The organism is Methanobrevibacter sp. UBA212 (genome assembly GCF_905233225.1).
Classification (GTDB): domain Archaea; phylum Methanobacteriota; class Methanobacteria; order Methanobacteriales; family Methanobacteriaceae; genus Methanocatella.
Genome location: NZ_CAJODJ010000014.1, coordinates 1 through 44,095, shown reverse-complemented (window position 1 = coordinate 44,095; position 44,095 = coordinate 1). Strand labels below are relative to the sequence as shown.

Genomic DNA, 44,095 nt, shown 5'->3' with positions numbered 1-44,095 from the left:
TATCTTTTCTTCCTCCACCAGCTACTACACCAATACTAGCACGGCAGTTAGGATTTAAGTATTTTAATTCCCCGGAAGGTAATTCAACAACAGTTTGGTTAGCATCGTGAGTAACAACATTAGCGTAAGTTCCAGAAGATCTTACAAAACGACCTCCGTCTCCAGGAGTGTTTTCGATATCGTAAATTGGAGTACCTTCAGGAATTTCAGCAAGAGGTAATGTATTACCGAATTTGATAGGAGCAGAAATACCACATTCAATTTCATCATCAACTTGAATGCTTTCAGGTGCTAAGATAAATTTCTTTTCACCGTTTTCAAATTTGACTTCTGCAATAGGAGCGGTTCTTGCTGGGTCGTGAACAATATCAATAACTTTTCCCTTAATACTTCCTTCTTTTTCTAATGCATCGTAAGACCTGTATCTGATTTTATCTTTAAAACGATGAGAAGCAACACGGTGAGCAGGAGTTCCTCTTCCTCTTCTTTGATGGATTAATCGTTTACCCATATTTCATTCCTCCTTAGAATACTCCTAATCTGACAGCAAGTTCTTCTGCCATTTCTTCTTCAACAAGTTTGATATATGCTACTTTTACACCTTTAGTAGTAATGTGAGTGTTAACTCTTGCTACTTTTTCTTCGTATAAATCTTCAAAAGCGAACTTGATTTGTCTTTTGTTAGCTTTACGATTTACAACGAATGCGATTTCATTATTTAAATCGATTAAGTTCATGGTTTTTTCAGTAACATGAGGTTTAATAATAACTGAATATGAATCCATAATATCACCTTATTTATCCAATATTATTGGAATAAACCTCCTAACTTTTCAACAGCTGATTTGGTGTAAATAGTGAGTCTTCCTGGGTGGGTACCTGGTGCTAACAATTCAGCATTTAAGTTTTCTGCAACCACAACATCTACACCGGCGTGGTTTCTTGCACCTAAGGAAATTCCTTTATCTTCACCGACTACAACAAGAGGTCCTTTTACTTTTTTGTATTTTCTTCCTCTTGTTTTACCTCTACCAGCTCTTATTCTTTTACCTTCTTTTGCACGAATGATATCGTCGTAAACTCCTAATTTTTGGAAAATTTCACGAGTTTGTTTAGTGGTTTTTACTTCTTCAATATCATCTTCAACAATAATAGGGACTTGTTCTAAATCTTCCACTTTGTGGCCCCTGTCTTCAACAAGTTCTTTGTTGACAGTTGCTGCAACAGCAGATCTGATAGCAAATCTTCTTTCTTTTATGTTGATTTTTTCATGATGATTTTTTTCAGCTCTGGTAGGGTGAGCTTGTCTACCACCAATAGCCATTGGTACAAAAGCTGCTTTAGAACCATTTTTAATCCTAGGTACTCTTGCGGTACCTCTACCTGAACCCCATCCTTTAGCGGAGGTTCTTTTACCTGCCATTGGGTCATTACCCCATGGTTGTACTCTAGCGGATTGTGCTGAAAGTACAGCTCTTTTGATTAAATCTGGTCTGTATACTTCATCAAAAATAGCTGGAAGTTCAATATCTTCTTTGACTTCCCCATTAATAGAATAAACATTAACTTTCATGATTATACCCCTTGTTTAGATTTTGTACTAATATAGTTTATTTGAGGTATATCCTCAGCTTTATTATTAGGTCTGATAGGTTGTCTTAAGATTACTAATCTTTTAGAAGGACCTGGTAAGGAACCTTTAACTAAAACATAATCATTTTTGACAAGTCCGTATTTTACAAATCCACCGTCTGGGTTGATTTCGTCAACCTCATCAGCTGATGCGATTTTTAAAATCCTTTTATTGAATTCAGTCCTTTTGTGGTAACCCATTTGACCTGCTTGAGCTACAGTCCACATGGTTCTTCTTGGAGTCCAAGGACCAATAGAACCGACGTGTCTACCTTTACCTGCTCTTACAGCTTTACCGTATTGAATTCTAATTCCCCATCTTTTTACTACACCTTGGAATCCTTTTCCTTTTGTAGTTGCAATTGCATCAACAAATTCTCCTTCATTGAAGATTTCGCTAGCTTTTACTTCATTACCTAATAATTCCAATGCGGTATTTAATTTTTCTTCAGGATTTGCTCCTCCAATTCCACATTCAAATATATCTGGTTTTTTCTTAGGCTAGTTACTTTTGGATTTGTGTGTACTAAGACTCTAATTTCTTCTGTGTTTTCTAATGCACCTTGTATTTTTGCAATAGCTTCAGATTTATTGTATTCCTTAGGAAGTGAAATCTTCCTTGAAAGTTCTTGATCTAAATTGTCTGCAAGTACTTCGGTGATTACTTTCAAACCACGAGAAGTTTTTTCATAAGCTCTAATTCCCATTACTACGACCGGAGGCACTTCTAATACAGTTACTGGAGTGAAAACTTCCATCCCTTGGGTTGGAGAGTTTTTATCAGTATCAGTCATTAAGGCATGAGTCATACCTACTTTATAACCTGCGAGGCCGAGTAATTTTGGTTCATCCATTTGTGGCCAAGATTTTACTCTAGGGGTTTCTTTTGCTGCTCTTTTTCTTGGACTAAAAGCAACAGACCCTTTTCTTGGCTGATGATGTCTAACCATTTAATTTAACCTCCTTATTAATATTTTCCTTTATTTTTTAATTATTTTAATTTTTTTTACGTTGATAGCCAAATAAAGGACTATCAAACAAGTTTGATGAAATAAATTCATCGGAATGATAAATAGCTACAAACAAGTCTGTAACTAGATAAATATCAAATTTCAATATATTCCATTGAGTTTAAGCTAATTGAAGCACAATTAAGAATATATCTAATGTATAAATCATTCTGTGCTAAGCATATTTCTAGGGAGTCCTAAAAATATAATCTGTATAAAAAGTTGAGCAAGTTATCTATTAGTGTGTAAACTAATAATCCAAAGAGAATTAAAATCTCATAAAGTTAAATAAAGAAAGCGTAGCGACAACTGCCTCTTCAGTTCTTACAGTTTCAGTTCCCTGTCCTGGAAGGGTATTTACCTTATATAAATCCCAATTAGGATTTGAAACGTCTTCTGCAATTGAAGAATAAGGGCCACCAAATAAAATAGCAATACTTTTACATTCATCTACTTTATGTTTTAATTCATCAAAAATAGAATCAATATAATCTCCATATCTTGTAGTTTCAACAACAAGATCAGGTTTAATTAATTTTAAGCTATTTTTAAGACTCTTATTAGAGGAGATAACATTGTATCCCCAGTAAACGTCATCTGGTTTATCAGGTGTGACTATTACTTCTTTCTTAGCAATTTTAGTAATCTTAAAGTCAAAAATCTTTTTGACAGTAAGTTGCTCTTTACAGAATGCAAGTTCATCCATACCTATATCAACAAAAGTTCCTTTCTTATTTCTTTTAACAGTGAAACCTTGTCTATAATCCCCCACGTCTGGTTGATTATTAACAGGATGATGAGGAGTCCTAAGCGGCGGAAGGATACCAACATGCCTGAGTTCGGATTTTATAGGAATAGCTTGTTTCCTCAAATATTGAGGTGTATTCATATAATTCAAAACTTCAGCAATAAAAGCTCCATCCTCTTTCCCATCTTCGTTTTTATCATGATTATCATTGTAGATAACCACATTATCTGCTTTAAAAATAGCTAAAGCTCTTGCTATAATTCCCACTTTATAAGTGCGAATTTTAAGATCTTTAGACTCAGAAAGAAATGAGTTTGGAATAAATATAGATAGCTCATCTTTATACATTAGTAATACATTTGGCATGTAAACTATATAAAGATTACCCTACATTTATATAGCTATCACTAAATAGACTTACACATTTACAAAATATTATATCAATTATAATATCTGTAGCTTCTTATATGCTACCAACTTTTTTATACTCAGAGAATATATTAATATAAAATATGTACTATCCACTATATAAAGGTATTGTTTTTTAGTGAAAAAATAAGAATTTTTGAAAATAAAAATTATTTTAAAAATGCCCTTATCACAATAACATCAACATTTCGCTTTTCTTTTGTATGAAAATCATAAATCTTTGGAATAGGGAAATTATACCTGAAAATATGAGTAATTTCCAAATTATTATCTTCATAATATCCGATTAAAAAATCTTGTGTAGATGCCATGTGAAATGAATACAAAACATCAGGATTCAAATCGATGGCCTTGTCAACGAATTTCAAATCCTGACCTGAATCCGCTTTTTTCTGAGATCCGAAAGGAGGGTTTTGAAATACGGTATCAACATCCAACGCCGGATTAAACTCACAGATATCACTAACAATGAAATCTGCATTATCAACATTCAACTTATCCTTCACATCAAATGCCAAGCTGATGGAATCCCCGTCAACATCCACACCAACCGATGAAGCCGATCCCATCAGTGCAGATGCAATGGCAAATACTCCTGTCCCACAGCCCAAATCAACAATATTCCTGTTTTCAATATCTCCAAGGGAAAATGCATTCCAAACTAAATCAGAAGCAATAGTTGCGGGAGTGGTATACTGCTCAAGACCAACTTTAGGTTTTGGGTGGTTTGGAATTGATTGAAGTTTCATTTCCAAATGTTTTTTGCGAGTAATTTTTTTCATTAATCAAATATTTAATATATCATGTAATATATAATTATATATTAATGAAAAAATTCAGAGGTTTTTAAATGTTTGAAAAAATATTAATCGCAAATAGAGGAGAAATAGCCATTAGAGTAATGCGTGCTTGTCGTGAACTCGACATCAAAAGTGTAGCTATTTACTCTGATGCAGACAAAACATCTCTTTACACAAATTATGCTGATGAAAGCTATCCGTTAGGAAATCCTTCACCTGCAAAATCTTACTTAAATATAGAAAAAATTATGAACATTGCAATTGAATCTGGAGCTGATGCAATACACCCAGGTTACGGATTTTTAGCTGAAAATCCTAAATTCGGTGAAGAATGTGAAAAAAATGGAATAAAATTAATCGGACCAAGCGGGGAAGTAATCAACAGCATGGGAGATAAAATCACATCCAAAGCTCTCATGAAAAAAGCAGGAGTTCCAGTCATTGAAGGTACACCTGAAGGCGTAAGCGATATTGAAGAAGCCAAAGAAATTGCTAGCCAAATCGGATATCCTGTTATTGTAAAAGCTTCCGCAGGAGGTGGTGGAATTGGTATGCGTGCAGTTTATAAAGAAGAGGAACTTGTACAGGCAATCGAATCCACACAATCCGTAGCGTCAACAAATTTCGGTGATTCAACAGTATTTATCGAAAAGTATCTTGAAAAACCAAGACACATCGAATTCCAAATATTGGCTGATGAACACGGTAACGTAATCCATGTAGGCGACAGGGAATGTTCCATCCAAAGAAGACACCAAAAGCTCCTTGAAGAAGCTCCTTCACCAATCATGACTGAAGAGCTAAGGGAACAAATGGGTGGAAGTGCAGTAAAAGCTGCAGAATACATCGGATACAAAAGTGCAGGAACTGTCGAGTTTTTATATGACAATGGAGAGTACTATTTCCTTGAAATGAACACCCGTATCCAAGTGGAACACCCAATTACAGAATTGGTTACCAATACTGACCTGATTAAAGAGCAAATCAAAATCGCCAACGGCGATGAATTAACCTACAGCCAGGACGACATTCAGGTAACAGGTCACGCAATCGAATGCCGTATCAATGCAGAAGATCCTCTTAACGACTTTTCACCTAACCCTGGAAAAATTACAGGTTACAGATCCCCTGGTGGACCTGGTGTACGTTTAGACAGTGGAGTTTATATGAATTATACAATTCCAACATTTTATGATTCAATGATTTCCAAACTGATTACCTATGGAAGAAACAGAAATGATGCAATTAACAAAATGAAAAGGGCATTAAGCGAATACATCATTTTAGGTGTTAAAACCACAATCCCATTCCATAAGGCGGTCTTAAGAAATCCTAACTTTATTTCCGGAGACCTGAACACCCATTTCATCGATACCTATAAAGTAGGTATTGAAGAAGAGATGGTTAATGTTATTGCAGAAGATTTAGAATATGTAAACAAATTAAAATCCACATTCATGCCTGCTAAAAAGATTGCTGCAATTTCAGCTGCAGTCGGATCTTACCTAACTGATGCAAAACAGCAAATGGATAAGCAATAGGTTTTCATTGGAGATTTCAGATGAAAAATGAAATCCTTAACTTATTGAAAAGAGAAGGCATGATTTCTGATGAAATCGATGATGCAAACATCAATGACTTTGCAGATTTAATTGAAGGCATCGGGAGAACTGAAAAAGAATACATAAAATCCTCTGAAATTTCAAAATGTTTGAAAACAAGATATGTTGGAAAAAATCTATATGTTTTCAACGAAGTAAGTTCAACAAACACTATAGCCAAATTCATGTCTAAAAATGGAATTGGAAACGGCAGTGTTGTTATAGCCGAGAAACAAATGGCCGGAAGAGGAAGGTCTGGAAAATCATGGGAATCTCCATTGGGAGGCATATGGTTATCAATCATATTAACCCCCGATGTTGATTACTCCAAAATTCCTCTCATAACCTTGGCCACAGGCGTTGCAGTTGCAAAAACTCTTGAAGAGATCGGCATTGAAAATCCTGAAATAAAATGGCCAAACGACATTATGATAAACGGCAAAAAAGTCTGCGGAATTCTAACCGAAGCCATAACTAATTTTAATACCATAGACCATGTCATTATCGGTGTCGGAATTGATGCCAATTTGAGTATTGAAGATTTCCCTAAAGAATTACAGAACACAACAACAACTCTTGAAAGGGAAATTGGAAGAGTGAACGAAAACTTACTAATAAAACTCTTTTTGGAAGAACTTGAAAAAATCATCGAACTATTCAACAGCAAATGCTATGAAGACATATTGAAGGAATGGAGAAAACGTTCCTACACCATTGGCAAAATTGTAGAAGTTAAAAAACCATTCAGCAAATCATATGATGCCTATGCAGCAGGCATTTCAAAAGAAGGAGAATTGATTGTTGAAAAACACGACGGCACTCTTGAAAAGGTAATCTCCGGAGAATGCCTAATTAAAAAAATGAACTGAATGTTATACGGAAGCATAACATTTCCATCGCCAATCATGAAAAAACTATTTTTTTGCACTCGTCTTCATTTGGAATAACATTTACCAATTTATCAAATGAAGATGTGATTTTTTGAGATAAATCATCCAATTCCATATTAAACGCATCGGCAGTTGACAAGTCAAATCTTATTGTAGCTGATGCACCGGGCATTCCAACAGCAGGAATGGTAATTATTCCATAATCTTTCAGTAAAATCAGTGAAAATACAAAAGCCAAATCATTATCTGACAAATCATGAGAAATATCAATCTCATCGGCCAAATCTTCAGGAGTAATCATGACTCCCGTTGGAGTTTTTTGTATATGGCTGAAGTTTTCTTCAAGCAAGTCAAATAACCGGTCTTTTCTCTCAAAACTCTTTTTTAGATTTTCGCCATTGAAATTTTTAATACCATTCAGCATGGCAAGCACTGCAGGCGGTTGAGCTTCAAGACCAAATTGATGAACCTTAACCTTGATTTCATCAATTAATTCCTTGCGACCAGCCATTAAACCTCCCCTTGGACCGGGCATTAATTTATCGGTACTGGTAATTGCAATATCTGCACCTAAATCACAGGCTTTTGCCTGATTGAACACAACAGTCCTAAGTCTTGCTCCAGATGCATCATCAACCATTACAGGAATGTTTCTTTCATGAGCCATTTCAATAACTTTTTTAAATTCATCTTCATCGATTACTTTATGATCCATTGTAGAACCTGTAATTACAACCAATGAAGTATTATCCGGTATTGTGAACTCATCAAAAACATCAGTTTCAAAGTAATTTGCTCCAACTAAACTGCAGCTGCGAGGTATTGACGGATGGGCAGGCAACTCTGCAAGATAATGCACCACATTGGAATCCTTTGCGACCAGCGTTAGTATGGTGGCCAAGATTCCTGAAGAGGTTCTATTTAATGGAAGAACCTTTTCACCGCCCATATGTTCAATTCCAACCTCCTGAAGAGCATCCTCAAAAATAGCTGGACCAACATAAGTTTCCAAAAGGCTTAGCTCTGAAGGACTTGCAATAAATCCGCCAGATAAGCCAGTCAAATCAAATAAAAATTCACGCCCCTTATTTTCAACTATATCCTTAATAATTGACAGGGCATTTTCCCTTTTTTTAACTTCATCTAAAGAATCATCAACAATCATCTAATCAGAGTCATCTAATTGTAATTTATAGTCTTCAAAGAACTCAATTATAGATTTTAATTGCTTTTCAGTAATATCAATTGATGTATATTCCTCATCTTCAGGAACTTGATAATAGTACTCAGCGAATAAGACTTTACCTTCAGGACTTGTGAAAATAGTTATTCCATCAGTAAGCTTGTCAGGGTTCTTATTTTGGAACTCAATTTCAAAAGAAGTTCCGAATTTTTGAGAAAACTTCTCTTTTTCTTCAGGTTCCCTGTTACTTTTTCTAATTTTTGCCATTCTAGATTTGAATTTTTTTTCTGCAACTTCATCAATGTCAGCCATAAATACACTTCCTCTATTATAATCTTAAAAAATATAATAATTTAAAATATACTATAAACTAATCTCATATATAAGTATTATTATTCAAAATTTTCAATCATACAAACTATTACCATGACTATCCATGGCAACAATAAGAGGCCCGAATTCCTTAACCTTCAAGTTCCACATGGCTTCAGGCATTCCCAAGTCCAGCCAATCCACACTTTCGATTTTTTCAACAGCATCAACATATAATGCCGCACATCCTCCAGTTGCCACAACATACAATGCATTATTACGGATTAAAGCTTCACGCACAGTATCATCCATTCCACCTTTACCAATGACAATTTTAGGACCCATATCCAAAACATCACTTTGATAAGGATTCATCCTCATTGAAGTGGTCGGCCCAATAGCAACCATCTGATAATCATCATCTTTTTTAGTAATGATTGGTCCTGCATGGAAAAGCACCGCTCCCTCAATATCCAATGGAGCACCCTGTTCAATAAGGCGCTTGTGTGCCTGATCCCTTGCAGTTAAAATATTTCCAGTTAAGTAAACTACATCACCAGCTTTAATCTCATCCAAATTTTCATCTTTAATTGGGACATTTAATCTTTTTTCCATATATCCACCCTATAAATTAATAATAATCTTTTTATTAAAAAAGTAATATACTTATAACTATATAAATTTTTTAGATTAAATAAATTTAATGGCTAAATATAACTCTGAGGAAAAATATGTCAAGCATGAGCAGTGTTGCAGGTTTGTCAAAATTTATAACAACCCTGCCAAAAACAAAATATTCCATAATTGGAATGATGATAATAAGTTTTCTGATTGGTAGTACTTATTATATTATCGATTTGTCACCCGGTCAGGGAATCATTCAGGATTTCATTTATGGAGGATTATTCGGATTTGTAGTTCTTGGCATTAGTTCTATCATGAGCGGAGCACTAGACCAGCAGGTCATAAGCAGCCTTCATGGAATCAACTTGAAAATCAAGCATTCCATGTTTTTATCCGGCCTTTCAATGACCATCTTGGGAATATTTGTGCTTTTGGGATGCATAATTTCCAGATTAATCCATGTGGACATATTTGTAAATTCAATGATATTCGCCTGTGTTTTGATATACGGTTTCAATACCCTGGTATTCTGGGCAACATCCAAAGTCAGATTTTCTGTAGCTGCAATAACAGGATTCATCCAACCGGTTCTCATCATAGCAATGTACATATCAATATCATTCCTGTTTATCGATACAAGCTTCATGGGACCTGTGATATTCCAGATTATCCTTAAGGCGTTTGTTGCATCAATAATATTCGTTATAGCGATCTACGCTTTCATTACCGTTATTGCTTCCCCATTCAAGAAAAATCTGGGAATTGGCGTATTGGATTTACTAAGCTTGTTTATTGCTCATATGAATGAAGGATCCAACTCCCTCGAGGGACTCTTTGAAAATATGAGCGAAGCTATTGACACCATTGTCACATTCGTCAGCTTCAAAAGCGAAAATGGAATTAAGGCATTATTCATCTCCCCATCCGTACATCCCGGACCTCTAGGAGATTTAGGCGGGTCAAATATGCCGACACTGCTTGCAAATAAATTCGATTGCTTCACCATGGTTGCACATGGTCCTTCAACACATGACTTCAACCCGATTGCAGTCAGTGAAATCGATAAAATAGAAAACTCAATAAGAAAGGGTCTGGAAAGAGTTGAATATTCGGAAAATGCCAGCAAATTTATACGCTACAACTCTGAAAAAGCAAATATTGGAGTTCAATTTTTCAACGAGGGAATGGTGATCTTATCCACTTTTGCTCCCGAAGCTGTTGACGATATCGAATTCGGTGTCGGACTTACAATGATGGCCCAAAGCAGAAACCACTGTAATGTCAAGGATTCTGTGATTGTTGACTGTCACAATTCATTTACTGCCGAAAGCGGCGAAGTGCTTCCAGGAAATTCAGAGGTATTCCAATTAATTGATGTAATTGATTTGATTGAACCGGAACAGGAAAAATATGACATTAAAATCGGATGCCATTCTGACAACATGGGTGACCTTGACAAAAATGAGGGTGTTGGAGAAAGCGGTATAAAGACAATGATCATTGAAGTCGGAAATCAGAGAACCGCCTATGTTCTTTTTGATGCAAACAATATGGAGATCGGATTCAGACAGGAAATCATTGATGCAGTAAGCGATTTAGAGATAGATGAAATTGAAGTGATGACAACCGATACTCATACAGTAAATACAATATCAAGAGGATATAATCCTATCGGAATAGTAAAAAGAGCTGAAATTATAGAATATGCCAGAGCAAGCATAATTGAAGCAATTAAAGATATAGAAAAAGTTGAAGTTGGAACTGGAACCAATAAAATAAAGAATCTCAACACATTCGGCCCTAAAAATTCAACAGAGTTGATTTCAACAATCAGTTCCGTTGTGGCCGTGAGCAAAATTATAGCTCCAGTCTTACTTATAACATCATTATTTATCGCATTTTTATGGATTTTCTTTGGTGGCTTATAAATACATTACAAATAAAGTAAATGAAATAACCCAAGTAAAGAAGAATGGTGCTATTCCATCCCATAACCATTGACTGAATCCGGAGATTTCCTCACCTGCGATTTGTTGAGAAAATTTACCAACGAAATATAATATTATTACAGCAATGAAAAATGCAAATACGTCATTTTTAAATCCAAACCAACCAACAGTCAAAGCAGTTGAAATCAAAGCCGCAGCAAGAGCCGCAACAATATGTATACTTGTAACCTTAACAGTAGTGTCCATTTATATCCTCCATTAAATTAAATATATTAATATAATTTTAGTTATTATAATATATTAAGGTATTGATTAAAAAAGGTGTTTTATGATGAAATCCATGTCCAATGTTGACATTTTTACAATAAGCAATGAACTGAATAATTTATTAAGTGGGGCTAGAGTCGATAAATCATTCCAACCTACAAAAGACATAGTTGTTATGAGATTCCATGTTCCAGGAACCGGAAGAATAGACTTGGTAATGCAATGTGGCTCCAGAATACATACAAGCCAATATCCCCTTGAAAACCCGACTACACCACCAACATTTCCAATGCTTTTAAGGAAAAGAGTGAAAGGAGCTCATGTTGAAAGCATCAAACAGCATAACTTTGATCGTGTAGTTGAAATAAGAGTTAAAAAAGACAAATATTATACAATAATCGTTGAATTGTTCGACAAAGGAAACATAATCCTTTTAGATGAAGACAACAATATCATCTTACCTCTTAAGAGAAAACGCTTGAGCACCAGAGACATCAGCTCCAAGATAGAATATGAATTTCCCGAAGAGAGAGGAATCAATCCGATAACCGCTACTGAAAAGGAATTCAAGGAGATATTTAATGATTCCGAAAGTGATGTTGTAAGGACCCTTGCGATAAACGGACTTGGAAGCCTATATGCTGAAGAAGTTATAAAAAGAGCCAATGAAATAACTGAACTGGACAAAAATACGCCTAATAATGAACTAACCGAAAAACAGCTGGAAGGACTGTATGGAGGATTCAAAGATTTATTTGATAATCTTTCAGAAGACACCATCAGGCCCCAAATTGTAAAAAGCGAGAATAAAGAGGATGTTGTTGCACTGGATTTGAAAAAATATGATGACTTTGAAAAGACATACTTTGAAAGCTTCAATGAAGCATGCGACGAATTCTACTCAAAAAAAGTAAACACCAGCATAAAAAATACCCGAGAGTCAGCATGGAATAAAAAAGTAAACAAGTTTGAAAAAAGGTTACGTTTACAACAAGAGACACTTGATAATTTTCATAAGACCATTGAAGATAGTCAACATAAAGGAGAGATTATTTATTCTAATTACACTACCATCGAAAATATAGTAACTGTTGTAAACCAAGCAAGGAGTAAAGACTACTCTTTTAAAGAAATTGGAAAAACATTGAAAAAGGCTAAAAAAGATGGGATGGCAGAAGCTCAAATTTATGAATCAATTGATAAACTTGGTGTTTTGACATTAAAGATTGATGACACTACATTAAATATTGATCCGAAATTGACCATACCGGAAAATGCTGAAAATTATTATGAAAAGGCTAAAAAAGCTAAAAGAAAAACAAAAGGTGCAGAAATAGCAATTGAAAATACTAAAAAACAACTAGAAGACATCAAAGCCAAAAAGGACATTGCAATGGAAAACATTGCGGTGCCGAAAAAGAGAGTAAAGAAAAATCTCAAGTGGTATGAGAAATTAAGATGGTTTGTAAGTTCCGACGGCCATCTGGTCATTGGAGGACGTGATGCCAACAGCAATGAAAGTGTCGTCAAGAAATATCTGGAACCGAATGACATCTACCTGCATGCAGATATACACGGAGCATCATCAACTGCCATAAAATTAAATGGAGACGATGTAAATGACAATCTCCTTAAAGAATCCGGTGAGTTTGCAGCATCCTTTTCATCTGCTTGGTCAATGGGATTCACATCTCAAGACGTATTTTGGGTCAATCCAGACCAGGTTACAAAAACACCGGAATCAGGAGAATTTCTGGCAAAAGGGTCATTTGTCATAAGGGGCCACAGAAATTACATCAGGGGAGCACGGGTAAAACTGGCAATTGGAATTGTCGATTATGAAGGAAAAAGAATAATGGCAGGCCCAATAGAAGCCTTGGAAAAACATTGTGACAATTATGTTGTGATAAAGCCTGGATTTACTAAAAAAGAAGCGATAGCCAAAAAAATCATGCATAAAATAAATGAAGATGACCTGTTAACTCTCGATGACATAATAAGAGTATTGCCATCCGGAAAATGTGACATTGATGAAGAATATCATCAAAGAAAAAAATATGAGAAAAATTAATCCTGATAATCTTCAGGATTAAACTCAAAATATTCGTCAGGATTCATAACCACAACATCAATATTTGGGTTAAACTGACTTACAAAATTAGCAAAAATTGCCGGATCTTGTTCTATTGGTGGAAATGTATTGTAATGCATTGGAATTACAACCTTTGGATTCATCCACATTGTACCAAGAGCGGCTTCGAAAGGACCCATTGTAAACTTATCACCAATAGGGACCAACACCACATCAGGTTTGTAAATTGCACCAATAATGTCTTTCATATCACCAAACAATCCAGTATCTCCACAGTGATATATTTTGGTTCCATCTTCAAAAGTTATTAAAAAGCTTGCAGCAGTTCCTCCAGGAACGGTTTCTTCCATGATATCAATATCTGAGGAATGTTTGGCTTCAAGCATTGTAAATTTAATATTTCTGAATATGAATGAACCTCCAATATTAACACTAATGTTTCTTATCCCTTGCTGTGCTAAAAAGAGTGAAATTTCATGGATACATGCAATAGGGGCATTAGTACTGTTGGATATCTCCAATGCATCCCCAAAATGGTCTGAATGTCCATGAGTGAGTAAAATAATATCGGGGTTTAATTCCTCTACCGGAACTTCACATGAGGGATTATTGCTAATAAACGGATCAATCAAGATTTTAACGTCATCATCACTTATAATTTCAAAAGCGGAATGTCCAAGCCAGCGGATTTCCATTATGCGACACCACCATTAGCAGCTGCCATAAGAATATTTTCATCCAAATTGGATGCTATGTTCCAAGTCTTTTCAAAGTCGGCTCTTATGTTTGAAATGGAATTCCTATCGTTATATATAGCACCATATTCTACTTCATTCTGGCCCTCTGAAATAATCATTGCATGTGAATCATCAGTTATTAAATTGATAGAATGTACCTTTGGAACAGTTTTAATGTGCACTCCCTGTTTGAGAAGAGATGAAATTAAAAACATGTAAGACATGTCGGAAACATCAAACTCATTGATGATTACTCTGGAATAGATTGTCGGAACATGAGATAAAAACCTGTCAGACAAATCATTTAATGAAGGGATTTCCAACATTATTTCCTTATTCACATTTACCGCCAAATTGTCAAAAGCTTCCTCTGAGGTTAACAAACCGTCATCTGAAATTACATAACTATTGAGAGATTTTGGAACAGGTAAACTTTCAGGATTATTAATATCAATTTTAATATCCCTAGCAGGAACTTCTGGAGCCCTTTTAGTTGGAGCATCAAAAACAGGTTCAAGAACCGGTCTGGTAACTGGCTCTTCTACTTCCAAAGCGTGCTGAATTTCATCAGAGTTGTGTGTTGGTTCAACTATAAATTCAGGAATTTCCTCTGATACATATTCCCCTTCCCTTCTTTTAGGAGCACGTGTAACTTTCAATGGCTTGCCGTAATAAGGTTCAAAATCAAGCTGATTGTCAAAATTAACTTCTGTTTCCGGTTGCGGAACAACCTTTAAAACAGCCTTTGAACTTCTGTCATAATCATCATTGAAATAACTTCCGTCAGAACTTGGAAAATCGCCAACCTCTAACTCTTCATAATCTCCATCATTATAATCATTGAATTCTTTTCTTACTTTTAAGGGACCACTAGAAGCATTATCCTTAGATTTCCTATCAAATGCACTAAGAGAACGCCCTCCATTTTCCCTAGACTCTAAAAATTCTTTAATTTTATTAGTAGTTCTATCTGCATTAGAATCGACAAAATAGCTGACAATAAGGATTATTCCGACAATTGAAATAACCAAACCAACTATTAAAAGAATATCTATCAGGTTATAGATAGCTGTTTCATATGCTATGAGAACACCAATTACAAATAAAATAAAACCTGAAACTAATTTTATTGTATTTCCCACGTTTTCACCCTTATCAATTATTATCACTCTATTATTTAATATTTATTAATATATTAAAAACCATTTATAAAGTTAATGGAAAAAATAGGAAAAATTTAAGGAAAAAAGAAAAAAGTAATACTTTTTTAAAAAATAGTAATATTAATATAGTAAAAAATCCAATGTTTAATTGGTGAGAAAAATGAAAAAAATGAAAAAATTCTTCAAAGAAAATTCAGGTCAGGGTGCCGCAGAATACATTCTTCTGTTTGGAGGAGTTATTGTTATAGCACTGCTTGCATTAACAATATACAGATCATACATGAACACAAGCGATGTCAGCCTAAAGGCTAAAGACGACATCATTGATGTTAGAAACACAATTCTCGACAACAGAACCCATGTATAGTGAAAAACTTGATAACAAAGGACAGGGAAGCGCTGAATTGATCCTGATTATTGGAGGATTAATAATAATAGTGCTCCTTGTTGGAAGTTATATGTCCCATATAACCGAAGAAACTCAAACAAACGTAAAAAACTTATTACAAAAAGAAAGAGATTTTTTAATAAATAAAATTTGAAAATGGAGAGACTTCCTCTCTATTTTCCAATTAACAAAGTATTTAATATTTCATTCCATGATTCGGAATTAATATTATTCAATTTCATAGCGGTTCTTGATAAAACTCTAATATCCTGCGGACATGCAGTTACACAAGCTCCACACAAGTTACAGAAGTTTAAATTTGTAACAGATTTGCCGTCTACAATTTCAACAGCATTACACGGACAAACATCCAGACATGCATGGCAGGAATCGCCTTTACACACCTTTTCATCACTTTCAACCAATTGCAATGTGCCCTCAAATGGTTTGGTAATTGTAATTGCATCAACAGGACAAATATCTGAACACCAGGAGCAATTTACACACGAAGATTCTGAAATTAATGTTTCCCCAGTGATTTCAACTGCGTCTATTTCATCATAATACATGCAGGTTGAACAGACCTGATTAATTGCATCCTCCGGACATACCCTCTTACAGATTCCACAGAAAATGCATTTAGACAAATCAACTTCAATAGAATTGTTTACCAAATCATTGCTAGCTGTTGGAATATTCTTTATTGTTATGGCTTCAGCAGGACACATGTCTGCACAAAAGGAACAATAGATACACTGTTCCTCATCAATATCCATCTCTCCCCTCACCAAATCAACTGGATTTGGAAGGTTTCTTCTAAATATGATGGAATCCTGAGGACAAACCTCATAACATCTTCCACAGTAAATGCAGTCTTCATCATGGACTTCAGATTCAACATCCCATTTAGGATAAGATTTAATGTCCTTAACATCAGTTCCTGCAATACTTAATGACAATGCGCCAAATGGACATGCAACAGAACACAATCCGCAAAATACACAAGACTCACCGTTAACGGAAACCAAATCCATTTCAATTAATCCACGTGCAATAGGTACAATGGGACCTAACCTTAAGGAATCAGTAGGACACACATCAACACATATGCCACAACCAACACAATATTTATCTTTATAAGATAATTTACGGTGTTCTTCACCGCCTCGTTCAATATTAAACATTATTATCCCTCATGCTTTGGAAATAGCTTGATTTGGACAATTTTGTATGCAAAGATCGCAATCATCACAATTTTCAGGGACGACCTTAACATCACCGTCTTCCTCTATGATTGCACCTTGCTCACAAAGTTTAATGCATAATCCTTGTACAGGACAATTTGCAATGTGTCCACATACGTCCGGATCTATTTTTACTGCCATATAACCACCTCTCGTTGTTAAAATATTTTATAGACAAATATTTTGATTATTGAATGAACTTCCCATTTTGATTAATTTCCCCACTCCTGATTCGTGTAGAGGAAATGGGAGTTCCATCATAGGCCAAAACAAAACTAACTACAACAATATCAAGTGGATTCATTCCTTTAGAAACTCTAATTTCATTGATTTTCACTGCTGTAGGTTCGGTCTCCTCACTTACAACAATAGCCTCAATACATTCATCATATATCGTAGTCCCATAAGGGTCTTGCAAAGGAACAACAACAAAATTAGATTTATCGGAAAAAAAAGATTTAAGATTAGACATTCTGACTTTACAGGAATCGATGTCTCCTTTTAATCCTCCAAATTCATCAGAAGTGACTCCGATTTCAATTTGATTGCCTATTTCAAAAGCAGTGGACAATAATTTCTTATGCCCATCATGAAATTTGTCAAAAGTTCCACCTACTGCCACTTTAGCATATCTTTTAGAATTCATAACAATGTCCTAATTAGCTTGTTATTTAAATATTTGGTAAAACTCTTATAAATTTATAGCTATAAAAAAAAAATTTAAAAAAATTTAAAAAAAAATAAAAAAGTAGTTAATTAGAATGGAAGACTTGCATAACGGCCTTGAAGCCCATATGAATGAGCATTCCAATTAGCTACATGACCTAACGAGTTCCTAGAACTTGTTGCATCAGCAACTGTCCAAGTATTGCCAATTAACACTTGCGCCCACACATGTCCATAAGTGTTACCACTTGAAAAGTGACAGGTACCGTGAACATATCTGGCAGGCATTCCAGCAGCCCTATACATTGCCACAAGCAGGTGAGCATGATCTACACAGTTACCAGTTTTAGCGTTTAAAGTTCCTACTGCTCCATATTTGGTGTCATAATAGAAACTATAAGATACTGTGTCCCTTACATAGTTGAAAATCTTAGTTGCTTTCTCCTTATCGCTCTTACAATTTTTTGTCAATTTAGCGACTAATTTTTTGATTTTTGCATTATTGACTTGACAATTATGAGAAGCTGCCAAATACTTAATCAAATTGGTAATTTTATTTTTATTGTTTAAAATTCCAGTTGATGAAGTAGAAGAACCGGATAAAGATTTTACCTGTACGTAAGAAGGCATTTTCTTATTTTTATCATACTTAACAAGCACGTTAGAAAATGCCTTGACCAAACCATCATAACCAATAGATCCTACTTTAGAGCTTACTGAATTCGGCAATTTTCCTTTAGATTCGGAAGTTTTAACAACCTTTTTAGCTACGCTGAGATAGTTTCTCAAGTATCCCAAATTATGTGCAGCTTTAGGTTTGCTAGGATTTTCCATAATCTTAATAGAGATAGCTTTCTTATTTCCTGCTTTCAAGTTTACAATAGCTTTAGAAGCTAAATATAAATAGTCAGCAGTTTTAAAGGAAACAACTCCAATCTTAACAGATGAAGGTAACTTAGAATGTTTTGAAATATATTTTTTAACGCTTTTAGATGCAGCGATAATATTCTTTACAGATACCTTGTTTGCAACATAAATGTTAGCTGAGCCATGATTAGTGTCCTGGCTAACTTTTATGTTATGAGTTCCTTTAGATAATGCACCTAACCCCACTGCAGCAATACCCTTGGAATTGGTTTTGGAAGTTAAATTTTTACCTTTGAAATTAAAGACAACATGTTTGCCCTTAACAGGCTTATTATTTTCATTCACTACCTTAACTGAATAAGAAACACTTTTTCCACTGGAAGCATACTTGTTCTTCGCTACCAACTTAGTTCCCTTAACTGTTATCTTTGTAATAACAGGAGCTGACTTGTAAATTGGATCGGATACCAGTGTTTTAGCAGTGTAATGGCCCGGACCGTTAGTTATATCTAACTTGGCAACACCATTTGAATCAGCTTTGTAAACTTTAGAACTGCCACCAATAACGGTCTTAACTTTAATGTCTTTAAGAAGATGTCCAGAAGCATCTTTAACTTTTACCGAATACTTTGAACCGTCATTCGCCTTCATGGTTAAATCCTTTGCACTTAACTTAGCTACAAGTTTAAGGATTATAATTCTATTTGAACCGTGACTATAATCCTTTGATCCGGAAGTTGAATGAGAATATTTTACAACATAATTACCCGGCATCACATCTTTTAAAGAAAGTTTTGCATTTCCATGTTTATTGGTTTTGCAAATAGTGGTTTTTCCGTTGAATTTAATTTTAACTTCTTTGTTTGCTAATTCCTTGCCTTTGGCATTTGTTAATTTTACATTAAATTTGGATCCGTCATTATACTTCATAACCAATATTTTTGAAGATAACTTTGTAGCAGGATTCACAACAACTATCTTTGAGCTGCCGCTAGCTGAATAAAAATTCTTGTCACCGTTAAACTTGAACTTTATTTTATAAGTACCTTCAGAAAGAACAGGGATAGTTATTTTAGCTTCCCCCTTCTTATTGGTCTTTGAGGTTACTTTTTTGTTATTATAAGTAAAAGTGACTTTTTTATTCTTGAGTAACTTGCCGTGTTTTGATTTTAAAACAACTTTGAAGGAATTTTTTTTGTTTGTAGGAACATGAGTCTTGCCTTTTGAGGCAAGTTTAGTGCCTTCTTTTTTAACGACAATCTTATGTGAAACTGTCTCCTTGGAATAAGGATTAGTTGCACTAATAGTATGCTTGCCTACAGCCAAATTAACATTGATAGTTGCAACACCATTGGCATTAGTTTTTTTAGTATAAGTTTTACCGTTTAATTTGAAAGTGACCTGAGTATTTGCCAATACCTTATTGTCCTTCCAAAAGGTAACCTTATATGCAGATGCATATCCATAATTTTTAGTTAAATCACTTCCAACTGCAGATGATAATACTTTAACCTTTCTTGAAAGGGAAGATGAAGAATAATCAGAAGTTCCCCCATAAGTCAAAGAAAGAGCATAGGATCCAACTTTCAAACTTTCAGTTTTAATTGAAGCCACACCCTTAGCATTAGTGAAACCTGTGTAAGATTTCTTATTAACTTTAAGAATTATTTTCTGATTTGTTAAAACTTTACCATTACTATCTTTTAAAGTAACATCAAAATAAGTTGATGACTTACCATAGTGAGTATCAGATACACTTAACTTTGTAGATACTTTACTCGCAGCAACAATACTTGAACTACCAGCACTAACTATATTATTACTTGAACTTTCAGCAACAACACTATCAGCACTTGAACTAGTTGAACTTAAAGTATTTTCCCCAACTGCTTCAACATCATTGGAAGTTAATTGTTCTTGATAATTATCCTCATAATCAGAACTAGTATTTAGAACTCCATCATCAGGACAATTCCCCAAATTATCATCATGAGAATTAACTATATTAGTTTCTGAGATAGAAACCTCGTTAGAAATTTCTAATTTATTATTTGCAGATGATGAATCATCATCTCCTATTAAATAATTTGAATCTTCTGTTTCTGAAACATTAATTAATTCTGCTGCATTAACTGCCCCAATAGCAAGGAACATCGCCAATACAACCAAAATCATTAATGATCTTTTTTTTATCGAAATTTTTCCACCTCTTGGTTCTCATTACGAAAATTTTATAGCAAAATATGATTATACTAGACATAGTATTTCATAATGAGTGGATAAAACTTATAATGCTTATCTTATATAAATGTTATTGAAACCCCAATATGCAAAAAACCCATTTAAATTGCTCAAATTAATAAAAAAAGATTAAAACAAAATAGAAATCGCCAATAAAGCAAAAAACATGGCGAAATCAAACATGATAAAATTAAAAATCTTAAAAGTTAACTAAAATTTTATAAAATAGATAAAAAATAAAATTTATAATTGGCAATACTTTTTATTAAAAATTAAAAAAAATTCAATAATTACATTAAAATCAAAAGGACAATTGTGCCGATAACTAAAAATAACATGAAATTGAAATATTATATTGAAAATAGGGAACTAAATTGAAAATTGAAAAGCCTGAAAAAAAGTTGATTTGATGTTGTATGAAAAAAACATATTCCAAAAAAACTACCGAAATGTCGATATAAGGCTCGGATTAGGTTATCCGAACATTTATCGAACTGCAATGTCATCTATGGGTTATAATATTTTATATAATCTAATAAATGAACGTGAGGATACCTGGTGTGAGAGGATAATTTACCCCAATGTCAAATCAATTGAATCAAACACCCCCATTAAGCATTTTGACATAATAAGCTTTACTCTCCAATTTGAGGAAGACTATTTTAATTTACTGGAAATGTTAAGAGATTCTGGAATTCCGCTGAAAAGGGAAAATAGGAGCGAAAATGACCCATTAATCATTGCCGGAGGCCCTTGTGCCACTGCAAATCCAATGCCATTATCCGACTATATTGATCTTTTCATCATTGGAGAAGGCGAAAAGACAATGGACGAATTATTAGATGTTTATAAAAATTTTCAAAAAGATTTAAGAAAATTTTTAGATATCAAGGGCATTTACATTCCCGAATTTGATAACAAAACAAAAATGAGAGTTGTAGATAACCTTGATGAAACTTACCATATCACCCAGCCGATTATAAGCGAAAGTGACGATGAAAATTACCAAAGTGTCTTTAACAATACGATAATGCTGAATGTTTCAAGAGGCTGTACAAGAGGCTGCAGATTTTGCATGGCCGGCTATCTTTACAGGCCCATGCGAGAAACAAGCTGGAAAAAGTTAATTGATATTGCCCTTGAAAATAGGAAAAACACTGGATTAAATAAGATTACGTTAATTGGAGCTGCAGTTTCTGACTACAGCAATTTAAACGAATTAATCGGCGGTCTTGAGGAGGAAGGTTTTCAAATTTCAACACCCTCATTAAGAATAGAATCCATTACAAAAGAAACTCTGGAAAGTTTAAAAAAGAGCGGACTCAAAACAATAACTCTTGCACCAGAATCAATAAGTCGGCTCAGAAAAGTAATAAATAAAGACATACTGGAAGAGCAAATTTTTACAGTAATAAAAAATGCTGTTGATTTGGACTTTAACATTAAATTATATTTTTTAATAGGAATACCTGGCGAAAGTTTTGATGATATTCGCGAGCTTTGCGAGTATATGAAAAAAATTGCAAGTATGCATAAAAATCCGAAAAGAGTGAAATTCAGTGTAAATCCGGTGATTCCTAAACCCCACACGCCACTTCAATGGGAGCGTTATGATTTTAAGGACATTAAAAAGAAAACCAGATATATTAAAAAGGAAATGAAAAATTATAACATAAAGTGCGAAAGTCCTAAAAAAGGACTAATCCAATATATACTCTCTTGTGGAGATAGGGGTGTTTCTACACTTCTTGAAAAATCTTTAACGCAACAACCCACACTCAAAGAATGGAGAGAATTGACACCGGATTATAATATTGACGATTTACTGCCTTGGAGCAATATTGATACCGGCATAAACGAAAGATTTTTAAAAAATGAACACAGGCGATTGAAAACCTTGAAGCAAACACCATGGTGTGAAACATCAACATGCTACAATTGTGGAGTTTGTGAAAAATAATTACTAGAAAAAAATAAATTTACTATAATAATATATATTATAACAAGTGAGGTAATATTTATGATAAAACCTGCAAGCAGAACAAAACTAATTGAATTATCATTGATTAGAAAAATGTTTGAAGTGACAAATCCCGATGCAATTAACTTGGGAATTGGAGAACCTGATTTTGACGTTCCCCAAAACATTAAGGATGCAATGAAAAAATCAATTGATGAAAACTATACCCATTACAGTTCAAACAAGGGATATATAGAATTAAGAGAAGAGATTGTGAAAAAATTCAAAAAAGATAACGGAATAAATACCGATCCTGAAAATGTCATTGTGACAGTGGGAGCCAGTGAAGCATTATACATTAGTGCCCAGGCATTTATGGAACCCGGCGATGAAATCATCTTACCTGACCCTAGCTTCCTGCTATATGAATCTGTCATAAATCTGGCAGGAGGAAGCATAGTGCCTGTTGACTGTAAGATGGAAAATGAATTCAAATTGAAAGCTGAAGATGTCTTAGAAAAAATCACTCCGAAAACAAAAGCCATTTTCTTAAATTCCCCATCCAACCCAACTGGTGCAGTAATGGAAAAAGAGGACATTAAGGCAATTGCGGATTTATCAATGGACCATAATTTTTTAATTATCTCAGATGAAATCTATGAAAAGATAATCTATGATAAAAAACATTATTCCCCTGCAAGATATAGCGATAATGTTATTACAATAAATGGATTTTCAAAAACATATGCAATGACAGGATTAAGAATAGGTTATCTGACAGCAAATGAGGAACATACCGAAGAGCTGTTTAAAGTACATCAAAACAGTATCGCCTGTTCCAATTCCACAGCACAAAAAGGAGCATATGAAGCATTGACCGGACCACAGGACGAAGTCCAAAAAATGGTTAAGGAATTCCAGAGAAGAAGAGACCTGATTGTCTCACGTTTGAACGGAATGGGCTATGAGACAGTTAATGCAGAAGGCGCATTTTATGTATTCCCAAAAATAGAAGATGAAAACTTTGTTCAAAAGGCAGCCAAGGCAGGCGTGATTACAGTTCCGGGATCTGCATTTGGAGACAATGGCAAAAATCACATAAGAATGTCCTATGCAAATTCCTATGAAAACATCGAAAAAGCAATGGATATTCTAGAAGAGCGTGTAGTTAATGGATGAATATAGAACCAAGGCTGGAACCAAGGCATCTGCAGTTGCAATATCTGCAAACATCATACTGACCATTCTAAATGTCATCGTGGGAGTGCTGAGTGGAAGTTATGCGCTGGTGTCTGAAGGAGGACATACCCTTTCTGATGTTATAACCTCCATCATAGCATATGCCGGATTCAAAATAGGCCAAAAGCCAGCCGATAAAGAACATCCAATAGGGCATGGTCGTGCAGAGGCCATAAGCGGATTGGTTATTGTTGTATTTTTAGCATTAGTAGCCTATGAAATCATTACAGGTGCTTTAGACAAGGTAATGCATCCCGAATTGATTACCGTTCCCAATTTATATGCCGCATTGATGGCAGTCTTTGGAATATTTGTTAACTTCATCATAAGTGAATACATTATCAGAGTCGGCAGAGAAATTAAAAGTCCTGCAATAGTTGCAGACGGCAAGCATCAAAAAACAGACATATTCTCATCAATTGCCGTATTAGTCGGAGTTGCCGTATCAAATATAGGATATCCCATTTTAGATCCGATTGTTGGTTTTATAATTGGTTTGCTGATTATAAAAACAGCATACGAAATTGCCAAAGAAAATATAGACAATATCATGGGCAAAATACCTTCCCAAGATTTAATAAATAAGATAAAAAATATTGCCGACAGCACACCATACGCCCAAAACGCACACAACATCAAAGTCGACTATTTCGGATCATACGCTACAGTCTATCTGCATATTGAAGTTGACGGAAGCATGACACTAGACGAATCACATAAGATTGTGCATACTGTGGAAAATAATATCCTAAAAGAAATTCCTGAAGTAAAATCAGTGATGGTGCATGCATGCCCAATAGGATTAGAGTATAATCATGACCAAAAAATAGATGAATAAAACGCCGGGACCGGGATTTGAACCCGGGTGGTCATATGACCATCGGATTAGCAGTCCGACGCCGTACCAGGCTGGGCCATCCCGACATATGAAAAACAGTATATTAAATTATATGTAAAAACTCATTAATAAACTTAATCTTTTTTATATAAATGGCATGTTCAAAAGTGGACTAATCTCAAAAATATAAGTGATCTAAAAATCCAACTCCACCCCGGGATTCTACAAGCATTGAATGTTAACAGTAGAGCTGCTCCCTTCCGGGCCTGACCCGTTCCCATATCAGAGACGACTAGTCTTTACCCTCCAGTAAAAACTTCATCACCACCAATCCTGTAGGACGAGGTTTCTATGTTGTCTTTCTAGGCTTATATTCTCTTAAAAAGCCGCCTTTTGAACTTCAACTGCACCAAAGGGGGTGTGTGCTTACAGAGGACCCCTAACCCTCCAGTCTAGCCAAACTTTATTTTTGATTTTAATATTATATAAATGTTATCAAAAAAGTGCTAAAAAAATAGAAAAAATCATAAAAAATTAATTAAAATGATTTTCTAGAAAAAAAATTATTTACAGTAACTAAGTTAAAATGGATTAAATCTGAAAAAAATAAAGGATTATAGGAAATATTAAAATATATCCTGAATTATATCTCCATCAGAAATGATTCCCAATAATTCATCTCCATCAACAACAGGAAGCTGATTTAATATACCTGAAGTAGAACAACTTTCTTTCATGGCCTTAATAGCAGTTTCAATAGTGTCATCAGGAGATACAGTAACTACCGGAGAAATCATGATTTCTTTAACACTAGTGCCCAGTTCATATTTATCCAAGATAAGATTATGTCCTACATCAGTTGCAGTTATAATCCCAATTAACTTATCGTCCTCAACAACAGGAAGAGAACTGATTTTATATTCCATCAATTTTTCAAATGCATTTACAACATCAACGTCTGAAGTAGTTGTTACCACTTCAGTTGTCATGATATCTTTAACTTTCTTGTTCAACATTGTCTACACCACCGAATTCCTTGAGAATATCATCAACCATAATTTCAATAGTCTCATTAATATCCACATTATTGATTATACGTGTATCGTGAATCTTTGCCTGTTCAACCAAAAACCTTTGAGTTTTTCTAATGGCATCAAAATTATCCATATACCTGTCAAGAGACCTTTTTACCCAAGGCTGCCTGCATCTTGAATAAAATCTTTGTTTATGCGCATCCTCATCATCCACCGTTAGGGTAAACAGTATAATATTGTTATTTTCCATTAAATCTCTTCGAATAAAACCCGGAACGACATGGACCCCTTCTATGATAGTGCTGATGCCCTCCTTAACAGATCTTTCAATAATAGCTTCGATACCAACATTGACAACATCCACATGACTGATAAATCCCTCAATGACTGAATCTATCCTGATTGAAGGAGTTCTTACACTTTCATATGCATCGAAGCTGGATTTATGAATTACCGGACTCAATTCCTTAGAAACTATCTTTCTCATTACTTCACGAATCATGTCTGTGCTTATAAGATTCTTTAATCTTAACCTGTTAGCAAGCTCAAATGCCATAGAGGATGTCCCAACTCCTGAAGCCCCACCAATTAAAATAATTAATGGCTCCCTAGAATTTCTTAAGGACCTCCAATTTTTATATTTGATTGCGAAATCCTGATCAATATTCTCCAAATGAGTTAAAACAACACTAGCCAATTCTCCGCTTGAAATCTCAGAAACATTATTTTTAATTAAGTTGGCTTCAATATCGCTTGCAATTTCATGAGCCCTTTCAATTCCAATATCGGCTACATTTAGAGAACGGGACATTATTCCTTTAGAAAAGGGTTCTTTGTATTTTTTTCCATCAACATCTCCAGTAACCCAAATCATGATAATCACTTTCTAATAAAATATCTAAATAACTATCTAAAATTAATCGTAAATAAAATTTTTTATTTGATTTTGAAAAAAATTGAACAAAAATAGAAAAAAGAAAGAAGAAAAATTATTCTTCTAATGAAATGATGCTTATATCATAATTAGAGCCATCTTTAACATCAATTAAAACAGCTCCATTATCTTTAAGCATTCCAGGGTTTGCTACATCAGTAGTTTTCCCGATTTTAGTTAGACATTTTGCCTCATGGATATGTCCGCATAAGTTTATTTGAGGTTCAAACTCATGAATAGACTTTAAAATTCCCGGACTGCCAACGTGTTCACCATTTTCAACCCTATCTGCATCAGTGTTGAAAGGAGGCGCATGAGTTGCCAAAATCTTTACTTTAGGAACATCTGAATTGTAGACATAATCATAATTAGCTAATAAGTCATATACCTGCCTGTAGATTTTATCATCATCCATTTCACCGGGAGTGTCGAATGGAGTTGGATTAGATCCACCAAAACCAAATAATATAGCATCGCCATAAGCAATGATATTGTTGTGAAGACAGAATGCAACATCATTAATAGCATTACAAATTCCATTAGGGTCACAGTTTCCAGGAATAGCTATTACATCAACGTCGCAATCAGCTACCTTATTAATAAAAGTCTCTACAAAATCAAGAGGTCCGAAATCGGTAATATCCCCTAAAATCAAAACTAAATCAATGTCATTGTTATTTAGATAAGTGTATAAATTTTCATTTTCTTCACCGTGAACATCACTAATTGCTAATATTTTAACCATAAAATCACCTTTTTAATCTTCTAAAAAGAAAGATCCCATTTCTTTTAATCCGAATTTAAGATCTTCCCTATCACCGTGTAATTGAATAGTCACATCATCTTCATATTCAATTATAAGTCCGTTCCACTCTGCAATTTCTTGAACTCTTTCTTCAGCTAAAGGAACTTTCAAATTAATCCTGCCTGTTGTCAAACCAGGAGGAGTATTTACTAAAAATCTGGACTTTGAATCCGCAAATTCGAATACTTCTTTTCCTCGCATAGCCTGTTTCAATAAATCAAGCCAATAATCAACGTACTCTTCACCTTCTTCCTCAGCAATGATTAAAAGAGTTCCTTGAATATTATTTAAAGACATTTCTGCTTTTGCCAAACCATTAATTAATTCAGGATGGGAAGGGTCTCTTTTATATGAACTAATTGATGATCTGATTAATCCCATCTCAGGGTTAATTCCATCAGGGATTTTATGTCCCCTCTTTGTCAAATCTTTTATAAGATTATTCAGAACTAACCAAGTTTGTTCTGATGGCAAACTCATAAATGTCCACCTATAATTTTTAAAGTAGTGTGATTAATTTTAGCATCTGCTTCTTTTAGTTCTCTTTCAATTTCATCAGTGCTACTATAAGAATCTAAGAATAAGACATGATGAGTGGAAGTACCTGCAATGTTTAAAATTGCGAGTTCATCGTTTGGTTTGAGTTCTCTTTTGTCAATAGTTGCTTTAAATTGAACATAAGGTTCATATTCTTCAGGTAAGTCTGCATATCTAAATATACCATCTAATGTTGCTACAAACATAATTACACCTCTTAAATATATCAATTAACTTTATTTACTTACTAGTATATAAACATGATTGCTAATCATTCGTATTGATACAAACAAAAAAAATTTGCCATAAAAAAAATAGTTATCAAAAGATAACTAACCGAAATGTGTTTTCAATGCACAAAAAAATAAAAAAAGATAAGGATTGAAATCCTTAAACTTATTCACCTAAAGCTTTTTTAATTGCTGGAGTTGCATCGATTTTTTGAGCGTCGAAGGTTAACTCTTCAGCAGATAATCCCATAGCTAATCCGTATAATTGAGCTAAGTGGAATACTGGTAATGCAAAGTCGGTTCCGTATCTTTCGTTAACTTCAGTTTGACCTTGGTCAAATTGTAAGTGACAGAAAGGACATACGTTAACGATTGCATCTACTCCTGCTTCAGTCATATGATCGAGTTTTTCTTTAGTGAAACTGGTAGTTACATCTAAATCTCTGGATCTTAAACCTCCACCAGCACCACAGCACATCATTTTGTCTTTGTAGTCAACTGATTTAGCACCAGTGATTTCTACAAGGTCATCTAAGATAGATGGGTTTTCTGCGTTGTCTTCAATACCAATGGTTTCAGTAGGTTTTAAGAAGTGGCAGCCGTAGTGTACAGCTACATTTAAGTCTAAAGGTTTTTCGATTAAGGAAGCTAATTTTTCAAATCCAACATCGTCTCTTAAGATTTGAGCGAAGTGTTTTACGTTAATAGTTCCTTTGTATTCTCTACCGATTTCAGCTAAGTTAGCGTTAATTTCAGCTTTTTTCTCTTCACTTTCTTTTAACATGTGGTTACATTCAAATAATGAACCGAAACATCCGTTACATTCGGTCATAATGTCAGCACCAATGTCTTCAGCAAGAGTTAAGTTACGAGCAGCAATAGTAGCCCAGGTTTCTTCATCAAAAGATCCAAATACACCTGGAGCAGGACAACAAGATGCTCCTTCCATATCAACTAAGTTTATATCTAATGCTTCGAATAATTTTCTGGTAGCTTTTTCAACACCAGGATAACGGTTGTTCATAATACAACCTAAGAAGTATGCAATTTCCATATTATAACTCTCCTCAATTCATTTATTCTTTTAATCCACCGGTTTCTTCATCATAACCGATTAATTCATCAAATCCAGTAATTTTACATATTTTTTGAACTTCTTCTAATGCTTCAGGATAAGCATGGGTTGTTGGTGGAATTTCTGGAAGTCCAATTTTAGCTCTTAAAGCTTTGGTAGCATCATTGATTGGTACACCGTGACCGGTATTCATTACAAATACACCAGTCATTTTGTGAGGTTTTGCCATGTAACCTGCGTGTGCAGCAATATTACGAGCTTTTTTGATAATTTCTACGATTTTAACACTTCTGAGACATCTTTCTTGGCAGGTGTAACAAGTAGTACACATCCATAAAGCATCGTCAGTGATTACTTCTTCTTTTAAACCAAGTAAACATTTTCTGACAATTTGTCTTACTTTATAAGGAGTTCTTCTTCCTGATGGGCAACTACCACTACAGGTACCACATTGGAAACAGTGTTTTACAGTTTCAATTCCAGAATCAATGAATTCAGCAGTGAAATCTGGATCACGATTTACATCAGTTAATAATTCTTTATCAGTCAATAAAGTCATTTTATCTCTCTCTTTATCATTATTTTTTGAATCTTCATCAGCTTCTTCGGCATCTAATTCAGCTTCAACTTTCTCTTGGACTTCTTCCTTGAAAGCTTCAACTTTTTCATGAATTTCTTCTTTTTTAGCCTCAACTTTCTCATGGATTTCTTCCTTGAGAGCTTCAACTTTTTCCTCAATAGGGTCGATGTCATCAGAAGCTAAATCTTCAACACTGTCTTCTGATTCTTCCACAGCTGCTTCCTCAACTTCAACAACTGGTTCTTCCTCAGTAACGACAGGTTCATTTTCAATATGTGAAGATGTAACTTGGACATCGTCAGATGTGTTTGATACATCATTATTGATGTCTGTTTCTTCATTTTCTCCTTTAAACAAGGATTTTAAACGATTTATTATAGTCATTGAAAACACACCTCGGATAATCATCGGATAATCTCCTCAAATCCATACTAATATTCTTTAAAAGAACATATATAAAGCTTACTAAAATTTTTAGTTGTGTAATCAAAAAGGTTACAGTTAATGAAAAATTTATATAAACCTAAAAAACTAATTATTAAATAGAAACAAAAAAGGAAGACGCAAATGAAGAAAAAATTTGAAATCAGATCACATGACGGACCTGGCAGAATCGGAAAAATAGACAGTGAACCAAGCCCAAAATTATTTTTTAGAAATGATTTGAAAATCGCTCCAAATCAGGGTTCAGCACATAACGTAGACAGGGAAATAGCTGAATTTAATGTTAAAGAAACATTACGACTAGCCGAAGAAAATGTCGATGAATGTGACATAGCCGTTATCCAAGGTTCAAAATACATTGATTTGAGAATTGAGTGCTTAAAAAAATTGGAGGAAATCGGTTATAACGGATTTATCATAGCCAATGGCGATGCCCTGCTGACCAATCCAAAAGAGCTTGTTGAATTGATAGTGTCTCTTAAAAAACAAGCACGAAAGGACAGTTATTTCATTTTCTCATTTGCAGAATTATCTTTCATGCCTATTTTAACATATATGGGGATTGATGGATTTCTGGCTGACAGCGCAAATTACTACAGTCACTTGAATGTATTGCAAACTCCAACCAAGGCATATGACCTAAACTCCTATCCTATTTATGAGGATACTTCACAAGAGGAGCTGGAAAATAAAAATATTGAAAATATGGAATTTGTCATTCGTGAAATTCATGCACATATGAAAAACAAGTCCCTAAGAAACCTTGTGGAAGAGAGATCAGGAACCACACCACAGAACATCTCAACCTTAAAAATTCTGGACAGAACCCATATGGACTATCTGCTTGAGCATACCCAACTATTTTAGGATTTTGAATGTTGAGATAATATCCTTAAATTCCCTTTCGGATTCGCCGGATACGTCCAATGTCCTCATTTCAAAAATGAATATTTCACCATTCTCAATGAATACGTAAGTGTGAATATCAAAATTAATTTCTGGAGTGTCCATATTTGCATGGAGCTTAATGGCATCCATATCGGCAATTCTTACAAAATCCGAAGCCAAAATCACACCGCCGTCATCAGTGAGTGCATCTTCCATGAAAATTTTGTAATCGTCGAGATTGGTGGCAGTCGGAAACATTACTGCATTTATTAAATTGTCCTGGCCTTTTGACAGAGTGGCTATGCAGTCAGGGTTTGAAAGGATATCCGCTTTTTCAACTTCCCAACTTACAGGATATTCGAAAGTGATTTTTCCGGTGTTAAATGTCTTCATCATTTTCCTCTTCTTTTGTGGAAACCTCTATTGTATCTGGGGATTCCTCTTCGATTGTGTCAATGTATTTGGAGAACGGTTCTGGGAGTTTCGGCATTACCTCTTTTAAAATCTCTGCTGCATCCAATTCCAGAGCTTGGCCTGAAAGCAGCTGGTTGACATCAAAGTCAAAATCAAAAGGTTTGAGCAAGTCGTCGGTAGGAACCCTTAAATTAATCTTATTTTTATTTAATATCATCTTAAGGGTGCTTGTATTTCTAATCTGCTCGTTCATGTCTTCAACAGTGCTTTTTATATCATACGCTATAGCCTTGTTCTTCTCGTTGACATCATGTTTTGCTTTTTCAACAGATTTAGTCAAATCAGAAATAAGCAGCTCATTTCTTCTGTTGATGTTTTCCCTGGCCTCATCAATGACCACGTTGATTGCATTCAAGATTGACTTGTTCAATTCGACATTGTAGGCAAGAATCATCTTATTTTTGTAATCGAGCTCCTTGAAGATGGCAACCCTTTCATCATTAATCTTTTTATTTTCCTTGTTCAACTCATGAATTTCATCCTTTGCCTTCATGAGTTCATCTTTATATATCAATTCATCCTTAAGAGAATCAACATCATCAAAAAATGAGGATTTAAGTGTTTGAATCTGATTTTCCAATTCTTTAATCTCAGCATCTTTGGCTTCGATTATGTGGTAAAATTCATCAAGCCTTTCATCGGAAAACTGATTATCGATTAATTTTTGATAATCCTCCTGTGACAACACCTTAACCAAATCATCATCTTCAAAAGGATCTTCTTTTTTAAGACTAACTTGCTTCTGCTTAGATTCCTTCTCAACAGATTTGCCGTTTTTATCTTTACTGGTATACTTTTTTGTATAAACCCGAACAGTTCTAAGTTCCTCACTATCCATTATTGACACCCACTCTATAATATTAAATTTAATTTTTTGTTAGTTAAATAGTTAATCATTAAATTATCAAAAAAAATAAAAAAAGAAAGAAATAATTTTATAGCTTGCTTTCTTTTTCCATCCACAATAACATCGCCTCTTCAATTGCTTTGGAATACCAACCTGTTTTGAATAACATCTTATTGGAAGCTAATTTGCGAAAATTCAAGTCAATGTCATTATTGATGCTAATTGTAACACGTCTGTTTTTAGTCATAGAAATAGATTGTACATACTAGTTAATAAATGTTTTAGTGTTTTCTCAGGCCATTTTGACGAGTGATTTTGAATATTGATTTAGATTCACAAGAGAACCATCATGATTTTTCAGGGATGTGAAAAAAATGAACCCCACAACTGATACAAAAAATATATTAATTTTGTGAAAAATAATATAATTTAACTTGAATATTGATTTATTAGATATTGGAGTCGGAAAGAATGTCAAAAATGTCAAAGATTGTAGAGAAAGGATTGAAACACACACTTAAAGAAACCCTAGAGGACAAGAATACCGCCTGCGAACATATGAAAAACCGCTCTCTTGTTGAAGATAAACCTTTCAAGATGCCCAAATTAATTTACCGCACCAAAGTCGAAAAGAAGGAAATGTTCGATTGCCAGATTCTTGCTTTTAATGAAGGCGAAAACACAGAGCATATAGTTATCTATATGCATGGAGGGGCATATGTGGATGAAATTACAATTCCCCACATAATTTTCTGCGACAAAATTGCCAAAAAGACAAATTCAACAGTATATGCTCCGCTTTACCCCCTTGCACCAAACCATACCTATAAAGAAACATACCCTATCGTTGAAGAGCTTTATGAATTTGTTTTAAAAACCGGAAAGCCAATCACAATCATGGGAGACTCTTCCGGAGGAGGTTTTTCTGCCGCATTTTGCGAATACCTTGCATGCAAAGAATTAACACAGCCGGAACACCTGATTCTAATATCACCATGGGTTGACGTATCCATGTCCGGAGATTACGAAGATTTTGTCGAAGTTGACCCCCTATATGGAGTGGAGGGCCTTCGTGAAATGGGCAAGGCCTGGGCAGGTGATTTGGATACAAAAGACTATAAGGTGAGCCCATTATTTGGAGAGGTGTCCAAACTTCCGAAAACAACATTATTTTTGGGAACACATGAGGAGCTGTATTCCGATGTCACCAAATTTTACAACAAACTTAAGGACAATGGTGTTGATGCTCAACTGATTTACGGTGAAGAAATGGCTCATGTTTATCCCATTTATCCATTGGTTCCGGAATCAAAAGAAGCATTGAATAAGATAATTGAGATAATATCAGGTTAATCTAGGGAAGATTCCTCTCTTTTTACCCTACTTTTTATTTTTAGCATCAGATTTGTTAATTTCATTAACCGCTAAGAAAAACCCTCTGAATTTGGGATTTCCCAATTGCCCCTGAATATACCAATTCATAATCTCGTTTTGAGTTAATCCAACGATTGAAGATGCCTTAAAAAAAGATCCGTACTTACTATACTGATTTAAAACAGCCGGAATGTATTTTATAGTATTATCAAATGAATATGTTCCATGTTTCAATCGACTATGCATTAATTTAAATTTAAGAGAATTCTTTCTTTTTTGTAAACTATCCAATACCTTTTCAGTGTCCATTAGAGATATTATGAACTTAAACGCTTATATATTTAACACTCCAGGAAAGATTTGAAAACAGCTATCATGATACCGATACAAATGAAAAATTTTAAATATCACTAAAACATAATTAATAAACGATGTGAATTTAAATTCATATATTTTGATGAACATCAATCATTTTAAAATCTCCAAAATGTTGGAATATATTCCATTATAGGAAGTACAGACACCATTACTTCCAACCCCCTATTTTTATTTTTTAAAATCAGATTTTTAAGCAACATTAATCAAATTATGATCCTACCAATTAAAATTGTTTACCAATTGTTTAATTTTGAGATTAGAAATATTAAATTTTAATCTTAAAATAAGAGACATATTTACGTTTTTAGTTTCTTCAAAAAAAAATTACTAAACAAAGTCACAATTACCCAAATATAGCACTGAAAACTCAAATAAAAACATTTATATATAATCAAAACAAAAGTAATAATCGATGTGAAGTATATTTCATATCTTGTGATGAACATCAGTCAAACATTTTATAATCTCCAAAATGATACGAATATGTTCATGGAAGTAGAATCACAACTACTTCCAACTCCCCCCGATTTTTAAAAAATTAAACATCATCAAGTATTTTAGAGTCAGCTCCAGCAATTTCAACCAGATATTCCGCTTCAACAATATGGAGCTTTGATGGAATGACAATGCAATGGAGAGGCCCTCCAAAATCAAAATCAATTAAATCAGAAATTTTTCCTGCCTTTACAATTACATCCTTAGAGCCAACACGGGCAATTCCCATAGCCAATGTGCCAGGAGTAATCAGCCCTTCACGATCCAAATCATCATAAATGTTCATTAAATATTCCAAACCCTGATTTACAGTCATGTAGCGATCATTGTGAGCCTGAATATCAAGCAAAACCAGAGTGTGCAAATCCATTTTAAGATTTTCCTCAATAGCCTCATATGGAGATTTTGGATAGAAGTTATAATCCGGAAATGGTATTGTTGTCACCTTTCCGAACTTATATCCTTGAAGACCTGAAATGGCAGGTGCTGAGGACAATATGGAAGATCCGTGAATCACTTCAAAATCAATTCCTTTTTTAGAGCATTGAACCAGAAAATCGCTATGGGTTGTTGCTATTAAAGGGTCCCCACCAGTGATTAATGCAACATCACCAGTTTTCGCCTCTTCAATGAATTTATGCTCTTCTTCAACCTCGCCACGAACCAAAACTTCAATTTTTTGACCAACCAACTCTTCGATGGCTTCAAAACTTGAACCGAATAGACGTGATGTGAAAAATTCGGCATAAATTTTATCAACATTTTTTAAACATTCCAATCCCTTAAGAGAAATATCTTTTTCATCAAATAATCCTAAACCGACTAAATAAAACATGATATTATTTATATAATCTAAACATAAATAACTTTATGAAATGTGTAAAGGTTCCATTAAGAGAAATAAACAACACCCGCATTAAATTAATGTCCGATGGATTAATGAGCATGGAATATAGAATAAAAACAACCGATGAATATGGATATATTCCCATTACAGATGATATTGAAGGTTATGCCATTGAAGATATCGAATTAGAACCTGTGAAAAGGGTTCCTCATAATTTTGCTGAAATACTTGAAGATGAGTTGACCTCCGAGGAAATTGAAAATCTGAAAACCTCCTTTGACACCATTGGAGATATCGTTATTTTGGAAATACCTGATGAGCTACAAGACAAAAAGCAGCTTATCGGAGATGCGGCATATAAATTCACCAAAAGAAAAGCGATTTACATGAAAAAAAGTGCTATAAAGGGAACCATCAGAGTGCGTGATTTGGAATTTCTCTCAGGCGTGGACGATTCGCTCACCATCCATAAGGAGCATGGAGTCAGGCTGAAATTGGATGTTCGGGAGGTTTATTTTTCACCAAGACTTGCAACCGAAAGAAAAAGGGTCATGGAAAGCGTGAAAGACGGTGAAAAAATCCTTGACATGTTTTGTGGAATCGGACCGTTTCCTATTGTCATTGCAAGAAACAAGGATGTTGACATCACTGCAGTCGACATCAACGAAGCGGCAATCAAATATCTGGATGAAAATATAAAGTTGAATAAACTGAAAGGAAACATTGAAAGCCATTGCGGAGATGTGCGGGAAGTAAGTAAAGGATTTAAAACAAAATTTGACAGAATAATCATGAACCTTCCGGGCCTTGCATACAGTTTCCTTGACGTTGCAGTTGATTTGATTGAAGATGATGGAATAATCAATTATTATGAGTTTTCAGATTCATATGAACAGGGAATAAAACGATTGAATGAAGCGGCAAGCAGTGCAGGAAAAAAAGTAGAAATTCTCAATACTCGAAAAGTCAAATCGATTTCACCTGACGAATGGCATGTGTCAATCGATGCAAAAATTAAAAAATAAGAAAATTATTAATCATATTGATTAATAATTAATTTAGAACTGGATTCTGTTACCAGTCCAGAGATCATCATCATTAAACGCATTATATTTCTTTTCATCTTCAATATATTGTTCCATATCACGATACAGCTTTACTCTAAAAATATCAGGATATGCAATATATAGCATGTCACCGTTGTCTCTGGTTTCTTTTACGTAAGTTTCTGCAAACTCAATGATTGTGTCCTCTTCTTTGTTAAAATGATGGACCTCATTAGCGCATAATATCTTAAAATGTACAAAATCGCCTTTCAATAACTCTTTTACTAAATCCTTAATTAAAGGTGGAAAATTTTCTGATTTTTTACTTTTAATCTCCATATAATCCCTCAATACAATTTAACAATTCAAATCTCTAAGTATTACAAAATCCGTAACTTCTAATCAAATTGATTGGTATTGTGTAGAGATTCTCATGATGTTATTTAATATTTTAAATTTAATTGCTTAAATACTTTATACTGAAAAAAAGATTTGAGAATTATTGTCTAAATCGGGTCAATAATTCCCTTTTCAGTAATAATTCCAGTAATCAATTCCTTTGGAGTGATGTCAAATGCAGGATTGATGACTTCTGTACCTTCAGGACAGATCCTTGCTCCCCCATAGAATCGGACTTCATCCCCATCCCTTTCTTCGATGACAGTATCATAAATGTTTATATCATTGTCGAAAGTGGAGTAAGGTGCGGCCACATAAAAAGGAATGTCGTGATGTTTTGCGGCAAGGGCAACCATAAAGGAACCCACCTTATTGACAACACCGCCTTTTGCAATACGGTCAGCGCCGATAACAACCTTGTCAATCATGCCCTGGGACATGAGATATCCTGAGGCGACATCTGGAATCAGCTTTACCGGAATGTTTTCCTGCTGCATTTCCCAGACACTTAAACTTGCACCCTGTCCACGGGGACGGGTTTCATCACATATCACATTAATGCTTTTTCCGGCATCCCGTGCTGCTCTAAATACTCCCAAAGCAGTACCGTAATCAACGCAGGCAAGTGCACCGGCATTGCAGTGAGTCAATACTGTGTCCCCATCATCAATTACCTCAGCACCATATTTTCCGATAGCCCTATTTGTAGCCATATCCTCTTCATACATTTTCAGTGCTTCAGCAAGTGCATCATCACTATTGAGAACCCGGTCAACCGCCCAGAACAAGTTGACTGCTGTTGGCCTTGCAGCCTTTATTTCATCTGCAGCCTTAGCCAAATCAACACCTTCGAGATCTGCCAATGCCATTGCAAAAGCAGCACTAACTCCAATAGCCGGAGCTCCACGTACAGTCATATTCTTAATCGCTATTATAGCATCCTGATAATTATCACAATAAACATAAGTTAACTCATCAGGAAGTTTTCTTTGATCAATAAGTTTTAATTTATTATCTTCCCATTCAAGTGTTTTCATTTTAACACCTAATAATTTAAAAAAAAAGTTTAAAAAATATGAAAGCATAATTAATGTTAGTTTCTAATTTTTGTTATGCAAAAATGCATAGAGTATTTATAATTATGCTTCCCGTCTAATTTAATATCCAAAAATGGATTGATTAGAGATGTATTTAAAATACATCTACATAATACTTTTTCAATTATCCTTTATAAATTTTTAGAAAAAACCTTAAAAAAACATGATATTTAAGGCAACCTAAAATCAATTAAGCATTTTCGGTCATGATAGGCACTACTTGTTTTTTACGTGATACAACGCCTTCAAGTAATACGGTGTTATCTTCAAGTATTACACCATATGCCTTTTCGACTAAGGAGGCATCTTTGCCCAATGCAATGACCTGTGAATTGCTGTTTACGATATCGGTGATTAAGAGCATGAACAGGTCCAAATCTTCCTCTTCGATGATTTTGTTCATTCCCGCTTCCAAATCATCCTTCATAGCCATAACATCGCTAATGTCTGCTGTGTTTACCTGATTAACAATTGATTTTACATCTTTAAAGTCAATTTGCTTAGCATCAAGGGCCAAAATCTCATCAATAGTGAAACTGCTTAAATCGGTACCTGCCTTAAGCATTTCCAAACCGTATTCTTCAGCATCTATTTCTGCGATTTTTGCCAGCTTTTCAACTGCAATCTTATCATCTTCAGTTGTGGTAGGTGATTTTAAAAGCAAAGTATCTGAAATAATTGCAGATACCATCAATGTAGCAATCTCTTTTGTAATTTCCACATCATTCTCTTCATATAATTTGCATAAAATGGTTTCAGTACATCCTACCGGTTCAAATCTTAGGAATAACGGATAGGAAGTTTCCAAAGCAAGCTTGTGGTGATCAACAACTTTCAGTATGTTTGCATTTTCCAGGTTATCAACTGATTCAGCAGGAGAGTTGTGGTCAACCAGAATGACATTGGCACCATCTTCAACACTTTCCAAAAGTTCCGGCGCTTCCATGCCCAAATAATCTAAAATGAATTCAGTTTCTTTGTTGATATTTCCTAATCTGTAAGCCTTAGCTTCTGAATTACCTAATTCCTTTTCCAAGTTTGTCATTACCAAACTTGATGTGATTGAATCGCTATCCGGACTTTTATGTCCAAAAACAAAAGTTTCTACCATATTATTTCTCCTCATAATCTATAAAATTAATGTTAATATCAGTATTAATTTATCTTTTTCATCTATATTTAATATTGCGATATCAATCATTTGGAGATATGACAAAAAACTTACTTCTTACTTCAAATCAGATAGTTATACGAAAGTTGTGAAAAAAAATAAAAGTAACTGCCGAAGCAATTACTTGATTTTAATTTTAACTGTTTTGGTTACAGCATTGTAATAGGTGTTTCCCGCAAACTTGATTTTAGCCTTGAAAGTGCCTTTTTTCTTAAGGTTTTTGATTTTAAAGGTTGCTTTTCCTTTGGCGTTGGTTTTTGCCTTGTAGGTTTTGCCTTTGACTTTCAGGATAACTTTAACCTTCTTGATTGCCTTACCAGTATTGTCTTTTAGGACAATTGTGTATTTCTTGTTTTATTCTAGATCGAGTTGTTATTCTCTAACGAACTCATTAGATAATATTTATTTTTTTACCATTATTTTGTGTGAAACCGGTCAAAACAAAAATCGAAAAAAAATAGCATATAATTTTTATACTGTATATTAAATTAACACTAAACATTATCTTATGAAATGAGTGAGCATTATTTCTTCATGTTCTGGTTTTTCAATTCCTAACTCGCTGGCTGCTTTTTGTGCTTTTAAAAGATATGCGAAGTTTTCTCCAAGTGTACGCATTGTCTGAAGACCCTCAATATCTTTTTCAACATCTTCTGGTGTAAAGCCATGAATCTGATTCCAATATTGGGAACTTACTATATGCATATTTGTCATGAGGAAATACTGGTTCAATCTTTCAAATGCTCCTGATGCACCGCCTCTTCTGCAGGACACTACTGAAGCTGCCAGTTTTCCTTCAATTTTAGATCCGTCAATACTGAACATTAAACGGTCAAGAAATGATGTCAGTCTTCCGTTAGGTCCTCCATAATATACGGGAGATCCTATTATCATGCCGTCAAATTCATCCATTCTGTCTGCAGTCTGGTTAACCAGGTCATCATATATGCATTTTCCATTTTCAACACATTTCATGCAGTCTATGCAGTCCTGCATTGCCTTTTTGCCAAGCCATAATATTTCCGCTTCAACATCATTCTTTTTTAATGTATCGACAATTTCTTCCAATGCCCTGTTTACACAGCCCTCTTTGTTGGGGCTTCCGTTAATCAATAATATTTTCATGGTTTAACCTCTACACGATAGCATTTGATTTTAAAGCATAAAAATATTGCGAATGTAAACAATTATTAATCCAGTCATCATAGTATCCCATCAAATAAACTGATATTTATGAGCCTAACTATTTTAAATCGAATGGTAATAATATATGAATTACATGGTTTCTTAACAAAAAATAGAGAAGAATTTAATTAATCAAGTTTTTTAAAAAATAAGATTAATGTCCTATTGCAGAGAAAAATCCCTGCAATATCCCGTATTAGACATTAATAATAAAATATTTTTGCGTCTTAATAGAGGTTTACTTAAAAGTAAATCCCTTGTATAATTCTATTATTGAATAACCTATATAAACTTAACTGATTTTAGAAAAATAGGCAATTAAACAGTGTCTATCTCAGGGGAAAAGCCTCATGAAAACATTAGTTTTCGAAGACCTCCATTGATTTGTTTTTATTTAATTGCCCTTAAGTGAGGTGAAAATTTGAGTCATTATCTTCTATTTTTCATTAGACACATTATTGTCATGATATTCAGACAATATGTTCCAATGATGGTCGGATAAGAATGAAGAATTGCTCCTTCAAACTCTCCTCAGAACCGTACGAGTGCCATTAAGCACATACGGCTCAAGCAGACCTTTATCTTCGGCTAAATTGATTTTTACTACGAGTTTCAAAATATTCAGTTTTACTAACATCATAAGGACTATAATTGAATTTAATCATGTTCCATCTTCTAATTGGGATACTGGACATTTTAATTAACTGATTTTTATCGTTAGGACCTATAAGAGTCCATTTACCAATAAAATTTCCCTCATCATCATATTGGGGGAAATATTTCTTAATTATCCATTTCGTACCTTTATTAGGATGCAGTCTTTTTAGAAATTTGTATAACTTTATCCAAATATAGTAATCAATTTTGTTATATGTCTCTTTGGCTACTGAAATTCTCCAAAAATAACCAATACCATTAATAACAGGATTTAACTTTTCAATAAGATAATCAACATTGTGTCCATGACAAGCTTTAAATATATCGCTAATTCTCTCTTTTGCTTTCTTAATACTTTCTTTTGAAGGTTTAATTAAGCATTTGTAACGATTTTGTGTCTTGTATAGTCTACAATTGAAACCTAAAAAGTCAAATCCCTTGTGCGTATGTGTTATTTTGGTTTTGTCTTCTGCCAATTCTAAACCCCTTTCGTTTAAATATGGTTTTAAAATATTTCTTACATCTTCTATTTCTTCTTTTGTTTTAGAGAATATCACAAAATCGTCGGCATATCTCACAACACGATAATTGCCGTTTGTTTGATATGTTATCCGTTTTTCACCATTTTGATTATAATTCTTTTCTTTATAAGATATATTAAGGCATTCTTCGAGTCCCGATAGTGCAATATTTGCTAATAGTGGTGACAACAATCCTCCTTGGGGAGTGCCTTTGTTTGTTTCGTTAAAAACATTATTATCTAAATAACCTGCCTTTAATATTCTTTCCACCACTCCTTTTAAGGGAAATCCTTTTAGTTGTTTTAAAATAAAATCATGGGATAAATTATCAAAACAACCTTTAAAATCCCCTTCAAAGACCCAACACCATTTATTATGATTTATATTTTGGAATATACGTTCAATTGCGTCAAATACTCCTCTTTTTGGTCTAAAACCATATGATATTGGTTCAAATCTTGCTTCCATTTGTGGTTCAAGAATAATTCTAATTATTTCTTGATAAATCCTATCAGTGATTGAGGGAATACTTAATGGTCTTTCTTTACCGTTTTTCTTTGGAATGTAAATCCTGCGGGTAGGACTGGGATTATATTTATAAGTATCCTTTTTGGATAATCTATCAACCAGTTCTCCTTTTTCTTTGCTAGTTTTAGCAATGAACCCGTCAGGGCCAGGAGTATTCCTTCCCTTATTAATTTCAGTAACTCTACGGACAGCCAATAACATGACTGCCTTACTATTTGCTAATAATCTTTGAATATTTCTCACTCTTCGTTTATCATTTTTAACCTCAGCTTCATATATCCGCTTTTGCTGTTTATCTACATACCTTTCGACCCTATTCCAATTAGTAGAATCCCAATCAGTAGTGTCTGATGATACGGACACACAAATATTATTATTTGCGGAATTACTCATGTTAATCATCCTCCTTTTGATAATAATGCAAAAGAACCTTTAAATTTTCGTCTACATTGAAGTTGTCCACCTTCCGAAAGTGGGCAGTGTTTCCACTCCATACCTAAAAGTTGTTTTAGGCTTTACTGGTATCCGTCATGGTTTATATGCTCATTATTTCCCATTGTCTTTCGACTGCAACGGCATTATGCTTTCTTCGGAATCCTTTACCTGCTACACATATGTATATCATTCGCAATCAACCTACCCCCGATCGGGGAGCATATCAGGCTTACCATGTTGATCTGTTATCAGAAACGCCAAGAGGACGCTCCAACCTCTACACCGGCAAATATTGTGGGTTGTGATTAGATAAATATTATCTTAGTATTTATCTCCTAATTTGCAATACAGTAATAGTTACAGTAATATTATTGTAACATTGTACTCCACTTACTGCTAGCTATGACGATGCTTACAGTTGTTCACATAGTGTTGAGCGTTTCAAGGCTTCCTCTAGCCTGTAAATTTCAGAGTACTTGAGATTTACTTGGACATTCTATCATGCAACCTCGTAACCAATCACTTAGTTAAGAGTTTCAAGGGGGGAAATCCCACACAACTAGGATTGAAATTTAAATATTATTAATTTTCACTGATTAAAATGAGCAACAGACCCATCATGTCGCACAAGATAATTAACTCCACTGTTTTCACCTCCATTCAGACGCATGGAAAGAACACCAGAAAAGTCATACGGTGAAACTACTCTGATTAATAAATAAACATTGATTACAATGAGTATCATCATGTTTATTCACCTCCTTCCAAAAATATTTTATAGATTGAGGCTTTTCAAGAGAATATATATCTGTTATAAATTATTTAAAGCTTGTTGAAGCCATTTTGTAAAATTGTAGTGAACAAAACATCCCATATAAACTTTGCGGTGCAAAAAAAATTAATTGATAAAAAAATTCGATGAATAAATGAAAAAAAACATAAAAATCATAAAAGGCATCTAATGCAACAAATCTTAAAACAAAACATGTTTTAAAAGCATGAAAACTGATATTTATCTAAATGATGCAAGAATACCATGACCTCTTCAAGGTCATGGATGAATTGCACTATTGGGCGTACTATCTTTTTTATTTATTTTTTTTGCGTTTATTTTTTATTTGTGTTTTTTGGTAGATTTTTTAGGTCATGAATTTTTATTCAGTATACTTTTTTTTATGGATTTTTAATAATTGCTTTGGGTATGAAAAATTGTTTTGGGTTTGAAAAATTGCTC

The 44,095-nt window shown here is 34.2% G+C and carries 45 protein-coding genes, 1 tRNA gene, 1 other RNA gene and 1 pseudogene; 12 read left to right on the top strand and 36 right to left on the bottom strand.

The annotated features are described in order from the left end of the window. From rpl2p to QZ138_RS05035, 6 genes and pseudogenes are all read right to left on the bottom strand, one after another. A partial coding sequence (gene rpl2p, locus QZ138_RS05060) for a 50S ribosomal protein L2 (RefSeq protein WP_292886995.1) occupies positions 1 to 511 on the bottom strand: 511 nt, incomplete at its 3' end. Between the two features lie 13 nt (positions 512 to 524). Further along, positions 525 to 785, bottom strand: a complete 261-nt coding sequence (locus QZ138_RS05055; protein WP_292886992.1) for a 50S ribosomal protein L23 — start codon at positions 783 to 785, stop codon at positions 525 to 527. Positions 786 to 808: 23 nt separating this feature from the next. Beyond that, positions 809 to 1,573, bottom strand: coding sequence for a 50S ribosomal protein L4 (gene rpl4p, locus QZ138_RS05050; RefSeq protein ID WP_292886990.1), 765 nt, complete (start codon positions 1,571 to 1,573; stop codon positions 809 to 811). A 2-nt stretch (positions 1,574 to 1,575) separates the two neighbouring features. Continuing rightward, positions 1,576 to 2,582: pseudogene (gene rpl3p, locus QZ138_RS05045) on the bottom strand (50S ribosomal protein L3). Between the two features lie 328 nt (positions 2,583 to 2,910). Beyond that, positions 2,911 to 3,738, bottom strand: coding sequence for a putative RNA uridine N3 methyltransferase (locus QZ138_RS05040; protein ID WP_292886988.1), 828 nt, complete (start codon positions 3,736 to 3,738; stop codon positions 2,911 to 2,913). 230 nt (positions 3,739 to 3,968) lie between these two features. Beyond that, on the bottom strand, positions 3,969 to 4,601 hold the full coding sequence (locus tag QZ138_RS05035) for an METTL5 family protein (protein ID WP_292886985.1): 633 nt from the start codon (positions 4,599 to 4,601) through the stop codon (positions 3,969 to 3,971). 68 nt (positions 4,602 to 4,669) lie between these two features. Between QZ138_RS05035 and QZ138_RS05030 the strand changes: the two genes are divergently transcribed. Next, the gene (locus QZ138_RS05030) at positions 4,670 to 6,160 is read left to right on the top strand and encodes an acetyl-CoA carboxylase biotin carboxylase subunit (protein ID WP_292886982.1); all 1,491 of its coding nucleotides are present in this window, start codon (positions 4,670 to 4,672) and stop codon (positions 6,158 to 6,160) included. A gap of 20 nt (positions 6,161 to 6,180) precedes the next feature. Further along, on the top strand, positions 6,181 to 7,089 hold the full coding sequence (locus QZ138_RS05025) for a biotin--[acetyl-CoA-carboxylase] ligase (RefSeq protein WP_292886979.1): 909 nt from the start codon (positions 6,181 to 6,183) through the stop codon (positions 7,087 to 7,089). Between the two features lie 34 nt (positions 7,090 to 7,123). Here the strand turns inward: QZ138_RS05025 and QZ138_RS05020 are convergent, their stop codons facing one another. The 3 genes from QZ138_RS05020 to QZ138_RS05010 all read right to left on the bottom strand — a co-directional run bounded on the left by QZ138_RS05020 (position 7,124) and on the right by QZ138_RS05010 (position 9,220). After that, positions 7,124 to 8,275: a TIGR03576 family pyridoxal phosphate-dependent enzyme gene (locus QZ138_RS05020; protein WP_292886976.1), complete on the bottom strand. Its 1,152-nt coding sequence runs from the start codon at positions 8,273 to 8,275 to the stop codon at positions 7,124 to 7,126. Then, on the bottom strand, positions 8,276 to 8,605 hold the full coding sequence (locus QZ138_RS05015) for a hypothetical protein (protein WP_292604595.1): 330 nt from the start codon (positions 8,603 to 8,605) through the stop codon (positions 8,276 to 8,278). 93 nt (positions 8,606 to 8,698) lie between these two features. Continuing rightward, a complete protein-coding gene (locus QZ138_RS05010) occupies positions 8,699 to 9,220 on the bottom strand; it encodes a FumA C-terminus/TtdB family hydratase beta subunit (RefSeq protein ID WP_292886973.1) in 522 nt (173 codons plus the stop codon). Between the two features lie 116 nt (positions 9,221 to 9,336). On the opposite strand from QZ138_RS05010, the gene QZ138_RS05005 reads away from it, so the two are divergent. Then, a complete protein-coding gene (locus QZ138_RS05005; RefSeq protein WP_292886970.1) occupies positions 9,337 to 11,157 on the top strand; it encodes a DUF2070 family protein in 1,821 nt (606 codons plus the stop codon). On the opposite strand, the gene QZ138_RS05000 is transcribed toward QZ138_RS05005, so the two are convergent. Then, positions 11,152 to 11,424, bottom strand: a complete 273-nt coding sequence (locus QZ138_RS05000; RefSeq protein ID WP_292886968.1) for a hypothetical protein — start codon at positions 11,422 to 11,424, stop codon at positions 11,152 to 11,154. The two genes, QZ138_RS05005 and QZ138_RS05000, sit on opposite strands and share 6 nt — an antisense overlap. Positions 11,425 to 11,509: 85 nt before the next feature. Here QZ138_RS05000 and rqcH point away from each other — a divergent pair, with 85 nt between their 5' ends. Continuing rightward, complete coding sequence (gene rqcH / locus QZ138_RS04995; protein WP_292886997.1) at positions 11,510 to 13,516, top strand: ribosome rescue protein RqcH; 2,007 nt, start codon at positions 11,510 to 11,512, stop codon at positions 13,514 to 13,516. On the opposite strand, the gene QZ138_RS04990 is transcribed toward rqcH, so the two are convergent. Together QZ138_RS04990 and QZ138_RS04985 are read right to left on the bottom strand one after the other, a co-directional pair. Further along, a complete protein-coding gene (locus tag QZ138_RS04990; RefSeq protein ID WP_292886965.1) occupies positions 13,513 to 14,232 on the bottom strand; it encodes a metal-dependent hydrolase in 720 nt (239 codons plus the stop codon). The genes rqcH and QZ138_RS04990 overlap by 4 nt on opposite strands. Continuing rightward, complete coding sequence (locus tag QZ138_RS04985; protein WP_292886962.1) at positions 14,232 to 15,416, bottom strand: hypothetical protein; 1,185 nt, start codon at positions 15,414 to 15,416, stop codon at positions 14,232 to 14,234. The genes QZ138_RS04990 and QZ138_RS04985 overlap by 1 nt, the downstream gene beginning before the upstream one ends. A gap of 181 nt (positions 15,417 to 15,597) precedes the next feature. Between QZ138_RS04985 and QZ138_RS04980 the strand changes: the two genes are divergently transcribed. Both QZ138_RS04980 and QZ138_RS04975 read left to right on the top strand, forming a co-directional pair. After that, positions 15,598 to 15,804, top strand: a complete 207-nt coding sequence (locus QZ138_RS04980; RefSeq protein WP_292604580.1) for a class III signal peptide-containing protein — start codon at positions 15,598 to 15,600, stop codon at positions 15,802 to 15,804. Then, positions 15,797 to 15,979: a class III signal peptide-containing protein gene (locus tag QZ138_RS04975; protein ID WP_292886959.1), complete on the top strand. Its 183-nt coding sequence runs from the start codon at positions 15,797 to 15,799 to the stop codon at positions 15,977 to 15,979. Before QZ138_RS04980 ends, QZ138_RS04975 begins: the two co-directional genes overlap by 8 nt. 19 nt (positions 15,980 to 15,998) lie before the next feature. On the opposite strand, the gene fwdF is transcribed toward QZ138_RS04975, so the two are convergent. The 4 genes from fwdF to QZ138_RS04955 form a co-directional block, all read right to left on the bottom strand. After that, on the bottom strand, positions 15,999 to 17,009 hold the full coding sequence (gene fwdF / locus QZ138_RS04970) for a tungsten-dependent formylmethanofuran dehydrogenase subunit FwdF (protein ID WP_292886956.1): 1,011 nt from the start codon (positions 17,007 to 17,009) through the stop codon (positions 15,999 to 16,001). Positions 17,010 to 17,018: 9 nt separating this feature from the next. Continuing rightward, positions 17,019 to 17,210, bottom strand: a complete 192-nt coding sequence (locus QZ138_RS04965; protein ID WP_292604574.1) for a 4Fe-4S binding protein — start codon at positions 17,208 to 17,210, stop codon at positions 17,019 to 17,021. A gap of 46 nt (positions 17,211 to 17,256) precedes the next feature. Continuing rightward, the gene (locus QZ138_RS04960) at positions 17,257 to 17,715 is read right to left on the bottom strand and encodes a phosphopantetheine adenylyltransferase (RefSeq protein WP_292886954.1); all 459 of its coding nucleotides are present in this window, start codon (positions 17,713 to 17,715) and stop codon (positions 17,257 to 17,259) included. A gap of 110 nt (positions 17,716 to 17,825) precedes the next feature. Continuing rightward, the gene (locus tag QZ138_RS04955; RefSeq protein WP_292886951.1) at positions 17,826 to 20,582 is read right to left on the bottom strand and encodes a transglutaminase domain-containing protein; all 2,757 of its coding nucleotides are present in this window, start codon (positions 20,580 to 20,582) and stop codon (positions 17,826 to 17,828) included. A gap of 670 nt (positions 20,583 to 21,252) precedes the next feature. Between QZ138_RS04955 and QZ138_RS04950 the strand changes: the two genes are divergently transcribed. From QZ138_RS04950 to QZ138_RS04940, 3 genes are read left to right on the top strand one after another with little or no spacing between them, the layout of a single operon-like run. Continuing rightward, positions 21,253 to 22,803 (top strand): radical SAM protein, encoded by a 1,551-nt coding sequence (locus QZ138_RS04950; protein WP_292886948.1) that lies wholly within the window; start codon positions 21,253 to 21,255, stop codon positions 22,801 to 22,803. 60 nt (positions 22,804 to 22,863) lie between these two features. Then, entirely contained in the window at positions 22,864 to 23,982 is a 1,119-nt protein-coding gene (locus QZ138_RS04945; RefSeq protein WP_292886946.1) for a pyridoxal phosphate-dependent aminotransferase, read from the top strand. Continuing rightward, positions 23,975 to 24,880, top strand: coding sequence for a cation diffusion facilitator family transporter (locus QZ138_RS04940; RefSeq protein WP_292886942.1), 906 nt, complete (start codon positions 23,975 to 23,977; stop codon positions 24,878 to 24,880). Before QZ138_RS04945 ends, QZ138_RS04940 begins: the two co-directional genes overlap by 8 nt. A 2-nt stretch (positions 24,881 to 24,882) precedes the next feature. Here the strand turns inward: QZ138_RS04940 and QZ138_RS04935 are convergent. The 9 genes from QZ138_RS04935 to hdrC form a co-directional block, all read right to left on the bottom strand. Beyond that, positions 24,883 to 24,966 (bottom strand) — tRNA-Ser (locus QZ138_RS04935). Between the two features lie 63 nt (positions 24,967 to 25,029). Continuing rightward, positions 25,030 to 25,343, bottom strand: an RNA gene (gene ffs, locus QZ138_RS04930) — signal recognition particle sRNA. Positions 25,344 to 25,506: 163 nt separating this feature from the next. After that, positions 25,507 to 25,896, bottom strand: a complete 390-nt coding sequence (locus QZ138_RS04925) for a CBS domain-containing protein (RefSeq protein WP_292886939.1) — start codon at positions 25,894 to 25,896, stop codon at positions 25,507 to 25,509. Next, the gene (locus tag QZ138_RS04920; protein WP_292886936.1) at positions 25,877 to 26,788 is read right to left on the bottom strand and encodes a 2-phosphoglycerate kinase; all 912 of its coding nucleotides are present in this window, start codon (positions 26,786 to 26,788) and stop codon (positions 25,877 to 25,879) included. Before QZ138_RS04920 ends, QZ138_RS04925 begins: the two co-directional genes overlap by 20 nt. 115 nt (positions 26,789 to 26,903) lie before the next feature. Continuing rightward, positions 26,904 to 27,593 carry a metallophosphoesterase gene (locus tag QZ138_RS04915; RefSeq protein ID WP_292886933.1) on the bottom strand — a complete coding sequence of 230 codons (690 nt, stop codon included), beginning with the start codon at positions 27,591 to 27,593 and terminating at the stop codon, positions 26,904 to 26,906. A 12-nt stretch (positions 27,594 to 27,605) separates the two neighbouring features. Continuing rightward, entirely contained in the window at positions 27,606 to 28,133 is a 528-nt protein-coding gene (locus QZ138_RS04910) for a DUF2096 domain-containing protein (RefSeq protein WP_292886930.1), read from the bottom strand. Next, positions 28,130 to 28,396 carry a DUF749 domain-containing protein gene (locus tag QZ138_RS04905; RefSeq protein WP_292886928.1) on the bottom strand — a complete coding sequence of 89 codons (267 nt, stop codon included), beginning with the start codon at positions 28,394 to 28,396 and terminating at the stop codon, positions 28,130 to 28,132. The genes QZ138_RS04910 and QZ138_RS04905 overlap by 4 nt, the downstream gene beginning before the upstream one ends. 190 nt (positions 28,397 to 28,586) lie before the next feature. After that, positions 28,587 to 29,474, bottom strand: a complete 888-nt coding sequence (hdrB, locus tag QZ138_RS04900) for a CoB--CoM heterodisulfide reductase subunit B (protein WP_292886925.1) — start codon at positions 29,472 to 29,474, stop codon at positions 28,587 to 28,589. Between the two features lie 22 nt (positions 29,475 to 29,496). Continuing rightward, entirely contained in the window at positions 29,497 to 30,459 is a 963-nt protein-coding gene (gene hdrC / locus QZ138_RS04895; protein ID WP_292604555.1) for a CoB--CoM heterodisulfide reductase subunit C, read from the bottom strand. A 183-nt stretch (positions 30,460 to 30,642) separates the two neighbouring features. On the opposite strand from hdrC, the gene QZ138_RS04890 reads away from it, so the two are divergent. After that, a complete protein-coding gene (locus QZ138_RS04890) occupies positions 30,643 to 31,386 on the top strand; it encodes an archaeosine tRNA-ribosyltransferase (protein WP_292886922.1) in 744 nt (247 codons plus the stop codon). On the opposite strand, the gene QZ138_RS04885 is transcribed toward QZ138_RS04890, so the two are convergent. From QZ138_RS04885 to QZ138_RS04875, 3 genes are all read right to left on the bottom strand, one after another. Continuing rightward, entirely contained in the window at positions 31,378 to 31,803 is a 426-nt protein-coding gene (locus QZ138_RS04885) for a hypothetical protein (RefSeq protein WP_292886920.1), read from the bottom strand. The two genes, QZ138_RS04890 and QZ138_RS04885, sit on opposite strands and share 9 nt — an antisense overlap. Then, positions 31,787 to 32,719 carry a hypothetical protein gene (locus QZ138_RS04880; RefSeq protein WP_292886917.1) on the bottom strand — a complete coding sequence of 311 codons (933 nt, stop codon included), beginning with the start codon at positions 32,717 to 32,719 and terminating at the stop codon, positions 31,787 to 31,789. The genes QZ138_RS04885 and QZ138_RS04880 overlap by 17 nt, the downstream gene beginning before the upstream one ends. 97 nt (positions 32,720 to 32,816) lie before the next feature. Next, positions 32,817 to 32,975 carry a hypothetical protein gene (locus QZ138_RS04875; protein WP_292604546.1) on the bottom strand — a complete coding sequence of 53 codons (159 nt, stop codon included), beginning with the start codon at positions 32,973 to 32,975 and terminating at the stop codon, positions 32,817 to 32,819. Between the two features lie 224 nt (positions 32,976 to 33,199). Between QZ138_RS04875 and QZ138_RS04870 the strand changes: the two genes are divergently transcribed. After that, positions 33,200 to 34,081: an alpha/beta hydrolase fold domain-containing protein gene (locus QZ138_RS04870; RefSeq protein WP_292886914.1), complete on the top strand. Its 882-nt coding sequence runs from the start codon at positions 33,200 to 33,202 to the stop codon at positions 34,079 to 34,081. Between the two features lie 27 nt (positions 34,082 to 34,108). Here QZ138_RS04870 and QZ138_RS04865 read toward each other — a convergent pair whose 3' ends face one another. Together QZ138_RS04865 and dph5 are read right to left on the bottom strand one after the other, a co-directional pair. Further along, on the bottom strand, positions 34,109 to 34,411 hold the full coding sequence (locus QZ138_RS04865) for a hypothetical protein (protein ID WP_292886911.1): 303 nt from the start codon (positions 34,409 to 34,411) through the stop codon (positions 34,109 to 34,111). 607 nt (positions 34,412 to 35,018) lie between these two features. Then, entirely contained in the window at positions 35,019 to 35,810 is a 792-nt protein-coding gene (dph5, locus tag QZ138_RS04860) for a diphthine synthase (protein WP_292886908.1), read from the bottom strand. A gap of 35 nt (positions 35,811 to 35,845) precedes the next feature. On the opposite strand from dph5, the gene QZ138_RS04855 reads away from it, so the two are divergent. Next, the gene (locus QZ138_RS04855; protein ID WP_292886904.1) at positions 35,846 to 36,847 is read left to right on the top strand and encodes a class I SAM-dependent methyltransferase family protein; all 1,002 of its coding nucleotides are present in this window, start codon (positions 35,846 to 35,848) and stop codon (positions 36,845 to 36,847) included. A gap of 33 nt (positions 36,848 to 36,880) precedes the next feature. On the opposite strand, the gene QZ138_RS04850 is transcribed toward QZ138_RS04855, so the two are convergent. The 6 genes from QZ138_RS04850 to QZ138_RS04825 all read right to left on the bottom strand — a co-directional run bounded on the left by QZ138_RS04850 (position 36,881) and on the right by QZ138_RS04825 (position 43,609). Next, positions 36,881 to 37,207 carry a hypothetical protein gene (locus QZ138_RS04850; protein ID WP_292886901.1) on the bottom strand — a complete coding sequence of 109 codons (327 nt, stop codon included), beginning with the start codon at positions 37,205 to 37,207 and terminating at the stop codon, positions 36,881 to 36,883. 167 nt (positions 37,208 to 37,374) lie between these two features. After that, positions 37,375 to 38,304: an S-methyl-5-thioribose-1-phosphate isomerase gene (gene mtnA, locus QZ138_RS04845; RefSeq protein WP_292886898.1), complete on the bottom strand. Its 930-nt coding sequence runs from the start codon at positions 38,302 to 38,304 to the stop codon at positions 37,375 to 37,377. 250 nt (positions 38,305 to 38,554) lie between these two features. Continuing rightward, positions 38,555 to 39,475 carry a manganese-dependent inorganic pyrophosphatase gene (locus QZ138_RS04840; RefSeq protein WP_292886895.1) on the bottom strand — a complete coding sequence of 307 codons (921 nt, stop codon included), beginning with the start codon at positions 39,473 to 39,475 and terminating at the stop codon, positions 38,555 to 38,557. Between the two features lie 561 nt (positions 39,476 to 40,036). Further along, complete coding sequence (locus tag QZ138_RS04835) at positions 40,037 to 40,660, bottom strand: flavodoxin family protein (protein ID WP_292886893.1); 624 nt, start codon at positions 40,658 to 40,660, stop codon at positions 40,037 to 40,039. A gap of 638 nt (positions 40,661 to 41,298) precedes the next feature. After that, positions 41,299 to 42,819, bottom strand: a complete 1,521-nt coding sequence (gene ltrA / locus QZ138_RS04830; protein ID WP_292886890.1) for a group II intron reverse transcriptase/maturase — start codon at positions 42,817 to 42,819, stop codon at positions 41,299 to 41,301. Positions 42,820 to 43,450: 631 nt separating this feature from the next. After that, complete coding sequence (locus QZ138_RS04825; protein ID WP_292886887.1) at positions 43,451 to 43,609, bottom strand: hypothetical protein; 159 nt, start codon at positions 43,607 to 43,609, stop codon at positions 43,451 to 43,453. Between the last annotated feature and the right edge of the window lie 486 nt (positions 43,610 to 44,095).

Coding starts and splice junctions, on each gene's coding strand:
- mtnA (WP_292886898.1), bottom strand. CDS start 38,304: ATGAAAACACTTGAATGGGAAGATAATAAATTAAAACTTATTGATCAA.
- QZ138_RS04960 (WP_292886954.1), bottom strand. CDS start 17,715: ATGAATTCTAAAAGATATGCTAAAGTGGCAGTAGGTGGAACTTTTGAC.
- QZ138_RS04835 (WP_292886893.1), bottom strand. CDS start 40,660: ATGAAAATATTATTGATTAACGGAAGCCCCAACAAAGAGGGCTGTGTA.
- QZ138_RS04855 (WP_292886904.1), top strand. CDS start 35,846: ATGAAATGTGTAAAGGTTCCATTAAGAGAAATAAACAACACCCGCATT.
- QZ138_RS04825 (WP_292886887.1), bottom strand. CDS start 43,609: ATGATGATACTCATTGTAATCAATGTTTATTTATTAATCAGAGTAGTT.
- QZ138_RS04880 (WP_292886917.1), bottom strand. CDS start 32,719: ATGGATAGTGAGGAACTTAGAACTGTTCGGGTTTATACAAAAAAGTAT.
- QZ138_RS04925 (WP_292886939.1), bottom strand. CDS start 25,896: ATGTTGAACAAGAAAGTTAAAGATATCATGACAACTGAAGTGGTAACA.
- QZ138_RS04950 (WP_292886948.1), top strand. CDS start 21,253: ATGTTGTATGAAAAAAACATATTCCAAAAAAACTACCGAAATGTCGAT.
- QZ138_RS04840 (WP_292886895.1), bottom strand. CDS start 39,475: ATGGTAGAAACTTTTGTTTTTGGACATAAAAGTCCGGATAGCGATTCA.
- QZ138_RS05035 (WP_292886985.1), bottom strand. CDS start 4,601: ATGAAAAAAATTACTCGCAAAAAACATTTGGAAATGAAACTTCAATCA.
- QZ138_RS04920 (WP_292886936.1), bottom strand. CDS start 26,788: ATGATTTGGGTTACTGGAGATGTTGATGGAAAAAAATACAAAGAACCC.
- QZ138_RS05015 (WP_292604595.1), bottom strand. CDS start 8,605: ATGGCTGACATTGATGAAGTTGCAGAAAAAAAATTCAAATCTAGAATG.
- QZ138_RS05000 (WP_292886968.1), bottom strand. CDS start 11,424: ATGGACACTACTGTTAAGGTTACAAGTATACATATTGTTGCGGCTCTT.
- QZ138_RS04870 (WP_292886914.1), top strand. CDS start 33,200: ATGTCAAAAATGTCAAAGATTGTAGAGAAAGGATTGAAACACACACTT.
- QZ138_RS05055 (WP_292886992.1), bottom strand. CDS start 785: ATGGATTCATATTCAGTTATTATTAAACCTCATGTTACTGAAAAAACC.
- QZ138_RS04965 (WP_292604574.1), bottom strand. CDS start 17,210: ATGGCAGTAAAAATAGATCCGGACGTATGTGGACACATTGCAAATTGT.
- QZ138_RS04890 (WP_292886922.1), top strand. CDS start 30,643: ATGAAGAAAAAATTTGAAATCAGATCACATGACGGACCTGGCAGAATC.
- QZ138_RS04980 (WP_292604580.1), top strand. CDS start 15,598: ATGAAAAAAATGAAAAAATTCTTCAAAGAAAATTCAGGTCAGGGTGCC.
- QZ138_RS05020 (WP_292886976.1), bottom strand. CDS start 8,275: ATGATTGTTGATGATTCTTTAGATGAAGTTAAAAAAAGGGAAAATGCC.
- QZ138_RS04940 (WP_292886942.1), top strand. CDS start 23,975: ATGGATGAATATAGAACCAAGGCTGGAACCAAGGCATCTGCAGTTGCA.
- QZ138_RS04875 (WP_292604546.1), bottom strand. CDS start 32,975: ATGACTAAAAACAGACGTGTTACAATTAGCATCAATAATGACATTGAC.
- QZ138_RS05040 (WP_292886988.1), bottom strand. CDS start 3,738: ATGTATAAAGATGAGCTATCTATATTTATTCCAAACTCATTTCTTTCT.
- QZ138_RS05030 (WP_292886982.1), top strand. CDS start 4,670: ATGTTTGAAAAAATATTAATCGCAAATAGAGGAGAAATAGCCATTAGA.
- rpl4p (WP_292886990.1), bottom strand. CDS start 1,573: ATGAAAGTTAATGTTTATTCTATTAATGGGGAAGTCAAAGAAGATATT.
- QZ138_RS05005 (WP_292886970.1), top strand. CDS start 9,337: ATGTCAAGCATGAGCAGTGTTGCAGGTTTGTCAAAATTTATAACAACC.
- ltrA (WP_292886890.1), bottom strand. CDS start 42,819: ATGAGTAATTCCGCAAATAATAATATTTGTGTGTCCGTATCATCAGAC.
- QZ138_RS04850 (WP_292886901.1), bottom strand. CDS start 37,207: ATGGAGATTAAAAGTAAAAAATCAGAAAATTTTCCACCTTTAATTAAG.
- QZ138_RS04945 (WP_292886946.1), top strand. CDS start 22,864: ATGATAAAACCTGCAAGCAGAACAAAACTAATTGAATTATCATTGATT.
- QZ138_RS04915 (WP_292886933.1), bottom strand. CDS start 27,593: ATGGTTAAAATATTAGCAATTAGTGATGTTCACGGTGAAGAAAATGAA.
- rqcH (WP_292886997.1), top strand. CDS start 11,510: ATGAAATCCATGTCCAATGTTGACATTTTTACAATAAGCAATGAACTG.
- QZ138_RS04865 (WP_292886911.1), bottom strand. CDS start 34,411: ATGGACACTGAAAAGGTATTGGATAGTTTACAAAAAAGAAAGAATTCT.
- QZ138_RS04975 (WP_292886959.1), top strand. CDS start 15,797: ATGTATAGTGAAAAACTTGATAACAAAGGACAGGGAAGCGCTGAATTG.
- QZ138_RS04885 (WP_292886920.1), bottom strand. CDS start 31,803: ATGATGAAGACATTTAACACCGGAAAAATCACTTTCGAATATCCTGTA.
- QZ138_RS04905 (WP_292886928.1), bottom strand. CDS start 28,396: ATGTTTGTAGCAACATTAGATGGTATATTTAGATATGCAGACTTACCT.
- QZ138_RS05010 (WP_292886973.1), bottom strand. CDS start 9,220: ATGGAAAAAAGATTAAATGTCCCAATTAAAGATGAAAATTTGGATGAG.
- QZ138_RS05025 (WP_292886979.1), top strand. CDS start 6,181: ATGAAAAATGAAATCCTTAACTTATTGAAAAGAGAAGGCATGATTTCT.
- hdrB (WP_292886925.1), bottom strand. CDS start 29,474: ATGGAAATTGCATACTTCTTAGGTTGTATTATGAACAACCGTTATCCT.
- QZ138_RS04910 (WP_292886930.1), bottom strand. CDS start 28,133: ATGAGTTTGCCATCAGAACAAACTTGGTTAGTTCTGAATAATCTTATA.
- fwdF (WP_292886956.1), bottom strand. CDS start 17,009: ATGTTTAATATTGAACGAGGCGGTGAAGAACACCGTAAATTATCTTAT.
- dph5 (WP_292886908.1), bottom strand. CDS start 35,810: ATGTTTTATTTAGTCGGTTTAGGATTATTTGATGAAAAAGATATTTCT.
- hdrC (WP_292604555.1), bottom strand. CDS start 30,459: ATGACTATAATAAATCGTTTAAAATCCTTGTTTAAAGGAGAAAATGAA.
- QZ138_RS04990 (WP_292886965.1), bottom strand. CDS start 14,232: ATGGAAATCCGCTGGCTTGGACATTCCGCTTTTGAAATTATAAGTGAT.